This is a genomic window from Deltaproteobacteria bacterium GWC2_55_46 (assembly GCA_001595385.3).
Classification (GTDB): Bacteria; Desulfobacterota; GWC2-55-46; order GWC2-55-46; family GWC2-55-46; genus UBA5799.
On the sequence record LVEI03000001.1, the window covers coordinates 1,128,187 to 1,183,414 of the forward strand.

At 55.5% G+C, this 55,228-nt stretch carries 63 protein-coding genes and 1 other RNA gene (2 of these 64 running past the window's edge); 42 read left to right on the forward strand and 22 right to left on the reverse strand.

Annotation, left to right across the window (positions count from 1 at the left end; all coding sequences use genetic code 11):
* From A2V21_305300 to A2V21_305310, 3 genes are all read right to left on the reverse strand, one after another.
* Window positions 1-279, reverse strand: the beginning of a protein-coding gene (locus A2V21_305300; protein OIJ73732.1) for an MBL fold metallo-hydrolase. The gene continues 369 nt to the left of window position 1, outside the view; the window shows 279 of its 648 coding nt (coding positions 1-279); the start codon lies at window positions 277-279; its stop codon lies off the left edge, out of view.
* Window positions 264-2,774, reverse strand: coding sequence for a nucleotidyltransferase (locus tag A2V21_305305; protein OIJ73733.1), 2,511 nt, complete (start codon window positions 2,772-2,774; stop codon window positions 264-266). Before A2V21_305305 ends, A2V21_305300 begins: the two co-directional genes overlap by 16 nt.
* Window positions 2,775-3,042: 268 nt before the next feature.
* Window positions 3,043-5,172, reverse strand: a complete 2,130-nt coding sequence (locus A2V21_305310; protein ID OIJ73734.1) for a hypothetical protein — start codon at window positions 5,170-5,172, stop codon at window positions 3,043-3,045.
* Between the two features lie 321 nt (window positions 5,173-5,493).
* Between A2V21_305310 and A2V21_305315 the strand changes: the two genes are divergently transcribed.
* The 15 genes from A2V21_305315 to A2V21_305385 all read left to right on the forward strand — a co-directional run bounded on the left by A2V21_305315 (window position 5,494) and on the right by A2V21_305385 (window position 18,572).
* On the forward strand, window positions 5,494-5,715 hold the full coding sequence (locus A2V21_305315) for a hypothetical protein (protein OIJ73735.1): 222 nt from the start codon (window positions 5,494-5,496) through the stop codon (window positions 5,713-5,715).
* Window positions 5,705-6,109 (forward strand): hypothetical protein, encoded by a 405-nt coding sequence (locus tag A2V21_305320; protein OIJ73736.1) that lies wholly within the window; start codon window positions 5,705-5,707, stop codon window positions 6,107-6,109. The genes A2V21_305315 and A2V21_305320 overlap by 11 nt, the downstream gene beginning before the upstream one ends.
* Window positions 6,102-6,761 (forward strand): ATP synthase F0 subunit A, encoded by a 660-nt coding sequence (locus A2V21_305325; protein ID OIJ73737.1) that lies wholly within the window; start codon window positions 6,102-6,104, stop codon window positions 6,759-6,761. Before A2V21_305320 ends, A2V21_305325 begins: the two co-directional genes overlap by 8 nt.
* 312 nt (window positions 6,762-7,073) lie before the next feature.
* Entirely contained in the window at window positions 7,074-7,280 is a 207-nt protein-coding gene (locus tag A2V21_305330) for an ATP synthase F0 subunit C (protein OIJ75063.1), read from the forward strand.
* A gap of 141 nt (window positions 7,281-7,421) precedes the next feature.
* Entirely contained in the window at window positions 7,422-8,219 is a 798-nt protein-coding gene (locus A2V21_305335; protein OIJ73738.1) for a hypothetical protein, read from the forward strand.
* Window positions 8,220-8,416: 197 nt separating this feature from the next.
* The gene (locus A2V21_305340; GenBank protein ID OIJ75064.1) at window positions 8,417-9,511 is read left to right on the forward strand and encodes an alanine racemase; all 1,095 of its coding nucleotides are present in this window, start codon (window positions 8,417-8,419) and stop codon (window positions 9,509-9,511) included.
* Window positions 9,508-10,281: an ABC transporter permease gene (locus tag A2V21_305345; GenBank protein ID OIJ73739.1), complete on the forward strand. Its 774-nt coding sequence runs from the start codon at window positions 9,508-9,510 to the stop codon at window positions 10,279-10,281. Before A2V21_305340 ends, A2V21_305345 begins: the two co-directional genes overlap by 4 nt.
* A 24-nt stretch (window positions 10,282-10,305) precedes the next feature.
* Window positions 10,306-11,052, forward strand: coding sequence for an ABC transporter ATP-binding protein (locus tag A2V21_305350; GenBank protein OIJ73740.1), 747 nt, complete (start codon window positions 10,306-10,308; stop codon window positions 11,050-11,052).
* 78 nt (window positions 11,053-11,130) lie between these two features.
* Window positions 11,131-12,669, forward strand: coding sequence for a hypothetical protein (locus A2V21_305355; protein OIJ73741.1), 1,539 nt, complete (start codon window positions 11,131-11,133; stop codon window positions 12,667-12,669).
* A 155-nt stretch (window positions 12,670-12,824) separates the two neighbouring features.
* The gene (locus A2V21_305360) at window positions 12,825-14,075 is read left to right on the forward strand and encodes a hypothetical protein (protein OIJ73742.1); all 1,251 of its coding nucleotides are present in this window, start codon (window positions 12,825-12,827) and stop codon (window positions 14,073-14,075) included.
* An 83-nt stretch (window positions 14,076-14,158) separates the two neighbouring features.
* Window positions 14,159-15,742 (forward strand): bifunctional phosphoribosylaminoimidazolecarboxamide formyltransferase/IMP cyclohydrolase, encoded by a 1,584-nt coding sequence (locus A2V21_305365; protein OIJ73743.1) that lies wholly within the window; start codon window positions 14,159-14,161, stop codon window positions 15,740-15,742.
* An 18-nt stretch (window positions 15,743-15,760) separates the two neighbouring features.
* Window positions 15,761-17,029, forward strand: a complete 1,269-nt coding sequence (locus A2V21_305370; GenBank protein ID OIJ73744.1) for a phosphoribosylamine--glycine ligase — start codon at window positions 15,761-15,763, stop codon at window positions 17,027-17,029.
* A 19-nt stretch (window positions 17,030-17,048) separates the two neighbouring features.
* Entirely contained in the window at window positions 17,049-17,546 is a 498-nt protein-coding gene (locus A2V21_305375; GenBank protein ID OIJ73745.1) for a 5-(carboxyamino)imidazole ribonucleotide mutase, read from the forward strand.
* A gap of 3 nt (window positions 17,547-17,549) precedes the next feature.
* Complete coding sequence (locus A2V21_305380; protein ID OIJ73746.1) at window positions 17,550-18,173, forward strand: threonylcarbamoyl-AMP synthase; 624 nt, start codon at window positions 17,550-17,552, stop codon at window positions 18,171-18,173.
* Between the two features lie 57 nt (window positions 18,174-18,230).
* Window positions 18,231-18,572, forward strand: a complete 342-nt coding sequence (locus tag A2V21_305385) for a hypothetical protein (protein ID OIJ73747.1) — start codon at window positions 18,231-18,233, stop codon at window positions 18,570-18,572.
* A 153-nt stretch (window positions 18,573-18,725) separates the two neighbouring features.
* Here the strand turns inward: A2V21_305385 and A2V21_305390 are convergent, their stop codons facing one another.
* Window positions 18,726-20,057: a 16S rRNA (cytosine(967)-C(5))-methyltransferase gene (locus A2V21_305390; GenBank protein ID OIJ73748.1), complete on the reverse strand. Its 1,332-nt coding sequence runs from the start codon at window positions 20,055-20,057 to the stop codon at window positions 18,726-18,728.
* Window positions 20,058-20,244: 187 nt separating this feature from the next.
* Between A2V21_305390 and A2V21_305395 the strand changes: the two genes are divergently transcribed.
* The 4 genes from A2V21_305395 to ssrA all read left to right on the forward strand — a co-directional run bounded on the left by A2V21_305395 (window position 20,245) and on the right by ssrA (window position 23,748).
* Entirely contained in the window at window positions 20,245-22,350 is a 2,106-nt protein-coding gene (locus A2V21_305395; protein ID OIJ73749.1) for a hypothetical protein, read from the forward strand.
* A gap of 134 nt (window positions 22,351-22,484) precedes the next feature.
* Window positions 22,485-22,877, forward strand: a complete 393-nt coding sequence (locus tag A2V21_305400; GenBank protein ID OIJ73750.1) for a hypothetical protein — start codon at window positions 22,485-22,487, stop codon at window positions 22,875-22,877.
* Window positions 22,870-23,340, forward strand: coding sequence for an SsrA-binding protein (locus A2V21_305405; protein OIJ73751.1), 471 nt, complete (start codon window positions 22,870-22,872; stop codon window positions 23,338-23,340). The genes A2V21_305400 and A2V21_305405 overlap by 8 nt, the downstream gene beginning before the upstream one ends.
* 56 nt (window positions 23,341-23,396) lie before the next feature.
* Window positions 23,397-23,748: a transfer-messenger RNA gene (gene ssrA, locus A2V21_305410) on the forward strand.
* A gap of 67 nt (window positions 23,749-23,815) precedes the next feature.
* Here ssrA and A2V21_305415 read toward each other — a convergent pair.
* Both A2V21_305415 and A2V21_305420 read right to left on the reverse strand, forming a co-directional pair.
* Entirely contained in the window at window positions 23,816-24,226 is a 411-nt protein-coding gene (locus tag A2V21_305415; protein ID OIJ73752.1) for a hypothetical protein, read from the reverse strand.
* Window positions 24,227-24,781 (reverse strand): hypothetical protein, encoded by a 555-nt coding sequence (locus A2V21_305420; protein OIJ73753.1) that lies wholly within the window; start codon window positions 24,779-24,781, stop codon window positions 24,227-24,229.
* 39 nt (window positions 24,782-24,820) lie between these two features.
* Here A2V21_305420 and A2V21_305425 point away from each other — a divergent pair, with 39 nt between their 5' ends.
* A complete protein-coding gene (locus A2V21_305425) occupies window positions 24,821-25,840 on the forward strand; it encodes a hypothetical protein (GenBank protein OIJ73754.1) in 1,020 nt (339 codons plus the stop codon).
* Here A2V21_305425 and A2V21_305430 read toward each other — a convergent pair.
* The 4 genes from A2V21_305430 to A2V21_305445 are packed head-to-tail and all read right to left on the reverse strand — an operon-like array spanning window position 25,837 to window position 31,062.
* Window positions 25,837-27,942 carry a hypothetical protein gene (locus A2V21_305430; GenBank protein ID OIJ73755.1) on the reverse strand — a complete coding sequence of 702 codons (2,106 nt, stop codon included), beginning with the start codon at window positions 27,940-27,942 and terminating at the stop codon, window positions 25,837-25,839. The two genes, A2V21_305425 and A2V21_305430, sit on opposite strands and share 4 nt — an antisense overlap.
* On the reverse strand, window positions 27,942-29,066 hold the full coding sequence (locus A2V21_305435) for a hypothetical protein (GenBank protein ID OIJ73756.1): 1,125 nt from the start codon (window positions 29,064-29,066) through the stop codon (window positions 27,942-27,944). Before A2V21_305435 ends, A2V21_305430 begins: the two co-directional genes overlap by 1 nt.
* An 11-nt stretch (window positions 29,067-29,077) precedes the next feature.
* Window positions 29,078-30,664 carry a hypothetical protein gene (locus A2V21_305440; protein ID OIJ73757.1) on the reverse strand — a complete coding sequence of 529 codons (1,587 nt, stop codon included), beginning with the start codon at window positions 30,662-30,664 and terminating at the stop codon, window positions 29,078-29,080.
* On the reverse strand, window positions 30,643-31,062 hold the full coding sequence (locus A2V21_305445) for a hypothetical protein (protein OIJ73758.1): 420 nt from the start codon (window positions 31,060-31,062) through the stop codon (window positions 30,643-30,645). The genes A2V21_305440 and A2V21_305445 overlap by 22 nt, the downstream gene beginning before the upstream one ends.
* A gap of 263 nt (window positions 31,063-31,325) precedes the next feature.
* Here A2V21_305445 and A2V21_305450 point away from each other — a divergent pair, with 263 nt between their 5' ends.
* Entirely contained in the window at window positions 31,326-31,772 is a 447-nt protein-coding gene (locus tag A2V21_305450) for a hypothetical protein (protein OIJ73759.1), read from the forward strand.
* A gap of 27 nt (window positions 31,773-31,799) precedes the next feature.
* On the opposite strand, the gene A2V21_305455 is transcribed toward A2V21_305450, so the two are convergent.
* Together A2V21_305455 and A2V21_305460 are read right to left on the reverse strand one after the other, a co-directional pair.
* Window positions 31,800-32,036: a hypothetical protein gene (locus A2V21_305455; protein OIJ73760.1), complete on the reverse strand. Its 237-nt coding sequence runs from the start codon at window positions 32,034-32,036 to the stop codon at window positions 31,800-31,802.
* 45 nt (window positions 32,037-32,081) lie between these two features.
* The gene (locus A2V21_305460) at window positions 32,082-32,309 is read right to left on the reverse strand and encodes a hypothetical protein (protein OIJ73761.1); all 228 of its coding nucleotides are present in this window, start codon (window positions 32,307-32,309) and stop codon (window positions 32,082-32,084) included.
* A 193-nt stretch (window positions 32,310-32,502) separates the two neighbouring features.
* On the opposite strand from A2V21_305460, the gene A2V21_305465 reads away from it, so the two are divergent.
* The 4 genes from A2V21_305465 (at window position 32,503) to A2V21_305480 (ending at window position 34,959) form a co-directional block, all read left to right on the forward strand.
* A complete protein-coding gene (locus tag A2V21_305465) occupies window positions 32,503-32,973 on the forward strand; it encodes a hypothetical protein (protein ID OIJ73762.1) in 471 nt (156 codons plus the stop codon).
* Window positions 32,974-33,178: 205 nt separating this feature from the next.
* Window positions 33,179-33,658 carry a hypothetical protein gene (locus tag A2V21_305470; protein ID OIJ73763.1) on the forward strand — a complete coding sequence of 160 codons (480 nt, stop codon included), beginning with the start codon at window positions 33,179-33,181 and terminating at the stop codon, window positions 33,656-33,658.
* 105 nt (window positions 33,659-33,763) lie between these two features.
* The gene (locus A2V21_305475; protein ID OIJ73764.1) at window positions 33,764-34,216 is read left to right on the forward strand and encodes a hypothetical protein; all 453 of its coding nucleotides are present in this window, start codon (window positions 33,764-33,766) and stop codon (window positions 34,214-34,216) included.
* Window positions 34,217-34,419: 203 nt separating this feature from the next.
* Window positions 34,420-34,959 (forward strand): hypothetical protein, encoded by a 540-nt coding sequence (locus A2V21_305480; GenBank protein OIJ73765.1) that lies wholly within the window; start codon window positions 34,420-34,422, stop codon window positions 34,957-34,959.
* Between the two features lie 87 nt (window positions 34,960-35,046).
* Here A2V21_305480 and A2V21_305485 read toward each other — a convergent pair whose 3' ends face one another.
* Window positions 35,047-37,053 carry a DNA ligase (NAD(+)) LigA gene (locus tag A2V21_305485; protein OIJ75065.1) on the reverse strand — a complete coding sequence of 669 codons (2,007 nt, stop codon included), beginning with the start codon at window positions 37,051-37,053 and terminating at the stop codon, window positions 35,047-35,049.
* A gap of 344 nt (window positions 37,054-37,397) precedes the next feature.
* On the opposite strand from A2V21_305485, the gene A2V21_305490 reads away from it, so the two are divergent.
* From A2V21_305490 to A2V21_305500, 3 genes are all read left to right on the forward strand, one after another.
* Window positions 37,398-37,829 carry a 50S ribosomal protein L13 gene (locus A2V21_305490; protein OIJ73766.1) on the forward strand — a complete coding sequence of 144 codons (432 nt, stop codon included), beginning with the start codon at window positions 37,398-37,400 and terminating at the stop codon, window positions 37,827-37,829.
* Window positions 37,830-37,855: 26 nt separating this feature from the next.
* Window positions 37,856-38,245, forward strand: coding sequence for a 30S ribosomal protein S9 (locus A2V21_305495; GenBank protein OIJ73767.1), 390 nt, complete (start codon window positions 37,856-37,858; stop codon window positions 38,243-38,245).
* 88 nt (window positions 38,246-38,333) lie between these two features.
* Window positions 38,334-39,359: an N-acetyl-gamma-glutamyl-phosphate reductase gene (locus tag A2V21_305500; protein OIJ73768.1), complete on the forward strand. Its 1,026-nt coding sequence runs from the start codon at window positions 38,334-38,336 to the stop codon at window positions 39,357-39,359.
* A 61-nt stretch (window positions 39,360-39,420) separates the two neighbouring features.
* Here the strand turns inward: A2V21_305500 and A2V21_305505 are convergent, their stop codons facing one another.
* On the reverse strand, window positions 39,421-39,804 hold the full coding sequence (locus A2V21_305505) for a hypothetical protein (GenBank protein ID OIJ73769.1): 384 nt from the start codon (window positions 39,802-39,804) through the stop codon (window positions 39,421-39,423).
* A 277-nt stretch (window positions 39,805-40,081) separates the two neighbouring features.
* Between A2V21_305505 and A2V21_305510 the strand changes: the two genes are divergently transcribed.
* The 13 genes from A2V21_305510 (at window position 40,082) to A2V21_305570 (ending at window position 48,436) form a co-directional block, all read left to right on the forward strand.
* Window positions 40,082-40,471, forward strand: a complete 390-nt coding sequence (locus A2V21_305510; GenBank protein ID OIJ73770.1) for a hypothetical protein — start codon at window positions 40,082-40,084, stop codon at window positions 40,469-40,471.
* Window positions 40,458-40,751: a hypothetical protein gene (locus A2V21_305515; GenBank protein ID OIJ73771.1), complete on the forward strand. Its 294-nt coding sequence runs from the start codon at window positions 40,458-40,460 to the stop codon at window positions 40,749-40,751. The genes A2V21_305510 and A2V21_305515 overlap by 14 nt, the downstream gene beginning before the upstream one ends.
* Window positions 40,752-40,915: 164 nt before the next feature.
* Window positions 40,916-42,016: a fructose 1,6-bisphosphatase gene (locus A2V21_305520; protein OIJ73772.1), complete on the forward strand. Its 1,101-nt coding sequence runs from the start codon at window positions 40,916-40,918 to the stop codon at window positions 42,014-42,016.
* A 149-nt stretch (window positions 42,017-42,165) separates the two neighbouring features.
* Window positions 42,166-42,675, forward strand: coding sequence for a hypothetical protein (locus tag A2V21_305525; GenBank protein OIJ75066.1), 510 nt, complete (start codon window positions 42,166-42,168; stop codon window positions 42,673-42,675).
* Between the two features lie 39 nt (window positions 42,676-42,714).
* A complete protein-coding gene (locus A2V21_305530) occupies window positions 42,715-43,725 on the forward strand; it encodes an AmmeMemoRadiSam system radical SAM enzyme (protein OIJ73773.1) in 1,011 nt (336 codons plus the stop codon).
* A gap of 128 nt (window positions 43,726-43,853) precedes the next feature.
* Window positions 43,854-44,162, forward strand: a complete 309-nt coding sequence (locus tag A2V21_305535; GenBank protein ID OIJ73774.1) for a hypothetical protein — start codon at window positions 43,854-43,856, stop codon at window positions 44,160-44,162.
* A 38-nt stretch (window positions 44,163-44,200) separates the two neighbouring features.
* Window positions 44,201-45,199, forward strand: a complete 999-nt coding sequence (locus A2V21_305540; protein ID OIJ73775.1) for an RNA 3'-terminal-phosphate cyclase — start codon at window positions 44,201-44,203, stop codon at window positions 45,197-45,199.
* Between the two features lie 45 nt (window positions 45,200-45,244).
* Complete coding sequence (locus A2V21_305545) at window positions 45,245-45,844, forward strand: hypothetical protein (GenBank protein OIJ73776.1); 600 nt, start codon at window positions 45,245-45,247, stop codon at window positions 45,842-45,844.
* 94 nt (window positions 45,845-45,938) lie between these two features.
* A complete protein-coding gene (locus A2V21_305550) occupies window positions 45,939-46,412 on the forward strand; it encodes a hypothetical protein (GenBank protein OIJ73777.1) in 474 nt (157 codons plus the stop codon).
* Complete coding sequence (locus tag A2V21_305555; GenBank protein OIJ73778.1) at window positions 46,413-46,982, forward strand: hypothetical protein; 570 nt, start codon at window positions 46,413-46,415, stop codon at window positions 46,980-46,982.
* 48 nt (window positions 46,983-47,030) lie between these two features.
* Window positions 47,031-47,561: an O-acetyl-ADP-ribose deacetylase gene (locus A2V21_305560; GenBank protein OIJ73779.1), complete on the forward strand. Its 531-nt coding sequence runs from the start codon at window positions 47,031-47,033 to the stop codon at window positions 47,559-47,561.
* Between the two features lie 90 nt (window positions 47,562-47,651).
* A complete protein-coding gene (locus tag A2V21_305565; GenBank protein OIJ73780.1) occupies window positions 47,652-48,068 on the forward strand; it encodes a hypothetical protein in 417 nt (138 codons plus the stop codon).
* A 20-nt stretch (window positions 48,069-48,088) separates the two neighbouring features.
* Window positions 48,089-48,436, forward strand: coding sequence for a hypothetical protein (locus A2V21_305570; GenBank protein ID OIJ73781.1), 348 nt, complete (start codon window positions 48,089-48,091; stop codon window positions 48,434-48,436).
* A 103-nt stretch (window positions 48,437-48,539) separates the two neighbouring features.
* Here A2V21_305570 and A2V21_305575 read toward each other — a convergent pair whose 3' ends face one another.
* Window positions 48,540-49,313, reverse strand: coding sequence for an ABC transporter (locus A2V21_305575; protein OIJ75068.1), 774 nt, complete (start codon window positions 49,311-49,313; stop codon window positions 48,540-48,542).
* Between the two features lie 20 nt (window positions 49,314-49,333).
* The gene (locus A2V21_305580; protein ID OIJ75067.1) at window positions 49,334-50,065 is read right to left on the reverse strand and encodes an ABC transporter ATP-binding protein; all 732 of its coding nucleotides are present in this window, start codon (window positions 50,063-50,065) and stop codon (window positions 49,334-49,336) included.
* A gap of 171 nt (window positions 50,066-50,236) precedes the next feature.
* On the opposite strand from A2V21_305580, the gene A2V21_305585 reads away from it, so the two are divergent.
* Entirely contained in the window at window positions 50,237-51,361 is a 1,125-nt protein-coding gene (locus tag A2V21_305585; GenBank protein OIJ73782.1) for a hypothetical protein, read from the forward strand.
* Here A2V21_305585 and A2V21_305590 read toward each other — a convergent pair whose 3' ends face one another.
* From A2V21_305590 to A2V21_305615, 6 genes are all read right to left on the reverse strand, one after another.
* Window positions 51,362-51,784: a hypothetical protein gene (locus A2V21_305590; GenBank protein OIJ73783.1), complete on the reverse strand. Its 423-nt coding sequence runs from the start codon at window positions 51,782-51,784 to the stop codon at window positions 51,362-51,364.
* Window positions 51,785-51,930: 146 nt separating this feature from the next.
* Window positions 51,931-52,695, reverse strand: a complete 765-nt coding sequence (locus tag A2V21_305595; protein OIJ73784.1) for a hypothetical protein — start codon at window positions 52,693-52,695, stop codon at window positions 51,931-51,933.
* Between the two features lie 45 nt (window positions 52,696-52,740).
* Window positions 52,741-53,100, reverse strand: coding sequence for a permease (locus tag A2V21_305600; GenBank protein OIJ73785.1), 360 nt, complete (start codon window positions 53,098-53,100; stop codon window positions 52,741-52,743).
* 27 nt (window positions 53,101-53,127) lie between these two features.
* Window positions 53,128-53,718, reverse strand: a complete 591-nt coding sequence (locus A2V21_305605; GenBank protein OIJ73786.1) for a hypothetical protein — start codon at window positions 53,716-53,718, stop codon at window positions 53,128-53,130.
* Window positions 53,719-54,690 carry a hypothetical protein gene (locus A2V21_305610; protein ID OIJ73787.1) on the reverse strand — a complete coding sequence of 324 codons (972 nt, stop codon included), beginning with the start codon at window positions 54,688-54,690 and terminating at the stop codon, window positions 53,719-53,721. It lies immediately after the preceding gene.
* Window positions 54,691-54,703: 13 nt separating this feature from the next.
* Window positions 54,704-55,228, reverse strand: the 3' portion of a protein-coding gene (locus A2V21_305615; protein ID OIJ75069.1) for a hypothetical protein. Its footprint extends 21 nt past the window's final position; only the last 525 of its 546 coding nucleotides appear in the window; its start codon lies beyond the right edge, outside the window; its stop codon occupies window positions 54,704-54,706.

Here is a 55,228-nt window from a genome sequence, read left to right on the forward strand (position 1 = left end):
CTGCTCGTGGGCGTACTCGAGCATCGGCTCGTCAGCGCGGTGTATGGCAATTGGCGCGCCAAGGGCTTCCTTGAGCAGCCCGTTCCCGCCGATGTGGTCAAAGTGGCCGTGGGTATTTATTATGTATCTTACCGCGACGCCATGTTCCGCCAGGGCCGCCTTTATATCGCCAACGTCCCCGCCCGGGTCGACAACGGCCCCCTCGCCGCTTGCCTTGTCCCACACTATATAGCAGTTGACCTCAAGAGGGCCGACCGGCAATGTCAGGATCTCTGCCATCCCCTTATCTTCTCCGAATATTTATTTATGAGCGCCCTTGCCGACTCGTCCGTAGAGGCCTCGGCCACCAGGATGAAGTACGGCATGTCCTGGCTCGGATAGGCCACTATCCAGTCGTCGCCGAATTTTATCTTTATTCCGTCGAGAAGTACAGTCTCAAGGCCCCTTGAGTCCTCGGCGAGCCTCCTCATTATCATCCCCTTGTTCTCGAATGAGCAGGAGACCTTCTCCTTTATGATGATGGACGGAGGGACCTCCCTCATGAGCCTGTGGAGCCTTGTCCCGTGCCTCCCGATCATCTCGAGTATCTTGGCGACGGCGTACATGCCGTCGAAGTTCGGCTGGAAGTCCGGGAATATGTAGCCGCCCGACTGCTCGCCGACGAAGAGAGCGCCTTCCGTTGCCGCCTCCATCTGCCCCCTTGGCGACGTCTTTGTCCTCTTGACGGCGACCCCGTAAGTCTCGGCCATCCTGTCTATGGCGCGCGAGGCCGTTATCGGCACGGCTATGTGCCCCTTCCTTCCGGCCTCCTTGATGCTTTTGAGCGCCAGCAGCGTCACGATATTAAGCGCCGTGTCCCCGTCAAGGGCCTCTCCGGTCTCGTCGGTGATGAATACCTTCTCGCCGCCGGCGTCGAGATAGAAGCCCATGTCCGCGTCGAGCGACCTTACAATGGATGAAAGCTGGTCGATGGCCCGCTGGAACTCATCGGCGGTCTTCGTCGTCTTGCTGCCGTCGAGGTTGGCGTTAAGGGCTATGACCTCGCAATTGAGCTTTCCGAGTATGGACGGGAATATCCTCGACGAAGAGCCGTATGAGTAGTCGACCACGAACCTGAACTTCGCCTTCGATATCGTGGGGGCGTCTATCATCGACATGAAGCCGTTCTGGTAGGACTCGAAGGCGTGTATGGGGAAGCTCATCTCCCCCGTCTCGTCCATCGCCACCCTGGGGAAGTCCTCCCTGAAAAAGAGCTTCTCTATCGTCTTTTCATACCCGGGGTGCAGGTCAAGGCCCTTGCTGTCGAAGAATTTCAGATCCAGCAGCTGCGTATCAAATGGCGATCTCCTCGTATGCACGCCGCCGGCCTCGGTGCCGCTCCTGGCGAGGAAGCGGACGACCGGCATCGGGGTGACCCCGTAGTCGTGCACGTGCACGCCCGTCGAGAGTATACCGGTCATTATGGCCCTGTTTATCATCCTCGACGTCTTGTGCGCGTCCCTGCTGGTAGAGACCGCCGACCCCTTCTTTAAAGAGGCGCCGTAGGCCGCGCCGAGCTTTGCCGCCAGCTCCGGGGAGATCTCTATATTGGCAAGCCCCGTAACGCCGTATGTCGAGAATATGTTCCTGCTCCACTTCTCCCCCCAGATGAGGCTTGACGCCAGTGTAGCGTCGTCCTCGACCACCTTGTAGGGCCAGACCTTGACGTTGGCCTTGATGGTGGCGTTACGCCCTATCCTGCAATGGTCGCTAATGATGACCCCTTCGGCGACGTGCGCCTTATCGAGGACCTCGCTTGAGCTTGCCACGACATCCTCATGCAAAGACGCGCCGCGGGCCACCCTGGTGTTGTCCCAGAGTACCGAATCGCGTATTACAGCCCCTTCCTCTACAACGGAGTTCGCGCCGATTATCGAATTGGTTATCCTCGCCTCTGCCTCTATCCTGCAGTTCTCGCCTATGACGATGGCGCCTTCGAGCTTTGCCGTAAAATCGATGCGGGAGCCCTTGCCGACCCAGAGCCTCCGATCGTCTATCCTCTCACCGGGTATCTCGACGTGGACGTAGTCCTGGAGAATGTCCATGTTAGCGCCCCTGTACTCCTCAAGGCTCCCCACGTCCTTCCAGTAGCCCTCTGCTATGTAGCCATAGAGCGGCTCTTTCTTCTCGAGCATCAGCGGGAAGAGGTCCTTGCTGAAGTCGAACTCCTTGTCAGGAGGTATGTAGTCGAGGACCTTCTTCTCCAGTATGTAGATGCCTGTATTGATGGTGTCGCTGAAGACCTCGCCCCAGCCCGGCTTCTCAAGGAACCTGACGACCCTGCCTTCCTCGTCGGTGATGACTATCCCGAAGGGGAGAGGGTTCTCCACCCTGGTAAGCACAATAGTAGCGGTAGCCTTCCTCTGCTTATGGAACTCTACCGCCCTGTTGAGGTCTATGTCTGTAAGGACGTCTCCGCTTATTATAAGGGTCGTCTCGTCCCCTTCGATCTTCCTCATGGCGCTGCCGACAGCGCCAGCGGTGCCAAGGTCAACCGTGAGCGTCGTATAATCGAGCTTCACGCCAAAGGCGCTTCCGTCGCCCAGGTGCCCGGAGATCATATCCGGCTGAAAGTACAGGAGGGCGGTGAGGTCGGTGATTGAGTTCTTCTTGAGGAGCTCTATTATATGCTCCATCATGGGCCTGTTGGCCATCGGCACCATGGGTTTGGGCAGGCTGTTGGTAAGCGGCCTGAGCCTGGTGCCGAACCCGCCGGCCATTATAATACTTTTCACAGAGCTCTCCTTAAGATGGATAGGTTTAAAAAACTCCTCCGGGCAACCTGGGAGGTAATGGAAGGTTTAAATATGGGCGTAAGGATTTTATCATAAAAAACAGGGGCGTCAAGGAAACCGGGGCACCCCGGACGGATTGCTGAAAAAGCATATGCGATGCGGTTCCCGCCGTTTGCGGACGATGACAACGAAACAGATGGACTTATTCCATGCCTGCTAAATAAAAAAAGCCGCCGGGCCTTTTGACCCGGCGGCTTTTCGCGGCACGTCAGACCACTCTCTTCAGATGCCAGGCCGCCCTTACCGGGGCCTTACCGGGCGCGCCTTCTATCCTGAACATCTCCACGGTGGATTTCAGCCTTAAGGCAAGCTCCGCTATCTCCTCGCTCGCCCTCGCGATCTGCTGAGCGCTTGAAGATGTCTCGTCGATGACGTTCACCACCGACTCGATATCCCCGCTTATCTGCCCAGTGGCGGCGGACTGCTGTTCTGTGGCCGTCGTTATGTGGTGGACCATGGACGTCACGACATCGCCCTTGGCGAGTATCTCCCTTAGAGCTCCGTCAGCCTCCTGGGCGAGCATGACGCCTTCCTCGACCGCTCTTACCTCGGCCTCCATCGAGTCTATGGCCTTTTTCGTCTCGTCCTGCATGGCCTTTATCATCGAGCCGATCTCCTTTGTGGCCTTCATGGTCTTCTCGGCAAGCTTTCTCACCTCGTCGGCAACCACCGCGAAGCCGCGCCCCTGCTCCCCTGCCCTGGCGGCCTCTATCGCGGCGTTAAGGGCAAGGAGGTTTGTCTGGTCGGCTATATCATCTATGACGTTTATGATATTGCCTATCTCATCGGAGCGCCCGCCCAGCGTCGCTATTATCCTGCTCGATTCCCTGGCGGTGCCGGAGATGCCGTTCATGGCCTTGATCGTGCGCGTAACTATCTGGCCGCCTTTTACCGCCACGGTGTTGGCCTCCTTGGCGGCCTCCGAGACCCCGGAGACGTTCTTCGCGACATCTATTATGGAGGCGCTCAGCTCCTGGGCTGAAGTGGAGACCTGAGAGGCTTTGGCGCTCTGGCTCCGGGTGCCCCCGGCTATCTGGACCGCGGAGGCCGAAAGCTCGTCCGATGAAGAGGCCAGGAGCTCGGTCGAGGAGTGTATCTCCCTTATTATGCCGTGGAACTTCGCCATCATGTTGTTGAATGTGGCGGCTATCTGGCCGTTCTCGTCCTCGGAGCTTACCTCGACATTGCCGGTCAAGTCCCCGGTCTCTTCTACCCGCTGCATGCTCTCTTTAAGGTACTGCATGGGGGCTACCACCTTGGAGTTTATCACCCATATGGCGAAGGCCCCGAGGCAGACTACTACCAGGAGCACGGCGACAGAGACGAAAGTCTTCCTCTTGGACGCGGCGAGGTCCGCCGTCACCTGCCCGCTTACCATCTTGCCGACCGAGGCGGAGAGCTCGAGTATGGTGTCTATGCCCTCTGTAGCGCGCTCAAGCCATTCCTTGCCGCTTATCGGATAATCGCCGGTTGTGGCCGCCGCGTATACAGCCTCCCTCGTCTTCTGGAATTTCTTAAGGAATATCTCGTCGAGCTTCTCCACATGCCCGATGACCTCGGGGTCGACCACCTTCATGTCCCGGAGCCTCATTACAGGCTTCAGGCTTATGTCCACTATGGCCCTGAAGGTATTGAGCCTCTCGATGGTCGCCGAGTCCATCGGCCTTCCCGTGCCGACGAGGCCGCCGACGGTCGCCCTCTCCCTTCCCGCGTACTCGCTCATCAGCCATACAGCCTGCTTGAGCTCCAGGTTCATCCTCAAGGCCTCCTGGAGTGTTTCCCTGCTCTGGTGCGAGGCGAAGGCGGAGAGCCTCACCTCGGAGTTGGCGTCTATAAACGCGGTCATGGCCTTTATCCATTCCCCGGGGGTATATGTCTTTTCAGAGACAACAAGGTTCCTGTCTACTATCGTCCTGGCGGCCATGAGCTCCGCGTAAGCAGCGTTGGCCCTCTCCACCGCGGCCACCAACGCGGTATTGGTCTCGTCCCTCTCTATAATGGCCTTTGAGAGCTCGTTCGCCTTCATGAAGGCTTCGTCACCCTTTGCCCGGAGCTCCTCTATTTTTTGCGTCATGTAGCCGTCCGCAGCCGTACCCAGTGAAAGGGCGGTCGTTGTAAAGCCCCGCTCCTTCGCCTCATAGCCTGTGGAGTCGACAAGGTGGTCCGCAAGCTCGTTGGCCATATCCATACGGACGCTCTCCTGGCTCTCCCAATAGGTCTCCAGGGCCGTGTTCGCGGATAGTATCAGCAAAGAGATTACAAGCAGGCCTATGATGCCGGTAAGAAATCTTTTGATGCTTGCACGTTGCAATAAGCGCGCGATACCCATATTCCCCATCCCTCCCTCCTTCCCGGTTACTTTCAGATTTTAAATGATATATTGTATATCGGCGGGGCTGTCTAATACTTTAGGATTACGCTTGGCTAATACCTTTGGCTCAACCTGTTTTAAAAGAGCTAAAAAAATCCTGGTCCTTTTAATCATCGAAGCGCGTTCGAAGGTGGAGCGCTATTTTCGATTGCTTTGACCGTATACTTTATATGGGAGGCCATGCCGAGATTTCCTTTGACTTTCATTTCCCCCATGTGATAATAAAATCCGGTTACGTTGGCCTCCCCCGAAAAAACAGTCGCCAAATCAAAGACAAAGAGGGCGCCTATGCCTGAAGACAAGCAGGGCAAAGGGGTTTGGAAGGGTCTCGCGATGCTCGCCTCCATGGGCATCGCCATGGTAGTATCGACGTTCATTGGCCTTATGATAGGCATATACCTCGACGGCTACTTCGGCACCAAGCCCTGGCTCACGATAATATTCCTCTTCTTCGGGATAGCCGCGGGCTTCAGGAACATATTCGAGATGACCAAAAGATATGGGTTTTAGCGGACAGGCCGATATAGATTCACTCGCCACGGCGATACGGGCAAAGGTGGTCCTCGTGAACCTGGCCTCGTGCCTCATCATATCAGGGGCGCTCTTCGCTTTAGCGCAAAGGGGTGTTGCCCCGGGCTTTGCGGCTGGCTTCGCAATAGGCACCTTCAGCATGATGTGGCTTCTAAGGATGGCCAGAAAGGGCATGAGCATGAGCCCCGAGAGGGTAGAGAGGTTCGTGAAGTTCTCCTACCACATCCGCTTCGTCCTGGTGGCCGCGCTAATGGCCCTGCTCGCGTCAAGGGGGGTCGTGAGCCTCTGGCCGATGCTGGCCGGCCTCTCGGCGGCGTTATTCACCGCCATCTGCACCATGTTCTACCTGGCAAAGGAGGAATGTAATGCATAGTACGATAATCCCGACCTTCGGGCTGCCGGCTCACACAGCCTTCATGATATATATCTCGATCGGCCTTTTCGTATTCTCGGTCGTCCTTGCCAAGGGCTTAAGGCTCGTCCCCGGCAGGACGCAATCTATCGTCGAGCTTACCGTGAGCTACTTCGAACGCCTTGTCGACGAGACGATGGGGCACAAGGGCAAGAAGTACTTCCCGTTCATAATGACGTTGGCTGTATTTATCTTCGTCTCGAACCTGATGGGCCTTGTCCCAGGGCTCCTTCCGCCGACAGCCAACCTCAACACTACAGCGGCGCTCGCCGTCATCGTGTTCGTCCTGACCCACATAGTTGGCGTAAGGGAGCACGGGATAAAGTATCTCAAGCAGTTCGCCGGCCCTATCTGGTGGCTCATGCCAATCATGATACCGGTCGAGATAATTGGTCATATCGCGAGGCCGGTGTCGCTCTCGTTCCGTCTTTTCGGGAACATATTCGGCCATGAGCAGGTCGTGATGGTGCTCCTGATGCTCATGCCGCTCGCGTACCCGCTTCTTGCCTTCTCGACGGTATTGGGGGTCGGGGTCGTCTTCCTGCAGGCCTTCATCTTCGCGCTCCTCTCCATGATGTACATAGGCAGCGCGCTCGAAGAGGCGCATCATTAAATAGTTTTTTCAAGGGAGCCACACCTGATCAGGGCACCGTACGGGGCCGGGAGTGAGCCGGGGAAGATGGCGATACCCGGCCTGTCCGACAGGAGAGCCGGCTGGCCAGGTGGAATAGAGTCTCCCTAATCATAAGGAGGTGAAACAAGGATGAAGAAGTTCGTGACAGGTTTTTTTGCTCTAATAGCCCTTTTCATCAGCTCCAACCTGGCGTTTGCCCAGGAAGCTGCTGAAGCGGCTGCCTCAGGTGGCGACGGCTCTTTCCTGAAGGCGGCCATAATCATCGGCTCCTGCATCGGCGCGGGCATCGGCATGGGTCTCGGCGCCATCGGGCCCGGTGCCGGTATGGGCCACGCCGTGCGCGGCGCCCTTGAAGGCATGGCCAGGAACCCCGGCACTTCAGGCAAGCTCATGACCACCATGCTTATCGGTCTGGCCATGATGGAGTCGCTCGCTATATACGCCCTCGTTATAGCGCTGATACTCCTTTTCGCGAACCCGTTCCTTAGCCTCATTTAAGAACGGCTCGGAAGACCTGCTTAAAGAAAAGGGCGGCCTTTTTAGGCCGCCCTTTTTTATCTTGGACTTCTTGACAAAAATCCACTATCTATTTATAATGTTAGCACTCAAAGATTCAGAGTGCCAAGGAGGAAAAACCAAATGGGCCTTCCGGTCGTAACAGATTCGGTCCAGAGCTATCTGGCGGAGGTAACCCGTTACCCTGTGCTCTCCCCCGAGGAAGAGTTCAAGGTTGCCGAACGTTACTACAGGACCAAAGCTATCGAGGACGCGCACGCGCTCGTCATCTCCAACCTGAGATATGTCGTAAAGATAGCCCTTGAGTTCAGGAATTACGGCTGCAGGCTCGCCGACCTCATACAGGAAGGCAATATCGGCCTCATGACCGCCGTAAAGAAGTTCAACCCGTTTAAGGGCTTCAGGCTCATCACCTACGCGACATGGTGGATAAAGTCATTCATCCAGGAGTACATCCTGAAATCCAGGGGCCTGGTTCGCCGCGGCACAAAGGCTCTCAGGAAAAAGCTCTTCTACAGGACAGCGGTGCTGCCTCAGGATACCGACGCCTCTGTTACGGAAGAGCCGATAGACCTTTCAAACGATCTCTCGCTCGACGCCCCGATAGGCGATGATACGGCCACCCGCCTCGACATGCTCAAAGACGCGGGGCCGACCCCCGTGGAAGCCCTCGCCCAAAAGCAGGAAGGCGCTCTCGTCAAAAAAGAGGTCTCAAGCGCCCTTGCCCTCCTTAACGAGAAGGAGCGGATGGTAATAGAGAAGCGGGTAATGGCGGAAGAGCCGGAAAGCCTGCAGGGCCTCGGCGACAGGCTTGGCCTTACCAGGGAACGCGTACGCCAGATAGAGAGCCAGGCGTTAAAGAAGCTCGAAAGATCGCTCGTGCGCGTAAAAGAGAGCGGGCTCACACCAGAGCCCGCATAATATCAGAATCCGAGAAGGCCGGGGGAAACAATCTTCCCCCGGCCTTTCTATTTTGGCTTATAATGCCTATTTGCAAAGAACAGCTTAAAAAGCTTTGCAAGCTCACCGTAAAAATGATATTAAGTACCCGTTAAACTTACTTTTTTCATTCCAAAGGAGCAGCGTTGCAAAAAAGGCCGACCTCCGCTTTCATCGACATGGGGGCGCTTGAGTCCAATTACCTTAAGCTCCGCGGCCTTCTTCCCGGGCAAACGAAGATGATGGCCGTAGTTAAGGCGAACGCCTACGGCCACGGGGACGTCGAGGCAGCCAGGCTCTTTGAGGGGCTGGGATGCGAATTTCTGGGGGTGGCTGTCTTTGAGGAAGGCGCGAGGCTTCGCGAGGCTGGCATCTCCAGGCCGGTCGTGCTCCTCGGAGGGATCTTCCCCGGACAGGCCGAAGAGGCTTTGGACCTCGGGCTCACGCCCGTGGTATTCGACCTCACGACAGCTGGCATCATCGATTCGGCCGCGAAAAAAAAGCGGATCATAAAAAAAATCCATGTCAAGATAGATACCGGCATGGGCAGACTTGGCCTCCTTCCCTGGGAGGTCGCCCCGTTCTTCGAAGGGCTTAAGGCATTACGGAATCTAAAGGTCGAGGCTGTGCTCTCTCACTTCGCCGAATCAGAGAGCGAGGAGAAGGAGTTCTCAAGGCGACAGCTCGCGGCCTTTCAAAAGGCGGTGGACGAGATACGCGGGATGGGCTTTGCCCCCCGGTTTATCGAGATGGCGAACAGCGCCGCGCTTGTAGATATGGAGCAGGCGCGATTGAACCTGGTGCGGCCTGGTATAATGCTCTATGGCTCATACCCGGCGGAGCGGTTAAGAGAACAGATCGATCTCAGGCCGGTACTGAGCCTCACGACACGCATACTTCACCTCAAGAGCGTCCCGGCCGGGTCGAGCGTAAGCTACGGCAGGAGGTTCACGGCCAGGCGGCAGAGCCTCATCGCCACGCTGCCCATAGGCTATGCCGACGGACTGCCGAGGAGTCTCGGCGGGTCCGGTGAAGTCCTTGTAGGCGGCAGGAGGGCCCCGATAGCCGGCACCGTCTGCATGGACCTCTGCATGGCCGACGTGACCGATGTGCCGGGCGTAAAGACAGGCGACGAAGTGGTGATAATAGGCTCTCAGGGCAACGAGCGCATAACCGCCGAAGAGGTCGCCTCCAGGGCCGGCACGATAAGCTACGAGATATTCTGCCGGATATCCTCAAGGGTACCGAGAGTATACTACAAAGGCATGGCATGATCAGGGCTTACCTTGAAAAAATAGGGCGCATGGCCCAGAACTTCGTCGACTCCGCGGGGCTCATGGCGATAATGCTCATGCAGGCGGCCGTGCTCCTCTTTACGCCCCCCGTCAAGTTCAGGAACATCTTCAAGCAGATGGAGTTCGTGGGCGTGCAGAGCCTTTTCGTCGTCGTCCTCACAGGAGCCTTCACGGGGATGGTCCTTGCCCTCCAGAGCTACAACGCCCTCAAGAGGTTCGGGGCCGAAAGCCTGGTCGGGCCTACCGTGGCACTCAGCATGGCAAGGGAGCTCGGCCCGGTGCTCGCCGGCCTCATGGTCACAGGCCGCGCCGGAAGCGCCATGGCTACCGAGCTTGGCACCATGAGGGTCACCGAGCAGATAGACGCCCTCGTCACCATGGCCGTAAACCCGGTCAAGTACCTGGTAGTCCCAAGGGTCCTCGCGGGCGTTTTGATGTTCCCGCTCCTTACGGTCGTGACCGATTTCATCGGGGTCGTGGGCGGGTACATAGTGGGGGTCCAGCTCCTTGGCATCAACCCGGGCGTCTACATAGGGCGCACGATAGACTTCGTGCAGGTGAGCGACATATTCACGGGCTTGTACAAGTCGCTCGTCTTCGGCCTCATAACGACCCTTGTCGCGTGCTTCAACGGCTTTTATACGTCAGGGGGGGCCGAAGGGGTCGGAAGGGCCGCCACAGCCTCGGTCGTCACGGGCAGCGTCCTCATCCTCGTCTCGGACTACATCATGTCCTCTTTCATGGTATGACGGCTTGATGCCATCCTATAACCTATGATAAAGATTAACCGCCTTAAAAAATCATTCGGCCAGAAAAAGGTCCTCGACGGGGTGGACCTCGAGATAGAAAGCGGCAAGATAACCGTCATCATCGGGCGAAGCGGCGAAGGCAAGAGCGTCCTGATAAAGCACATCATCGGGCTCCTTCGGCCCGACGGGGGGGAGATATTCCTCGACGGCCAGGAGATAACCGCCATGAAGGAGCGGGAGTTCAACGAGGTCAGGAAACGCTTCGGCATGCTCTTTCAGGGCGCCGCGCTCTTCGACTCCATGACCGTTGGCGGGAACGTGGGCTTTCCTCTCAAGGAGCACACGGACTTAAACGATGAGGACATAATGAAGGTCGTAAGCGAGAAGCTCCGGAGGGTCGGCCTGGTGGGGGTCGAGGGGCTTACCCCCGCCGAGCTATCCGGGGGCATGAAAAAGAGGGTAGGGCTTGCCAGGGCCATAGTCATGGACCCGGAGATAGTCCTGTTCGACGAGCCAACGGCCGGCCTCGACCCCATCATGAGCGACTCGATAGCCGACCTCGTCCTCGACACCCAAAGGAGCCTTAAGACCACTTACGTGCTCATAACGCATGACATCCCGTTCACCTACAAGATAGCCGACAAGATAGCCATGCTCCACGAGGGCAGGATAATCGAAGAGGGCACGGTGGACGAGATGAAGAAGAACCAGAACCCGATACTCCGCCAGTTCCTCGAAGGCAGGGCGGAAGGGCCGATAAAGGTGTACTGAGTCGCCAAGACAAAAATCATGTACATAATCACCGGTTTCTGGTTTACTCAAGGTCACGAGAGGCGATAGAAAAAGACCATGGCGTTGCCTAAATTAAGTTCTGAAGCGAAGGTAGGGCTCTTTGTCCTCCTGGGCGTAATACTACTGGCCTACATGTCCCTCCGGCTCGGCGGCATCCAGCTTGGGAGGGCGGAAGGGTATACCCTTTTCGTCGAGTTCGACTCAGCCGCCGGCCTTGACCCGAACGCGCCCGTGCGGGTCGCCGGTGTAGAGGTCGGCAGGGTAAAAAAGATCGCCCTTAAGGACCATAAGGCCCACCTTGAGCTTCAGATACAGCCTGACGTGCAGATAGGCAGGGACTTCACCGCCGTCCTCACTACCAAGGGACTCCTCGGAGAGAAGTACCTCGAGCTTTTGCCGGGGCAGCCGGGAGCCCCGCCTCTAAAGGAGGGCGAGTACATAACACGCACCAGGTCCTACGCGGACATGGATAAGCTCATCACCATCCTCTCGGACGTATCGACCGACATAAAGGAGATAACCGAGTCCTTGAGCAACGTCCTCGGCGGCGACGAGGGCGAGCAGACGGTAAGCAACATAGTCCATAACATAGAAGAGCTCACCTTCCGCCTGAACAGGATAGTCGCCAAAAACGACGAGCAGTTCGAGAGCATAATGAGGAACCTTGAATCCTTCACCGCGCTCCTCAAGGACGAAGGGCCCGGCATCACCACCGACCTCAGGCTCGCGATAAGGAACCTGAACGAGTCGCTAGTTAAGACCTCCGACAACTTAAACGGGATGATAACCGAGAACAGGGGCAACCTGAAGGAAGGGGTAGAGAACCTGAAGGCCGCCTCCCTGAGCCTTCAGCAGGCCATGGACACGATAAACAGGGTGACCGGCGACGTCGGCCCGGACATCAGTAGCGCCATGAGCTCGGTGAAGAACATCACCAGGAAGATAGACGAGGGGCAGGGCACCATAGGCCAGCTCGTCAACGAACCGACCCTGCACGAGAACATAAACAAGACGGTCTCGGGCATAAACAACTATATCGAACGGGCCGAAAGCTTCCATACCTTCATCGGCTACAGGGGCGAGTACCTCTTCGACGCGCGGGACACGAAGAGCTATCTCACCTTGCGCATACAGCCGAAGGCCGACAAATACTATCTCCTTGAGATAGTCGACGACCCGAGGGGCAAGAGGACCGATGAGACCAGGGAATTAACCACCGGCGGGGTCACCACGACTACCGAGGAGATAAAGACGACCAACCAGATAAAGTTCTCTGCCCAGATAGCCAAGCGGTTCAATAACCTGGTCGTCAGGGGCGGCATAATCGAGAGCACAGGCGGGGCCGGGATCGACTACTACATGTTCCGCGACAGGCTCAAGTTGACGCTCGAGGCCTTTGACTTCGGCCAGAAAGGGAATGCGCGCCTCAAGGCCGGGGGCACCTACTACCTCAACAAGTTCTTCTTCCTCACGGCCGGATACGACGACTTCGCGAGCAAGGTCGGGCTCCAGTCCGCGTACCTTGGCCTTGGCTTGCAGTTCAGGGACGAGGACCTGAAGTACCTCATAACCAGCGCGCCTCCCATATCGTTCTGACGCCTTTCCCATTTTAGCTTCGTAGCCTCGCGCAGGGTGGGCTCAGGCCTCTTTCGACCTCCGGAAAACCTTGATTTAACCCTTAAAAAAGGATAAAAGATTACGGCAGGCCCCCATGGGGGCCTGCTTTCGGTTTTTCTAATAAAGGACAACTTATCCCATTGCCCGATATCGACGGAAATAATGGCTTCGGGGTCGCCATCGACCTCGGGACGACTACAATAGCAGGCGCGCTCGTGGACCTCGGGACAGGCGCTGTTGCCGGGGAGCTGTCGCTGCCGAACCCGCAGTCCGGCTGGGGGCGGGACGTCGTCTCCCGGATAGACGCCGGGACAAAGGACCCGGCAACGCTCGCTGAGCTTAAAAACGCGGCCCTGGCCGCGTGCAATAGCCTCATCACGAGGCTTGCCTCAGGCAGGACAGACGCGATAAAAAAGGTGACGGTCGCGGGAAACCCGGCGATGGAGCACCTCTTCCTGGGCATCTCCCCTGAGCCGCTCTCACGGGTCCCCTACAGGCCGGCTTTTAAAGAGCCGCAGCAGATGCCGGCAAGGGAGGCCGGCCTTGAGATAGACGCCGCGCTTTACGTCTTCCCGCTGATAGGCGGCTTCGTGGGCGGGGACGCGGTCGCGGCGGCACTGGCATTGGGGATGGGTAAGGCCGCAAGGCCGGTACTCGCCATAGACATAGGCACAAACAGCGAGATACTCCTTGCCGTCCAGGGCTCCCTCTTCGCCACCTCTGCCGCGGCGGGCCCTGCCTTTGAAGGTGGCGAGGTGGAACGCGGCATGACAGCCGGCCCCGGCGCTATCGAGGGCATGACTATAGAAGGCGACAGCCTGAAGCTAAAGGTCATCGGCAACGTAGCGCCAAGGGGCATCTGCGGCTCTGGCCTCATCGAGGCCGCCCACGTCCTGCTGGAGGCCGGGATCATGGACAGGTCGGGAAGGATAAAGGACAGGGACGAAGTGTCTACGAACCTCGCCAACAGGATAAAAGAGAGCGGGGACGGAAACTCGTTCGTACTCTTCAGGGGCGCCAAGGGCGAGGTGTCGCTTTCGCAGCAGGATATAAGGGCCTTGCAGACCGCGAAATCGGCTACCAGGGCCGGGATAAATATCCTGCTCGATAAAGCGGGGCTTAATCCAGAAGATATCGAGAAGGTCTACCTTGCCGGGGCCTTCGGGGCCAAGCTCTCTTCCGTCTCACTAAAGGGCATCGGGCTTCTTTACGAGGGCTGGCAGAACGTTGAATACGTCGGGGACGCCGCGCTCGACGGGGCGGTTATGGCCCTTGGAGAGGTCGGGAGGAATGAGGCCGGCGAGCTTGCAGGAAGGGCCAAGTACGTGCCGCTTTCAGGTAGCTCCCGCTTCGAACGCGAGTTCATAACCAACATCGGTTTTTAAATTATTATTCCCGGCAGAGCACAAGGCTGTCTTTAAAAATCAGATATTTTTATAGCTAAAATAGCAGGAGGCTTGCAGTTTAGATGAAAAGGATCAGAAGGGCTATCATAAGCGTCACCGACAAGACCGGAATAGTAGATTTCGCTAAAGGGCTTTCAGCGGCGGGTGTCGAGATAATCTCAACGGGCGGCACCGCCGAGCTTATAAAGAACGCAGGGGTCACGGTAATACCGATATCATCTTACACCGGCTCACCGGAGATGCTCGACGGAAGGCTCAAGACCCTTCACCCGAAGATACACGGCGGCATACTCGGCATACGCGAGAACCCCACCCACGTGAAGGAGATGGAGACCAACGGGATACTTCCCATAGACATGGTCGTCGTGAACCTCTATGCCTTCGAGGAGACCATAGCCAAAGGCTGCTCCCTTGAGGACGCAATCGAGAACATAGACATCGGCGGGCCCACGATGATACGGGCTGCCGCCAAGAACCACAACGACGTGGCGGTAGTAGTCGACCCGGCCGATTATGTAAATATCATATCCGAGATGAACGGGAAGAAGGGCTGCCTTTCACGGCAGACCAGGTTCATGCTCGCGAAGAAGGTCTTCCAGCTCACGGCACGCTACGACGCCGCCATCTCGAACTACCTCGGCGCGGTAGCCGATATCCCGGAGGCCGAGCCGAAAAAAGAGTTCCCGGATACCTACACCATACAGTTCGAGAAGGTGCAGGACCTGCGCTACGGCGAGAACCCGCACCAGAAGGCCGCCTTCTACAGGAGGCGCGTTGCAGGCAGGGCTGGACTTGCCGACGCGAAGCAGCTTCAGGGCAAGGAGCTCTCCTACAACAACATCCTCGACCTGAACGCCGCGCTTAACCTTGTCTCCGAGTTCCACGAGTCTGCTGCCGTTATCGTAAAGCACAACAACCCGTGCGGCGTAGCTGCCTCGAAAAACGGGCTGCTGGCGGCCTACGCCCTCGCCTATGAGTGCGACAAGACCTCTGCGTTCGGCGGGATCGTCAGTTTCAACAGGAAAGTAACGAAGGATGTGGCCGAGGATATGGGGAAGATATTCCTTGAGGCGATCATCGCCCCGGAGTTCGCCCCGGAGGCCCAACAAGTACTGGCCTCAAAGAAGAACCTCCGCCTCCTGGAGATCGGTGAGATAACGCCAGAGAACTTGAGCTTCGGCCCCTCTGACATGGACATAAAAAGGGTCTCCGGCGGGGTGCTCCTCCAGGGGCTCGATATCGAAAGCGCCGCAGACCTTAAGACAGTGACAAAGAGGGGGCCGGATGAAAAAGAGCTCGAAGACCTTCTCTTCGCGTGGAACGTCTGCAAGCACGTAAAGAGCAATGCCATCATATTCGCCCGTGACGGCAGGACGATCGGCATCGGCGCGGGACAGATGTCCAGGATAGACTCGACCAGGATAGCAACCCGGAAGGCGGCTGACGCGGGGCTTCAGGTCAAGGGGTCGGTCATGGCCTCCGACGCCTTCTTCCCCTTCAGGGATAACGTCGACATGGCCGCACAGCACGGGGTCACCGCCATAATCCAGCCCGGCGGCTCGATACGGGACGAAGAGGTCATAAAGGCGGCTGACGAGCATGGCATCGCCATGGTATTTACAGGCATCAGGCACTTCAGGCACTGAGCAGGAGTTTCTGAATAGATGAAGGTACTAATAATAGGCAGCGGCGGCAGGGAGCACGCCCTCGCGTGGAAGCTCTCGCAGAGCAAAAAGGTCTCAAGGCTCTTTATCGCCCCCGGCAACCCCGGCACAGCCCGGCACGGCGAGAACGTCGCGATATCCGCGGAGGATATCGAAGGGCTCAAGGCCTTCGCGCTAAAAGAGCAGATCAACCTCACGGTAGTAGGCCCGGAGCTTCCGCTCACCCTCGGCATAACGGATTCCTTCACAATGGCCGGGCTCAAGGTCTTCGGCCCGTCCAGGGCCGCCGCTGAGATAGAGGGGAGCAAGGCGTTCAGCAAGGAGCTGATGTTTCGCCACAACATCCCCACAGCCTTCTACAAGCGTTTCGACGAGCCTGGCCCGGCACGGTCGTATATAGAGACTCACGACGCGCCATTTGTCGTAAAGGCGGACGGGCTTGCCGCTGGCAAGGGCGTCATAATCTGCCAGAGACGGGAAGAGGCCCTTCATGCGGTAGACCTCATAATGGCGAAGAAGGCCTTTGGCGCCGCGGGCAAGACGATAATAATAGAAGAGTTCCTCACAGGCGAAGAGGCATCTTTCCTCGCGATAACCGACGGCAGGACCGTCCTGCCCCTTGCCCCGGCGCAGGACCACAAGGCGGTATTCGACGACGACAAAGGCCCCAATACCGGAGGCATGGGCGCGTACTCTCCGGCGCCTATCGTCACCCCAGCCCTTGAGCAACAGATAATGGAGACGGTCATGCTCCCGACCGTAAAAGCGATGGAGGCCGAGGGCAGGCCCTATAAAGGCATACTTTACGCCGGCCTCATGATGACATCGAAGGGGCCAAGGGTGCTGGAGTTCAATTGCAGGTTCGGCGACCCCGAGACCCAGCCCATACTCATGCGGATGGAGACAGACCTCTTAGACCTGCTTGCCGCCGCAGTGGATGGCAAACTGCACGAGCTTGAAATTGAATGGAAGAAGAAGGCCGCTGTCTGCGTTGTCATGGCCGCGCAGGGCTACCCCGGAGACTATCTCAAGGGGAGCGAGATAAAAGGCCTTGCGGATGCGGCTACCCTGAAAGAGACCATGGTCTTCCACGCCGGCACAGCCATGAAGGATGGCAAGGTAGTCACCTCCGGAGGCCGGGTGCTTGGAGTTACGGCCCTGGGAGATACGATAAAAGACGCGATAGACAACGCCTACCTGGCGGTCGGGAAGATAAGCTGGGAAGGCGCGCACTATAGAAATGACATCGGTAAAAAGGCGCTCAGATAACCGGTCCGGAGGGATTAAAATGGCTCAAAAACCGCTCGTCGGCATTGTAATGGGAAGCGAATCAGACCTCCCCGTGATGGGAGAGGCGGCAAAGGTATTGAAGGGCTTTAAGATCCCTTACGAGATGACCATATCATCCGCGCACAGGAGCCCGAAGAGGACCTCTGATTACGCAAAAGGCGCGGAAGATCGCGGGATAAAGGTCATAATAGCCGGCGCCGGGAGCGCGGCGCACCTGGCGGGCTTCATAGCGGCAGAGACGACCATCCCGGTAATCGGGGTCCCGATAGACTCAAGCCCTCTAAAGGGGCTCGACTCCCTCCTTTCTACCGTGCAGATGCCCGGGGGCGTGCCGGTAGCCTCTATGGCTATAGGCAAGGCAGGCGCGAAAAACGCGGGCATCTTCGCCGCCCAGATACTCGCCACAGGTGTCGCCTCGCTTCGGGGCGCGCTTAAAAAGCAGAGGAAGGATATGGCGAAAGAGGTCGAGGAGAAGGCGAAGAGACTGAAGGCCTGACGATTGGATAGCGAGAAACCCAGGATACTTTCCGCTTACGATGATTACTCCGCGGCCGCAAGCCCTCTGTTCCGGGCCGGAGCTGTTATCGCCTACCCCACCGAGACCTTTTACGGCCTCTGCGTCGACCCCTTCAATACAAAAGCGATAGAGGCCCTCTATGAGTTAAAGGGCAGGCCAGCCTTGAGCCCCATCCCTCTTATAATAGGGGATGCCGGGATGCTCGACCGCATTGTCACGGATATTCCCCTTACGGCCCGTAAATTAATCGAAAGATTCTGGCCAGGCCCGCTTACGTTAGTCTTCAAGGCAAGCCCGGCCCTTCCACCCATGCTCACATCCGCCACAGGGACGATAGGCGTGAGGCTCTCCGGCAGCCCCTACGCGCGGAGGCTCTCTTGTGCGCTCTCTTCGCCCATCACATCGACAAGCGCGAACCCGACCGGGATGCCGCCGGCGAAAAGCCCGAAAGAGGTACTTGGGTACTTTGACGGCAGGATCGGCCTCCTTATAGACGGAGGCCGGCTAACCGCCCTAAAAGGCTCGACAATCATAGACGTAACCAGAGACAGCCTTGAGATTATAAGAGAGGGCGAGATACCATCCTCGGAAATCTTGTCATTATGATAAAAAAAAGCTAAAGCCTTAAGCCGCCCCTGCCGATAGGTATAACAGGAGGTCTTTATGCTCCGTCCTGTCGCCATCGCCTCAACAGGCATCTACGCTTCCTTAAAGCTACTCGACACTACCGCCCATAATGTAGCGAACGCCAATACAGACGGCTTCAAGAGCCGGAAGGTCTCCTTCAACGAGGCCGGAGAAGGCGGGGTCTTTACTACCACCTCAAAAGACCTTGAGCCTGGAAGCCGCTACTACCTTGACGGCATGGCCTACGAGGCCTCGAACGTGGATATCGCCTCTGAGACCATCTCCCTTATGACCGCCAGGCATGTGCTCTCGCTAAACGCGGCTGTCCTTAAGACCTCAGTTGAGATGGAAGAATCCCTTCTCGATACTTTCGCTTAGCAGAAGGCTTGAAAACTCCAATTTTATTCAGGCTGATCAAAAAGTTGCATATGCGAGGACGTCGAGGAGCGAGGAATGAGGCGTACTTGGAGTGTACGCCGCAGTGACGAGCTTCTGAAGCCAACGACGCAGATGGACTTTTTCAGCAGCCTGCTAACCCTTCCTCATGCGGGCAGCGAAAAATCCGTCCATCCCGTGTCTGTGCGGGAACGTCCTCAGAAACCCGTCCTTGTCAACGAGCTCGCTGCAGCTTTGAGGCAGGTATTTTGAGACATCCTCAAGAGAAAAGTCGGGATGCTTTTTCAGGAACCTTGAAACTACACCTTCTGTCTCTTCAGGCTCAAATGTGCAGGTCGAGTATACAAGCCTCCCGCCTTTTTTGAGATACCCGGCCAGATTATCGAGTATCCTGGACTGGATAGCCTGTAGCCCCGCTATATCTTCTTCCTTGCGCCTGTACCTGGCGTCAGGCGCCCTCCTCAATACCCCAAGCCCTGAGCAGGGCGCGTCGCAGAGTATCGCGTCGAGCGATCCTTTTTCAAGAAAATCGAGGCTGCCCGCGGCGTCAAAAGTAAAGGTCTTTATTATCCCGGCTCCAAGCCTTGCCGCCGTCTCGGCAACCGTCCTTACCCTCGCCTCGTGCTTATCGAGGGCATATATGGCGCCCCTGTTGCCCATGAGCTGGGCCAGGTGCGTTGTCTTCCCCCCTGGAGCGCTGCAGGCATCCAGAAGAGACTCTCCAGGCATGGGGGACAGAAGAAGCGAGACGAGCTGAGAGGCCTCGTCCTGTATATAGTACCTCGGGTCCTTTGCCGCAAGCGCCCCCCCTCCCCTCACCTCTATCCCGTCCGGGGAGTAGCGAGTCTCCTCGACATCGTAGCCGCTCTCCTTGAGCTCTTCGATGAGCCTCTGTCTTGAGGTGGACAGAGTATTTACCCTTACGGTCCTCGGAGGCACCTCCTGGCCGGCCCTGCATAGCTCGATCGTCTCTGCCGTGCCGTACCTCGCGGCCCACCTCCGGACTATCCACTCCGGATGGGAGCACGCTATCGTTATATGCCGGATGATATCCTTATCCGGGTCAGGCAGGGCTATCCTTTCCTTCTCGGAAGCGATCTTTCGGAGGACCGCGTTCACAAAGCCCGCCTTCCTCTTATCAGGCTTCACCAGCTCGACCGACTCGTTTATCGCCGCTCGTGACGGGACCCTGGTAAGGAAGAGGAGCTGGTAGGCGCCGATCCTCAATGCGTTCAGCACCCTGTGCTCGATCTTTTTAGACCTTATGGCGGAAAAGAGGTCTATCGTGTAGTCGAGCCTTATCTTCCACCGTAAGACCCCGTAGACGAGCTCGGTTGTAAGCCCGGTATCTGGCCCGCTGAGCCCTTCAAGCCCTGCGTCGAGCGCTATGTCAGCGTAAGCGTCCCCGCCCTCGACCCGGTTCAAGACCTTTAAGGCCGCTGCCCTCGCGCCTGTTTGACTGCCCACATCCCCTCCGATAGTTTCGAAGCAGTTTACCACGCACACGGGTGATTTAAAACGGGTTTCAGAGAGGTTTACGGACCCGCGCGCGCAATATCAGGCAAAAAATATTAAAGTCCAGCCAAATTGGGGCCGATATGCCAGTTAACTCATATAACCCTGCTATTGCGTGTAAGCGAGGAGGCTTTTTCAGATGAAATCGTTTTTAAAACGCGTAAGCATCGCACACTTCATGATAGCCTCGATCGGCACGCTTGTGCTCATCCTCACGGTATTTTCCATTGCGCACACCTTCAACGCATACAAATATTACAAGGAAATGAGCCGGACGGAGATGGCCAACGAGTTCTCCGACTACCTGCTGGCAGCGGCCGGGCTGCTGGCAAAGGAGCGCGGGATGACCTCGATGGCCCTGTCCTCAGACAAGCCGGCAGACGCCTCGCTCGTCTCTGATATAGAGGGCGTTCGGGATATGGTGGAGCAGGTACTTGGCGAGTCCCTTGGCATGCCCAGGCTTCTTATATCAACCGACCCTGAAAACCCCGCTTTCACCTCCTCTGTCCAGGAACTTGAAAGGCTTCACTCCGAGCTAAACTCCATGAGGGGTACGGTCGATGCCGAACTGGGCAAGGGTGAAAAGGGCATAACCCCTGCCGAGTGGTTCAAGGCAGCTTCCTCTGTCATCGAGGCCGCCTCAGAGGCGCGCCTTGCCGCGTTCGACCCAGGGTCAAGCAAGGGGACAAGCCAGGAGGCGCTGAGGATGAATGTGGAGCTAAAGCAGGCGCTCTGGCTTATGGGCGAATACGCTGGAAGGGAGCGCGCGATACTGGCGATGGCCATCGCTTCCGGAAAGCCCGTCGACCAGGAGAACATGGAAAAACTCAATACGTACAGGGCCGTAATCGACATCAACGCGAAGGCGCTTCGCAGGATCAAGACCTCGCAAGCCCTTGACGAGCAAGTGCTGAATGCCTTATCCCGCGTGGAAGAGAGCTTCTTTGGCGCCTTCGAAGGGGTGCGCACGGGCGTCCTGGCTGAAAGGTCAACCGGCAACTACACTCTTTCAGGCAAGGAGTGGATAAAGAAGAGCTCAGAGGCCATAGACACCATACTCGAACTCTCCGCGGCGGTCGGGGTGCTTGTGGACGAAAGGACAAAGGCTGAACTCTCGTCCTCGAAAAGGACCATGGCCGTGTCAGCCGCCGTCCTCGTGCTGGTCATACTCCTCGGATGGGGGTCCCTCATCGTGATACGCGGCAAGATAGTGAAGCCAATGCTCTACCTGAGCAAGACCATGGCCGAGGTGGAGAGGACAAACGACCTTACGCTCAGGATAGATGTCAGCTCAGAGGACGAGAGCGGACGGATGGCGGCGGCCTTCAACAGCATGCTCGACAGGTTCAACGCTATAATAACCGGGCTTCAGGCATCCACTGAGAACCTCGCGTCAGCTTCAGAGGAGCTTTCCGCCACAGCGGTCCAGATAGCGGACGGGTCGCAGTCGCAGAGCCTCAGGGCGACCCAGGTCTCGACAGCGGCCCAGGAGATGAACGCCACCCTGATAGAGGTCGCCAGGAACGTCTCCGGCGCGGCAGACGCCGCAAAAGAGGCGAGCAAGGTGGCATTAAAGGGCGGGAAGGTCGTCTCGGAGACGATAGATTCCATGAACGGGATTGCCCGGACGGCGCGGGAGTCGAGCCAGATAATAGCCAAGCTTGGCAACCGCTCCGAGGATATAGGCAACATAATAAGCGTAATAAACGACATCGCGGACCAGACCAACCTGCTGGCCCTTAACGCCGCGATAGAGGCCGCCAGGGCCGGTGAGCAGGGGCGCGGCTTTGCCGTGGTAGCTGACGAGGTTAGAAAGCTCGCCGAGAAGACCATGAAGGCCACCAAGGAGATAGGCGGCATGATAACCGCCATGCAGGAGGAGACAGGCAAGGCCATCTCATCGATGGAGCACGAGGCCGTGGCGGTGGAGCAAGGAGTTCATCTGGCCAAGGTGGCCGGAGAGTCCCTGCATGAGATCGTCGGGAAGGTGGACGCTGTCACAAACATGATGCACCAGGTGACAGTTGCCGCCCAGCAGCAGTCCTCGGCAACGGACCAGATAAGCGGGGACGTATCCGAGATGGCCGAGGTCATAACCGAGACATCTGCCAGCGCCCAGCAGATAGCCAGTGCCAGCGAGGAGATAGCGGAGCTCGCCACGAACCTGAAATCCACAGTCGACACCTTCATCATCACCTCAGGAGGTCCCCAGAATAGCTCGACCAGATCCAGGGCTGCCGCTTAAAAAAAGCCTTCAGCGGCCCTGCCCCGAAAGGGGCAGGGCCTTTTCTTTTCCTGGTTCCTTGAAAAACCGCCCTTTATTTGTTACGATTAAATTGTATGGAAGAGCATGGGACTGTCATAGAAACGAAAGGGCAATTGGTAGTCATCAAGGCGCAGAGGACAAGCGCCTGCGACAGCTGCTCCTCAAAGAAGTCCTGCGGGAGCGGCGGGTCAGATGAGGAGATGCTTATCGAAGCGGACAACTCCATAGGGGCCATGGTGGGCGACAAGGTCATATTTTCCGTGAGCGCCAGGTCTGTCCTCAAGGCCGGTATGCTGCTTTACCTCTTCCCCATCTTGAGCTTCATTGCCGGGGTCGCGCTGGGACAGTCCGTCTTTTCAGGGATCTTCCCCATGTACAACGCTGACCTCGTCTCAGGTCTTACCGGCGCGGCATTCCTTGCCGTCGCCTTCGGTGTCCTCAAGGCCTTAAGCAAACTTTCGGAGCGGGGCGGGTCCTTGAGGCCGCGGGTACTGAAGATTGAGTGAGGCGGCCATCGACATAGTCACCCAGAACAGGAAGGCCTTCCACGACTACTTCATAGAAGAGACCATCGAAGCCGGGATAATGCTCACCGGCACGGAGGTAAAATCGCTTCGCGCCGGGAAGGCCAACCTAAAAGACAGCTACGCGAGGATAAAGGGCGAGGAGATATTCCTCGTGAACACGCACATAAGCCCCTATTCCCAGGCCGACGGCTTCAAGCAGCATGAGCCCGAAAGGACAAGAAAGCTCCTTCTCCATAAAAAAGAGATCATAAGGCTTATGGGCAAGACCCGCGAGAAGGGGTATACCCTTATACCCACCAAGATATATTTCAAGGCGGGTAAGGCAAAGGTGGAGCTGGGGCTTGCGAAGGGCAAGACCTTCTATGACAAGCGGGAAAGCATAAAAAAGCGCGACGTCCAGAGGGAGATGGCAAAGGCCTTAAGCAGGCGTAGAAAAGAATAGATTCGGTTTTAATCACTTTGTGTTATAATATTTATAGGATGTGGTTCTTTGACAATGGGGGCGACTGGCTTCGACGGGACGGTCTGATTCCGGGAGAAGCATGCCGAGGCCTACTCCTCGTAAAAAAGGTAGACAAACACAGTCGGCAACGACTACAATTACGCCCTGGCCGCTTAAGCCGGCCAGCGTCTTTTTTGCCCACTCCTGCGGGGCCTAAGAGACGACAATTAGCAGGATGGCCTCTGGGGCTCGGTCCGAAGGACCTGGAGGCGAGATCTAAACGGGCTGGCTTTCCGGATGTAAGCCTGCAGGGTGCCGGAAAGCGAGACCTTAACCCTACAGGATAAGCATGTAGAAGAACCGGGTAAGCGTTGCCGGACGCGGGTTCGATTCCCGCCGCCTCCACCAGATTAAGCAAAAGGGGCTTACCTATTACAGGTAGCCCCTTTTTTATAGATTCATAATGTAGCCAGATCTACTTGACGGTCTTCTCCTCACTCGCTGAATGTGCCACCCTCGCCGCCGCAGGGCGCGCATAATATGTCCTCGCTTTCCTTTCCTCCATTACCGCCTTGACCTCTCCGGACGGCATTATCGCCTTTGAGGTTATCGTGCTATGGACTATATTTACTGTCCCATAGTCCTGCATGATACTGGTATCCTGGACAGCCTTACATCCCTCTGTCCACACAATAGCACGAGACGTAAAACCGGATAAGACCCCTTTAAAAGCCTGAGTATCGAGGACCGCGCGCGGGATAAAGGTCGAATGAACAAACCGAGGAATGCCTGTAAAAATATTGAAGAGGGCCTCTGAAGGTTCCCACCCCCAGAATTTTATCGCAAGGGGGCTTGTGGACCACCCCCATAACGCAGGTTGCGTCATTTAGCTTGCCTTATTTCTGGTCACTGCCACGGTATCATGCGTCCACGTCAGCAACGGTGTCACGTTGTCATCGTCATAGAGCACCCAGGTCTCAACCGTTCCGTTTACTGCCGTCCTCGCCAGCTTGTTGTTCTTCCACTTGGACATCGCTACAGAATAGGTCAAGAGAGTTGCTATCCCCGCGTTGTCCGGCGCCGTGTATCCCGAAGTCGCCAGCCGGGTGGACGGGTTCACATCCAACACCACCTCCGCATCATCCTTTATGACCATCTCCCCTGAGCCTATTATCGTATCGCTCGCAGGGGATGGGCTTCCGCCGGACTGTTTGTAGACGGCTACGGTGTACCTGCCATCCATCCACGCCTGCCGCGATTCCGACATCTCGTATCTCCCCTTGACCGTGGCGTGCTCAGAGAGGAAGAGGTAGGGGACCGCTGGTGTGGCGGCAAAGGAACCGTCGCTACCATCCAAAATATAGCCGTCCACCTCTCGGATTACAATGACATATGCCGTCCAGCCTGTAATGCCGGTATGGATTATTGATTTAATTGCCATTTACAAACCTCAATATATGTTGTATAAAATACACAAATCATGTTCGGCTATTACCGGATATTCCTCTCACTGTGTGTTGTATTTCAGCACCTGTGTCAGATGCCTGGCAATAACTTTTCAGGCTGGTATGCCGTCTTCTCCTTTTATATACTGAGCGGCTACCTTATGACTTTCGTCCTGAATGAGAATTATGGTTTCCATTGGGACGGCCTGCGTCGGTACTTCACGAACAGGACCTTGAGGATTTATCCCACTTTATGGGCTGTGATACTTTTCTCCTTGCCTTTTGTAGCGTACCTTCCGATCTCTGATTTTCATAGAAACATCTATCTCCCAACGTCAGCCTACGATTGGCTCAGGAATCTCACCCTCATAGATTTAAGAATACCCAACCCGCGGCTGATCCCTCCGACATGGTCTTTATTCGTGGAGGTCGTTTTCTATATTGCCATCGGCCTTATCTTCGCCCGTAAAAAATGGATAACCTTCCTCTGGTTCTTCGCGAGCGTCGCATTTACCGCTTACCTCGTATATTCAGGCGCGGACAAAGAGTATCGGTACTTCTCAATACCGGCCTCATCCGTGGCTTTCAGTTCTGGCGCCATCTTGTATTATTTACGCAAAATACAGATCCCCGGCTGGTTCACCCCTGCTATCATTGCAGCCCATGCTTTAAATCTCCTGTACTGGCACCTTGTACCGGAAGGCAGATTTCTCGAAGGTTTTTATCTTAACGTCGTTTTGAGCGCTGCCCTCATCTTCTCACTGAGCAAGTTAAGGCCGACCGCCATCGATAAAGTCGCAGGTGATCTAGCCTACCCGGTTTTTCTGTGCCACTGGATAATAGCGGCTCTAATAAATTACTACTTCGAGATCAACAAAGGAGCCACGCTGTTCATCATCTCGATCCCCCCGGTCCTGCTCTTCTCGTTTATTCTGCATGCCCAGGTTGAAAAAAAGACAAACGCTATCCGGGACAGAGTGAAGAACCAGACATTTCAGCCTGCTCAATCCCAATCGTCTTCATACCCCAATCGCCTCCCTGACCTTCCCGCCTAGCTCGCTCCCGCCGCCAGCGCAGTTGTAGGTGTATAAGTCCCTGCGCCGTTGCCTGTGTACGAGCCTATGGAAGCAGCAGAGAGCCATGCGCCTGCCTCGCCATAAGCCCCCCAGCTTCCATTATTATCCATGACCCCGTTACATTGAGCAATGCTCAAACCAAGTGCGTGTATCCCGTGCCCAGCACTATTGCGGAAAATTCCTGGCCTCATGGATACTCCGCCATCTGAAGGTGTCAAGGAAGCTCCGTGTAAAGAATTATTTTGGGAGAGAAGCCCCTTTACTGTAGCCCCAACGCTCAAGACGCCATACGTCTCCAAGTTAGATACGGTCTGTACCTGGAACCCAACATTAGGCGTGTCGGCGTAGCACCTGCGGAAAACCGCCTGTGAACCAAATCTACAGGCGAAACTGACCCTGCCAGTCCCGGGGTCATAGACCCACACCTTATCAACGGTTATAGCTGTAGAGCCGGAACGGGCCAGTATCGCTACCCCTCCGCTGGCGGTTGAAATAAGCTTCAATTCTTTTACCAGAATATAGCTTTGCTTTATCAACTCGATGCAATTTGACTGCGTACCTCCGCCGCTGATTATTGTCTTCTGCTCATAGATGGCGTACCCAGAACCGTTTGTGGGCGCTGGCGTTACCCAGTCTCCGTTGCAGGTAAGTACGGTTGCGGTATTAGTATCTATGAGCCTTGCATTGTTCTCGCCGCTGCCTGTTCCAGACGTTATCTTTAATATCTTCCCTGTGTAGGCATTGACCGTCCACGCCTTGCCTGTGTCGGTCAAGGTCGGTCTCCATGTATCTGTTGCGGCAGACGTAGCCGTACCTGATGATAGAGACGCGCCTAACGTGCCCCCGAAGGTAATGGTGAAGCTCCCTGTTACGGCCTTGCCCTGGACGATGACCTTTTCCGTGAAAGTCCCGTCCGATATTTTAATATCGGTATTGCAGTTGACCGTACCGGGGATGGCGTTCACGCCGCCCTGTACGGTTGAGAAGGCGTTTGCTGCAACGTAAGCCTCCCCGCTTGCCATGATGTCCGCTGAGAGGCTCAACTGCGTTGCCGAATCCCTCGCCGTAACCTTCGCCCATGTGTCATCGGTCGAATTGTAGACGGTCTTGTTGACTACATCCGTCCCGAAGTTGGCCGCGGAATCCACCAGCTTGTTCGCTGTGGTCGAGGTTGCCGTACCGGAGTACATCGAGAGGCCGTCGGCGATTGAATCATCCCCGCCGAGGGCTGTCGTAGCGACATACATCGTGTAGCCCTTTGTGATGGTCGAGCTTATCGAGATATAGTTGCCGGGGTCGTTTCCGAAAGTAAGGGTGGTGCTCTCAAAGTAGTTGGTCGCCCCGGTGTACATATAGAGCCTGGAGATGCCGCTGGTTACGCAGGTATACCAGCTCAGGTCGGCCCCGAAGTAAGAGTTGAGCTTGTTCGTGAAGGTGAGGTTCCGTAGCGTTAGCCGTTGCCTGAAGATGCACTTGCCGCTTATCGTGGTGGTACTGGTGGTAGAGCCCTTCACCGTGAGGGTCTTGTTGTCCCCGGCGGTCTTTCCTATGAAGGTAGTATCATCGGCAAACGTGCCGGGACTCATCCTTATTGTTATATTCGCCCTGAATCCGCTGTCAGCGGTTGAGAACGCTTCCGGCAGGTTGTCTATGGCAGAGGCTATCTCATAGGCTTCGCCGGAAGTGAATCTGTCTGCCGAGAGGGAAAGCTGAGTGGATGAATCAACGGCTGTCACTTTAGCCCATGTGTCATCCGTAGCGTTGTAGACAGCCTTATCGACCAGGGCTGACGTGAAGGAGGCTCCTGAATCTATGAGCTTGCTTCCATCTGCGCCCGTGGTCGTGCCGCTTGTGAGCTGTAGACCCGTAGCCCCCTGAGTCGCCTGTGACTTGCCGCCGAAGGTGGACGTAGCGGCGTATACGGTATAATCTACCGTTCCAGCCGCCAGCTGAAACTCAAGGTTACCGTCTGCGTGGCCCAGGTACGCTTTCTTGGTATCAAGCGAAAGTCCCGGCTCCCCTGCTGAAAGAGAAGGAAGGTCAGAGAAATTACCCCTGCGGAAACGGATTTTGTCTGCCATTATATGAACGTCCCCCCGTCTATGTCCCTGTCGAAGTCTGAGAGGCTATCGAGAAATGACGCCCCGTCTATCACGTAATCACTCACCGCCTCAACCCCGTCCTCAGTGGTCTTTACCCTTAGATGCCTGCCGCCAAGCCCGGTGTAATCGGAAAAGGCATCGGTCAGGTCGGTAAAGGCGGCTGCACCACCACCACTGGGATTCTCGGTTACGAACCAGTATGACGCATTCGGCGGAGCGGCATTGAGACTGGCTATTCGCGCCATGTAATACGTTCCGGCATAAAGCACAATGTCGTCAATATGATAAGTTATCGTTGAGTCCCATTCTCCTTTATATCCACCTATGAACAGCTCAATGTATTGCGGAAGCGGCGGGGTAACGGCCTTCCAGTTATAGCCGTCCCACCTTTTTGTTGTGTTGGCGACAATATCGTTAATGAGGGTGTACAAGGAATGATACATCAGCCCGTATCCGTACCTGCTTAAATGCACGCCATCCTTTTGTGCTACATGGACTTTCTTCCAGTCTCCAGAACCAGACAGCCCCCAAAGGATGTTATATGTATCGACATAGGGGATGTGCAGCTCTGCGGCCAGGTCACGCACCTTCTGCACATAGGGCTGGACCTGCGTGTTGGTATACGCATCAGGGATTAAGTTTTCAGCCGTGTCATCTACAGGCGGCGGGGTGAGCAATATTATATCCGCACCTGCTGGCTGGATAGCGCTGATAATCGTCCTTAAATTCGCCTCATAATCTACGATGTCAACATGACGGTCAACAAGCTGACAGCTATCGTTTGTCCCAAGCATTATGGTAACAATAGTCGGGTTGTGGTCTGTGATTTTAGAGGCTATCCACGCTACCCAGTCATCAGTTGATGTCCCGCCTACGGCTTCATTCCAGATACTCCAGCCCTGCGTTGGATAGTCGAGAGGCAGATTCCTTTTAAGAATCTCAGCATAACTGCTTCTGTCAACAGCAGTTATGCTGTCCCCCACAAATACGACACGGTTTGCCCGGCTTGTATTGGTATCAAGCCAAAGGTCGTCTACCACCGGGGATGAAGGCGCGGTAGAGCTTATTATGGGGGTTGTCTTGTTGACGGCTCTGGCTAACATCTCTCTCCTCTTTATATGTTCGCAAACGGCAGCAATCTCGCCACAAACTTAGCCGTACCCGCGCCTGTCTTGCTTCCGGCGCACCTGAACGTAAGCTTCCTGTTTCTCGCTATATACGCAGAGGCAAGCGTCGGAGTTACCACCGTGTAATTGGACTGGCTCACGTCCGAAGTATGGCTTACGTACCTTGTCAGGCTGTCCGAGTCCCCGAACTGCAATGCCACACCGGCGTCCCCGGAAGTCCCCTCAACGTAAAGGATACTCACATCCCTTATCCAGTAGTCACGGAGAGCCACGAACTTTACCTCTGTCTCCACGGAGGCGGAAAGGTCGAACTCCTTCGACTCAAGGATGGTCTCCCCCTCGAAGCTCGTCGTCCCCGCCGTGCTGTTGTCTACTACCCTGCCAGTGGAGTTGGAGAAGGTGTTCTTGCCGATGATCGAGTAGGTCGCGTCCGTATCAACGACGATCTGCTTGCTGTTAGCAAGTCCCTGGAAGTGGTTACGGGCTATGTAATTGTCGTCTCCGTTATTTAATATGCCCCAGCCTGTGCCCGTGCCAGCAAACTCATTACCAATGATATTCGCTTTGTCACCCTGGCAATTCATCATGTAAACTGTGCCTGTGTTGTTAAAGTGACACCCGTCAACTATCGGCCCCTGAGTCACATCAGAATGTACATAGAGGTCGTTTGTCGTGTTGGCCTCGAAGTGGCAGCCCCTGAAGTTGACCCTGTGCATATTCGCGCCCTCGATATAGGCCCCGTATGCGTTGGTCTTGAAGTGGCAGGCGAGGAAGACCATCTGCGCCAGCACGTTCACGTTTGTCTTGATGTGTATGCCCTTGCCCGTGCCGTTCCAGAAGTCGCACTTCTCAAATAGCATCTGCCCTGAGAACACGTCATTGGGGGAGTCCTTTATCGAGAAGTAGAGCGCGTTGTCCGGCCCGTCTATCTTGACCCTCGATGCTAATCCGTTGTAGGAATTGAGGGCGTATATTCCATAGGTAGACGACCCCCTTACGTTTAAATCCGTCAGCCTGAACTGTGTGAGAAAATCCGCGTTGAGAAAGGAATTTGCCCCCGTGAGCTTCACCCCGAAACCCTCAAGGCAGATATTGCGCCTTGCATTAAAGCCAGACCACTCGCCGTCAACCTTTAAGCAATCGCCCGTGCCATCATAAATGAGCCAGGTACCTCCTGCCATGTCGCCATTAACATATTCAGGCCGTCCCTGCCCTCTTACCGTAATACCTTCCGGCAGGGTAAGGCCGGCGGCCCCTTCTCCGAGGTGCCAGTATCCAAGCGGCAACTGAAGCACCCCGCCCGTGCCTGACGCAAGGCTTTCTATATAGTCGACCGCCTCTTGTATCTGGCTGGAGTAATCGGCCGTGCCGTCAGTCACGAAGCCTTCAGGGAGCCACTCGCGAAGGTCGAAATCAAGAGTGTCGTTTCTCAGGTACTTGTGCGTCCCGTCGGCGTTGTGCTCGACGAGGGCCAGCCTGTTCAGCGTATCCGACTTCGTCGGGTGCCCGGAACCTACCATTTCTTCGGTATAAGCTATTCTCAGATCAGCCATCAGTTCTTCTCCCTCTGCCATTTTTCAAGACCTCTTGTGCCAGCCGCTACGCCAAGGACGATGAGCATGGCCTCCCATATGCCTGCCGGGATATCTATCGGCATGAGGCCAACGCCCTTAAAGTAGGGCAAGAGAATATAATTGTTAACAATAACGGCGGCAAAGGTGAAGCCAAGCGTCGGCCGCCATGAATATTGCATCCAATGCTCGCTCCTGGCCTCTTCCCTCATGGTGGCGTTCACGGATTCCATGACTTTTGCCTCCGCCCCTATCTCCTTCAACACAAGCTCCTGAGCCCTGAGCTTGAACTCCTCTTTCTCCTTTTCACTCACCGAGGCAGGCAGGTACCTTTCGACAAGTTTTTCTACCACCCTGCCTACAGTGCTCCGTATAAGCTCATTGAATGGGTTCCAGGGCATGGCTTCTCCGATTTATTCTTTGAGGCGGCTTACGGCAGAAAGTGGTGTTTTTTTTACAGCCCTTCAAACTTAAGCCAAGGTAACCGCTCAGGTTTTTATGTTTTTTTATTATGGCCCTTGAACCCCTGACACAACTCCCGCGCGCAAACCGTGACAGAGCATCCTTCCGGCGCGCTCGCTTCACACCCGTTTTTTTTCGACTATAATTTCTTGCATGGCTTTGGGAAAGGAAGGCAAGCCTAATTCACCTGGCGGGATAATGGATGAAATGGGCCCGGAAAACTGAAAAGATCTGCTTCGCCGTTACACTCGTCCTCTCGCTCGCTATCCCGGCTATTGCGCACGCCGAGTTCTCGGTCGGATACGCTAGAGATTTTGTGCACGCGCCTGGGACAGATGCTGTAGTGCTGAGGTATGACCACAGGAGAACAAGGCTGGGCCTTCAGGCCATGTACTGGGACGGCCCGGACGATTCGAACGCCTCAATTGGGATCGATTATGACCTGCTGGCAAGCGAGACCTGGGACCTTAACCTCGGTGGGGTCTTCATAGACAGGGTAAACGGTGTAAACGGCACGCACTTCAATTTTTCGGCTGGGTTGGGGATAAACATAGGAAAGCGCTTCCGGATACAATACACCCATATGTCCAACGCGCAGAGTGACAACAACAACGGCTGGAACTTCGCGGGCTTCCTCCTGAGGTTCTAAGTTACCCGATTTAAAGACAGCCCGGAATCAGCGCGACCTGCCCCTATCGTACCGTTTTCTGAGCGCCTTTTTAATGTGCAGAAACTTTTTACCGATCCTTCTCGGCCCCATCGGCCCTGAGCCGTGCTCTATCTCCATGGCCGAGGAAGGGGCCGGTACTTTTTCCTCAAGGACGCCGGAGAACTGTCCCGGAGACTCCACCTTTGCCTGCGTCGCCGTCCCGTCAAATCCACCCTCTATCCGGTTCTTTCTAAGCCTCGACATATCTCCCCCGAAAATTTAAGGAGGGCCACGTTATGGATCTGCCGTCTAACGGCCAGCGTCGTTTTGAACGCCTCCATTGAAGGTAGCCCCTCCTTTCTTCAATTGTTCTATCAAATACTGAGAAAAGCCGGGCACGCATCTCACGTCATCCCATGACCTGAACCGCCCGTGCTCCTCTCTGTAATCGAGCAGCACCTGCGCCCTTTCCTTGCTGATGCCGTTTATGCCGGCGATCTCCTCGAAACTTGCCGTATTAAGGTCGAGACCCGCCATAGGTCCAATCCTTTTGATGCGAAGGATTTACGGTTTTTTTCCCTTTAATATAACTATAGGCTTGGCTCCGAGCGTGTCAAGAAGGATGAAGGTCCACAGCTCGCCCGACGCCCATCCCTCCTAAAAAACCCTTGTTTTTAAAGGAGTTCGGTAGTATCATTTGTCGATGGACCCTGCAAGTCCCCAAAGATCCATGGATTTCACAAGCCCCACATTCGGACGCTTGAGCATAGACGAGATGTTCGGCAGGATAGTCGAATACGTCAATGAAGATCCGGACCAGACCTACAACATCATAATCGGCACGGATTCATTCCTGAACAGCGAAACACTATTCGTAAGCGCGGTCATCGTCCACCGGATCGGCCACGGCGGCAGGTATTTTTACAAGAAGGCTCCCCGGCGGAAGATGGACAGCTTGAGGCAACGGATCTTCTACGAGGCCACCATGAGCATCGAGCTGGCCTCTGAGATGCGAAGACGGCTCAACGAGAACGGCCTTAAAAAACTGCCTGTAGAGATCCACCTCGACGTCGGAGAGAAAGGCGAAACCCGTGAAATAATCAAGGAACTGGTCGGGATGGTAACAGGCTCCGGTTACGCCGCGAAGACAAAACCCGACTCTTTTGGCGCAAGCAAAGTTGCTGACCGCCATTCAAAATAGCCCCTAATCCCCCTTCTTGATACTCTCATAATTTTCAGTATACTTTTGTTACAGCGAATCCCGGAACGGAAACCAATGCGCTTAAGGGCTCCTCTGATTCCTCTCTTTATTCTCTTCTCCGCCTTGCTTGCCCTTATACAAAAAGCAGGGCTGTCGCCAATTATGTCGAAATAGTCCTTAAAAGGCTTTGAAGGCAGGAACCGTTATGTCGAGTGTAAAAGAAGAGATATCAAAGGCTCAGAGGTACATAGTCCACGGGGTCTATGTCATCAGCACCATCCACAACGGCCGTACCAACGCCCTCACCGCCGCATGGGTGGCCAGGGCCTCGTTCGTGCCGCCCCTTGTGACGATCGCCGTAGGCAAGGCCCGGTTCTCACATGACATGATAAGAGACTCCGGCGTCTTCGCGGTGCACATACTCGGCCCCGAAGATATAGAGACCGGCAAGCGCTTCGGCCTTAAGACCGGGAGAAAAACAGACAAGTTCGAGGGCCTTGACTATGAGACAAAGGTGACCGGCGCACCGGTGTTGAAAGAATGTCTGGCCTGGCTCGACTGCAGGGTAGTCTCATACCACGACGCCGGCGACCACACCTTGTTCATCGGCGAGGTCCTGGACGCAGGCGTAAGAAGAGAAGGTGACAAACCGCTTCTTTACGAAAGGGGCAGCTTCTTCAAATAACTTCCAAAAGACGCCTGCCCATTCAAGGACTCATCCCTTTCCTCCGATCCTGCATACCTCAAAATCTTTGCTACAATTATATTAGTAAACACAGGAGGTCTACCAATGAGCACGTTAAAGCGTATGCTTTTGCTATTGTTTTTCATGATGCTGCCCGCAGGCGCTAACGCCTATTATTTCGGCGGGCTCGACGACTACGCAGCGGGAGTGCCATCGCAGGAGCAGAAGCCCTCTTTCCTCGAGCAGTACGGGGGACAGGTCTTCTACGAGACCCTCTACAGCGGCAGGTTCGGCACGCTGGACGTTGAAAACCATACCCTGATACTCGACTCCGAGGTGCCTGGCTTCCTGGGGCCTGAAGGTGTCTCAGTGCCGCTGGCCGTTAGCGATGAGGCTGCGGTCAACCTGTGCGAAAGCGGCGGGGAGTGCAGGAGCATCGGGACCGAAGGCTGGGAGAGCCTGGCATCGATACCTCAGGAGGAGCTTGCCGGAGCGAGAGTGGTCGTAATGGGCGATCCGGAGGACCCCGCAAGGATAATCTCGATTATAAAAAAGTGACACCCGGCAGGGCTGAATTAGAAGGGTGTTGAAAAACAGCCTGCTAAGCAATCCAAGGACGGATTGCCAGATTGCGAGACTTGAAAAGTCGAGCAATTTGTAAGATTTGGACTGATTCACTCAGGCCAAATCATAGTTGAAAAAGTCCTGGACGGACTTTTTCAACATCCTGTTAGAAGGTGAACACATGGAAGGAGGTCTGTATGGCCACTGAAAGAAAGCCGAAAGGCAAGATGGATACAGAGGCTGTAATGGAGGTCTACAAAAAGCTGGCAACTCCAGGCGCTCCGCACAAGCTGTTGGCGAGCATGTCTGGAAGCTGGACCACCAGGACCAGGGCATGGATGGAGCTCGGCAAGCCACCCGATGAATCGGCTGGCGTATGCGAGCAGAAGATGATCCTCGGCGGACGCTTCCTGCTCCAGGAGTGCACCGGCGAGATGATGGGTGGCAAGTTCAACGGCATAGGCTACACCGGGTACGATAACCATACCAGGAAGTTTGTCTCTACCTGGATGGATTCCATGGGCACAGCCATCTATTTTTTCGAAGGGCCGGCGAGCGCCGACGGCAGGGGTTTTACGCAGAGGTGCCGTTATGACGACCCCGTTAAAGGCCCGATGGAATGGCGTTCAGCATGCACTCTCGTAGATGAGACTACCATAGTCTTTGAGATGTACGGCACTGTCCTAGGCGGTACAGAAGAGAAGATGATGGAGATGACATACACGCGGAAGGTATGACGGAGGGCTGTCGAGGCCGCCATATCTGGAGATGTTTGCAAAGGTGGCGGGCAGAGGCAGGCTGTCCAGTGCTTTTTCAGTAGCCTGCTACCAGCCTACCATCTTCCTGAACTCTTCTTCGTCTATTATCTTAAGCCCCAGCTCCTTCGCCTTGTCGTACTTTGAGCCCGGCTCCTCTCCAGCGACCACGATATCGACCTTTTTTGAAACAGACGACGCGGCCTCGCCGCCAAGGGCCTCGACCAGGTCCTTTGCCTCGTCCCTTGTAAAGGACTTTAGCCCCCCGGTAAAAAGAACGACCTTGCCGGAAAGAACTCCGGTTTCAGCCCTCGTTTCCCTCGGGAATACGACACCGGACTTCCTGAGCTTCTCTATGACCTGGATATTGTGCTCTTCCCGGAAAAAATCCACTATAGACATCGAGGTCTCCGGGCCGACTTCAGGCACGCGCAAAAGCTCCTCTTCGGCGGCGGCCATCAGGTCTTCGATTGCGCCGAACTTCTTGGCGAGCACCCTCGCCATATGCTCTCCTACACCTTTTATGCCGAGGGCGTAGATGAGCCTCTCAAGGGTAGGACGCTTGCTCTTTTCGATGGCCCCTTGGAGGTTCGAGATGGATTTGTCCTTCCATTTGGCGAGCTCTTTAAGTTTATCCGGGGTGAGGTTAACATAGATATCAGCCACGTCTTTAAGGTGGCCAGAGTCCACGAACTGCTCCACATGCTTGTCTCCCATGCCATCTATGTCCATCGCCCGCTTTGAGGCAAAATGCCTTATGCTCTCCTTGAGCTGCTTGGGGCATAGTAACCCCCCCGTGCAATAGTGTATGGCCCCGACCCTTTCAACCGTGGAATCGCACTCAGGGCATCTCTCAGGCATACGGAACTGGACCGTATGCGCCGGCCTTTTCTCCTTTATGACCGTCAGCACCTCCGGTATTACGTCCCCCGCCCGCTGCACTATGACCGTATCTCCTGCCCTGACGTCCTTCCTCTCTATCTCGTCGAGGTTATGAAGTGTCGCCCTTTCTATGGTCACCCCCCCGACCGAGACCGGTTCAAGCAACGCCACAGGCGTAAGCGCGCCGGTCCTGCCGACCCCGATTTCGATATCCCTGACCCTCGTCGATTCCTGCTTTGGGGCAAATTTATATGCCAGGGCCCAGCGCGGGCTCCTTGTGATAACGCCGAGCTTTATCTGCAGGCCGAGGTTGTTTACCTTGAGAACGACCCCGTCCAGCTCATAATCGAGCCCTTCCCTCTTTTCCTCCATCTCGTCATGGTATTCGATAGCCCGCTCGATGCCCGTGAGTATCTTTATATGCGGGTTTACCTTAAGCCCCAGCTTCTTGATAAGAAGAAGCGCTTCATGATGCGTCTTAAAGTCGACGCCTTCGGCTGCCCCATGGCCGTAGCAGTAGATATCAAGGGGCCTTCCTGCAGTTATCTTCGGGTCGAGCTGGCGAACGGAGCCAGCCGCCGCGTTCCTCGGGTTGGCGAAAAGGGGTTCGCCCTTTGCCTCGCGCTCCCTGTTTATTTTCCTGAATGCGTCGAGGGGGATAAAGACCTCCCCCCTTATCTCTATATACCTTGGAGCATGGCCTGTGAGCTTGAGCGGCACGGAGCGTATCGTCCTCAGGTTCTGGGTTATGTCCTCGCCCACGACACCGTCTCCCCTGGTAGACCCTTTCAAAAAGACCCCGTTCTCATAGACCAGCTCGACGGCCAGCCCGTCCAACTTGGGCTCTCCGACGTACTCTATCGGCTCATCCGCCCCCAGCCCGAGCTGCCTTTTAATCCTGGCGTCGAAATCCACGGCCTCTTCGGCGGCAAAGGCGTTCGCGAGCGACAGCATGGGTAGCGTGTGCCTTATGGTGCCAAAGGCGGCCACAGGCTTCTCCCCTACCCTTCTGGTCGGAGAATCAAGGGTAACGAGATGAGGAAAATCTCTTTCAAGCCCCTGGAGCCTTTTCATGAGCCGGTCGTACTCGGCATCCGTTACCACGGGGCTGTCCAGTACGTAGTAGCGATAATTGTGGAAGTTTATCTCTTCCCTCAATCTCTCTATTTCAGCTATAGCCTCATTTTCTTCCATGAAGGTATATGTAGCATACAGAGTGCCCATGGTCAATCCAGCCCTTAACCGGCTGCTGAAAAGGCCCATCTGCGGCGTCGTCTTCAAACGGCAAAAGCGGCGTACCATCCAAGTACGCCTCATTCCTCCTGTTTCGCCTTCTTGCATCTTGACCTCATTTGAAGCCTGAATGTTTGTTTTTGAGTTTTCAGCAACCGATTATGCTTTCGGGTTGCTTTTCGCGCCCCCGGGGTGTTATAGTTCCTTTATCCTCAGGCTATCTCCCCCCCCTGAAAATTTATTCCTTGACAAATAAGGCGAAATACTTTAAATTTTAAAATTCAAAATAATGTCGGGGTTTACAGATGAAGACTTTTATTCCCAAAGTAGACGCTAATGCGAAGAAGTGGTATCTTGTTGACGCGAAGGGGCAGACCCTCGGAAGGCTTGCCGCCAGCATTGCCACCGTATTGAGGGGCAAGCACAAGCCCACTTTCACTCCTCATATCGACACCGGTGACTTCGTCGTTGTCATCAACGCCGAGAAGGTCGGCGTGACCGGCCAGAAGATGACCGACAAGATATATTATCACCACAGCATGTATCCGGGCGGGCTCAAGTCGGTGCCCTTAAGCAAGATCATGTCCGAAAAGCCGGAGGAGGCCATTAAAAAGGCCGTATGGGGCATGCTTCCGAAAGGCCCACTCGGCAGGGACATGCTGAAGAAGCTCAAGGTATATGCCGGGGAGAACCACCCCCACCAGGCCCAGGGGCCCGCTGCCCTGGCCTTTAAATAACAGTTTTTATTCTTGGGAGAAGGTAAATGGCAGACATATTCAGCGCTGTAGGAAGACGCAAGACCTCTGTAGCGAGGGTCCGGCTCCTTACCGGGGCAGGCGATATAACCGTAAACAGGAAGGCCGTGGCCGAGTTCTTCAGCCGTGACACGCTGAGGAGCATCGTAAAGCAGCCCCTTGAGCTTACCAGCACCTCCGGCAAATTCAGCGTCATCGCCAATGTCGCTGGCGGCGGCGAGAGCGGCCAGGCCGGCGCCGTAAGGCACGGCATCGCCAGGGCGCTTTGCCTCGCGGACAGCTCCTTCAGGGGCGTACTCAAGAAGGCGGGGCTCATCACCAGGGACCCGAGGATGAAGGAAAGAAAGAAGTACGGACAGAAGGGCGCCAGGAAGAGGTTCCAGTTCTCCAAGAGGTAATCTCTGGGATCGTTTTCTCAAGGGGAAGGCCGCTGGCCTTCCCCTTTTTTATTATCAGCTCAAATTCCGTTTTTTAAGGATGACGTAAATGAAAGTCGCGATCTTTGGGGCAAGCGGTTATACCGGGCTCGAGCTTTTAAGGATCCTCGCTACACATAAGGACGCTCGGGTCATCGAGGCCACCTCCAGGCAGTACAAGGGTAAGCCGATCCCGGAGGTCTTCCCGGCGCTCCGTGGCTTCTACGACCACCTCGCCTTCAGCGACCCTGAGGACGTAAGGACGGTAGAGGCCGATATCGCCTTCAGCGCCCTGCCCCACGGGGCATCCCAGGAGATAGTGCCTGAGCTCCTTAAGCGATGCCGGGTCATCGACCTGAGCGCGGACTTTCGCCTGCGCGACCCAAAGGTCTACTCAGCCTGGTATGGCGAGCACCTCTCGGCTGGGCTTCTTTCGACTGCCGTCTACGGCCTCCCCGAGCTCTACAGGGAGAAGATAAAGGGCGCGCAACTTGTAGCCAACCCCGGCTGCTATCCCACGAGCGCGATACTCGCGCTCGCGCCTCTGGCCAGGAAGGGGCTTATCGTCGAAGGGTCGGTCATAATCGATTCAAAGAGCGGGGTGTCGGGCGCTGGCAGGGGCGCGAATACAGATACCTCTTACGTTGAAGTCGCGGGCGCCTTCAAGGCTTACAAGGTGGGCTGCCACAGGCATACCCCGGAGATAGAACAGGAGCTTTCGGCCGCAGCCGGCATGAGTCTTGGCGTGCGTTTCACCCCGCATCTCCTGCCAGTGTCTCGCGGCATACTCACGACGGCTTATGCCGATATTAAAGAGGCGCTCCCGTCAAGCGGCCTTCATGCCCTCTACAGTGATTTCTACTCTGGCGAGAGGTTTGTAAGGCTGCTGCCCGATGGCAAGTTCCCGGACATAAGCCATGTGCGCGGGTCGAACTTCTGCGACCTGGGCCTTTTTGTGGAGGGTAAACGGGTGATAGCCGTCTCGGCCATAGATAACCTCGTGAAGGGCGCTTCAGGCCAGGCCGTACAGAACATGAACATCATGCTCGGCCTGCAAGAAGATACCGCTCTCCTCACCCCGCCCCTTTCGGTCTGAGAGGCCAGGAAATAAAAAAGGCCCTGCATGAATATGCAGGGCCTTGACTGTTGGATTATTTTTAGAACCTGAGCCTTACCAGTTCTATCTTTTCTATTTCCTCTACCTCGTTTAACTTCTCATCGTATATCTTCTCGGTTGAGATAGTAGGCAGCCCGAAACTGACACCATCCTTATCCACCTCGGCAGCAGCCGTCACCATCGTGCTCATGGTCATCCCATAGGCCGCTCCCGCGAGTATACCGACAGCCGCGCCGGTAGGGATATATTCTATGTGGTCATCCGGATTGTCTGTAAGAAAAAGGACCGCCGTGCCAAGAAGGGCTCCGATAAGGCCGCCGTACAGAGAGTCCCTGAGCGTCCTTTGCATCATATCCTCTGCCATCGCAGAGGTCGCTGAGGCGAAGAAGGCGGTTAGCAGGATTATACAGGTTATCTTCTTCATTTTCCGCAGAGCCCTTTCATATGAACTCTCAGCAGCAGAAAAACTATCAAAAATGTTACTCCATAATACAGTATTCAGCCGATTTTTGTCAAGGGACTTAAGTCACAACTCGCGCCGTATCTGGTGTATAATATGCGCTCAACCGATGGTTACGCTGCCGGCCTTCGACAGGCAGTCTTAAAAAAGCTAATAATTACAAGATGTTACACTGCCAGGGACAAGCGCCGCAAACTTGACAGAAGTTCATTAGAAGATATACTGAAAACAGGGAGGGGAGATGACGATTACGGCTGATATTTACGATCTGGCGATTTTTCTGATAGGTTTAGGAGTTTTTATTTTCGCAGTAGCCTTCATCCCCGCATTGTTACAGCTTAAAAAGACCTTCAAGGCCGTTGAGGAGCTCTCGGTCGAAACCCGAAAGACCGTCGAGATAATAAACTTTATCGGGAAGAAGGCTCAGGAGGAGACCGCCAATATCGAAGAGCTTTTGGCCCGGGTAAGGGAATTGGGCTTTAAGGTCACCGACATGGGCAACCTCGTGGTCGACAACATACGCGCTCCAATAATCGGCATATTGAGCCTGCTTTTCGGAGCAGAAGAGGGATTCAAAAGGTTCTTCCACCGGAAAGACAAAAAAGGAGGTGGCACAGATGAACAGCTCTAAAAACGTTGCCATTGCTTTCCTTATAGGCGGTGCGATAGGCGCTGGGGTCGCCCTTCTTTTCGCCCCGGCTTCAGGGATCGAGACCAGGAAAAGGATAAAGGACGGCTTCGATGACGCAGGCGATTGGGCCAGGGACAGGTACCAGGACACAAGATATAAAGTGAATGATTCGACCGACAGGGTAAAACAGTTCGTGGGCGACAAGAAAGACGACCTGCAAGCGGCTTTCGAGGCCGGCAGGGAGGCCTTTCTTAAAGGTAAAGAAAGGCTCGCGAGGTAAAATATCTTAAAGACCGGCCTGTGCCGTCTGTGAGGGCCAAGTGGCTACACAGACCGCACCGGCCTGAATCTTATAATATCAATTATTCGCGTAACCCCGCCTCCGGTATGATACCCCGCCTGCCTTGACTTTTTCTCTTATACCTTTTTGAGGAGTTATGTTGAATGGCCGATGAGAAAGTAACATTGAGTGTTTTTACCGCCGACGTGGGCGGCTTTGTCGGCCATGTCAGCAGCCATCCGGAAGTGCTTGATACCGCTAAAGAAAGGCTGTACACGGCCGGCACCAAAGGAAAGATATCCGATTTCCATATCTTAAGATGCGGCGACGACATAAACCTTGTCATCACTCATTTAAGAGGGACCGACGACAGGGAGATACATGCCCTTGCCTGGGATACGTTCCTTGCCTGCAGGGAGACTGCGGAAGAGCTCAAGCTCTATGGCGCGAAAAGGGGGATGCTCGAGGACTTTACCGGGAACATAAAGTGCATGGGCCCTGGCGCGGCAGAGATCGAGTTCGCCGAACGCACAAGCGAGCCCGTACTCGTCTTTCTCTCCAACAAGACCTCTGTCGGCTCATGGAACCTCGCCCTCTACAAGATCTTCGCAGACCCGTTCAACACATCAGGGCTTGTCTCCGACGCGGCCATGCTCAATGGGTTCACCTTCAGGTTGCTCGATATCAGGGAAGAGCGGACGGTTGAGATCTCAACACCCGAAGAGCTGCACATACTCCTTGCGCTCGCCGGCTCCACGTCGAGGTACATTATCACCTCGGTCTCGAGGCGCTCGGACGGGGAGATAGCAGCCGCCATCTCATCCGAAAAATACGACGTCTTGGCCGGCAAGATAGGCGCCAGATGCGAACCGGCCATGCTGGTGCGCTGCCAGAGCGGGTTCCCGGCTGTGGGAGAGGTCATGGAGGCGTTCACGCTGCCTTACCTTGTATCCGGCTGGATGAGGTACTCCCATATCGGCCCCTTGATGCCGGTCCCTTTTTACGAGGCGAACCCGACGAGGTTCGACGGCCCTCCCAGGGTCATATCAGCCGGGTTTCAGATATCGGGCTCCAGGCTCATAGGCCCGCACGACATGTTCGACGACCCGAGCTTTGACGAGGCCAGAAGGCTTGCCAACAAGTCTACAGAGTACCTGCGCAGGCATGGCCCTTTCCAGCCTCACAGGCTCCCGGAGGGGGAAGCGGAGTACTCCTTGCTGCCGATAATCCTCGATAAGATAAAAGACAGGTTCAGGAAGGTCTAAGCGGTCCTTTTCAGACCCGCGCCCCTCTATCCCTTCGCATCTTTCGCCTTCATCACGATTTTAAAAGAGACGGACAGGCAAAATAATTGATATAATAAAAATATGAAGGGAGGCGCTTTCCTATGCCAAAAAAAACAGGCAAAGCGACGTTGCAGAAGGGCGCCCACATATTTAAAAGAAAGGCTCTCGACCCTGGCGGGGACCCGTACCTTAACAAGGAGGCCCCCGAAGATATGGCGCTCTGCGGAAGATGCGGTGCCGTATACCATGGAAAAAGATGGTATCAGAGGCATGAGCTTCCCCCGACGCTTGTCGAGAGGCCCAATACAGAGACCGTCTTCTGCCCCGGCTGCCAGAAGACGAGGGATAAATACCCTGAGGGCTATCTCACGATAGAGGGGAAGTTCGTAGAGGCGCACGCAGATGAGATAGTCGGCCTCATAAACAGCAAGGAAGAGAGGCAGTCCTCGATCAACCCGCTTGAGCAGGTAATGGAAATAAAACGCTTTGACGGACGGATCGAGGTAAAGACGACCACTGGAAAACTCGCCCAGCGCATAGGCCGGATACTCCAGAAGACCTATGACGGCGAGATAACTTATAAATGGAGCGTGGATACAAAGCTCGCCAGGGTAGTCTGGAAGAGAGACGAGCTTTAAGACGCGAAGCCCCAGGAAAGGTATTCAGCCGTAAAAAAGATGAGGGAAGCAAGACTTTATTCAAAAGCCGAAGGAGAGATAGTAAACTGCGTTCTGTGCGCCTTCCGCTGCCGCATAAAGGACGGCCATCGAGGCGTATGCGGCGTGCGTGAGAACATCGGCGGAGTGCTTTACACGCACACCTGGGGGTGCCTTGTCGCGGAGCAGATAGACCCGATCGAAAAGAAACCACTTTACCACTTCCAGCCCTCCTCGCGTTCATTTTCCATAGCGACCGCGGGATGCAACTTCAGGTGCCTCCATTGCCAGAACTCAGAGATATCCCAGATGCCGAGGGACGAAAAACAGATCCTCGGCGAGGAAACCACACCTGAAGAGATCGTTGCCGAGGCGTACGAGACAGGCTGCTCGAGCATCTCTTATACTTACACCGAACCGACCATCTTCTTCGAGTTCGCACAGGATATCTGCGTACTCGCCAGTGGAAAGGGGCTGAAGAACGTCTTTGTCACAAACGGCTACATGACAAAGGAATGCCTGGATGAGATGAACGGCATACTCGACGCTGCCAACGTCGACGTGAAATCCTTCAGCGACTCGTTCTATAAAAAGGTCTGCGGCGCCAGGCTCGCGCCTGTGCTCGAATCGATCGAGCGCATGAGGAAGATCGGGGTCTGGGTGGAGATAACCACCCTTCTCATCCCGGGGATGAACGACAGCGACGAAGAGCTTAAAGAGATAGCCAGATGGATATTCAAGACCGACAAGAGCATGCCCTGGCACATAAGCGCCTTCCATCCAGCGTATAAGATGACGGACATCCCGCCTACCCCCTTATCTACCCTTGAGAGGGCCCGCGCCATAGGGCTCGACGAAGGCCTCAGGTATGTCTACACCGGCAATATCCCGAACCACAAGGGAGAGTCGACCTGGTGCTACAGATGCGGAGCCCTCCTTATTGAACGCCGCGGGTTCGTTGTCAGTAAAAACGATATCGCTGACTCGAAATGCCCAAAGTGCGGCTCCATAATAGATGGGGTCGATCTTTAAATCCCCCTGACCCTCCTTTATCGATCCATCCTGTGTTGGTTCCCCCGCAATCTGCTATAATTTTTATATGCGTCATTCTTTTATCCGGCAACAGCCCTACCCCCCTCAAGGGGGAAAAGGAGGATAAAATGCTTGCTGAGTTCAGCATAGTGCCTGTAGGCTCAGGAGAGAGCATGGGAGACGCCATAGCGAGCGTCCTCAAGATAGTCGACCAGAGCGGCCTTCCTTACAAGGCCTCGGCGATGGGCACCATCGTAGAGGGCGGCTGGGACGAGATAGTCTCGCTCGTTAAAAAGTGCCATGAGGAAGTGCTCAAGAAGGCCCCCAGGGTCACAAGCACGATCCAGTTCGACATCAGGCCCGGGAAGCCTCAGGACCGCCTGACCGAGAAGCTCAAAAGTGTCGAGAAGCGCCTCGGCAAGGAGGTCAAAAAATAATAGAGATCGACGGCAGCTACGGGGAGGGCGGGGGCCAGATGCTCCGGACCGCCTTGAGCCTGGCCTCCGTAACAGGTCTGTCTATGCGCCTTTTTAACATCAGGGCTGGCAGGGCTCACCCCGGGCTACAACCCCAGCACATACAGAGCGCCAGGGCGGCCGCATACATAACAGGCGGTGAATTAAAGGGCGACCTTCCCGGCTCGATGTCCATAACATACATCCCAGGCAGGCCCAGGGCCGGGAGATATTTTTTTGACGTAGGGACAGCTGGCTCCGCCGGACTGGTATTCCAGACCGTCGCGCCTGCGCTCTTCTTCGCGCCCGCCCCATCAGGCGTCACCATAAAAGGCGGCACCCATGTCCCATGGAGCCCGCCGACAGACTACCTTGAAGAGGTCTTCCTTCCGGCGATATCGCCGATGGGCCTGCATGCGCGCCTCAATACCGCGGCACGCGGCTATTATCCAGCCGGCGGCGGCTCGATAACGGCTTCGATAAGCCCTGCCAAAGCCCCGGCCTCACTCTTACAGATAATAGAGCGCGGCAGGCTTGAAAAAATCAAGATAATATCCGCTGTCTCAAACCTTCCGATCTCGATCGCCGAGCGCCAGATAAAAGGCGCCATCTCAAGGCTCCTTGAGTTTTCATCGCTGATAGAGGCTGCCTCTATCGAGGCGCCTTCACCGGGAAGGGGCACCTCGGTATTCATACTCGCCTGCTACGAAAACCTGAGGGCCGGGTTCACCGCCCTCGGCGCCAGGGGCAAAAGGGCCGAGACGGTAGGGGCTGAGGCTGCTGAAGATTTTATCTCCTACGCCACAGGACTGGGCGCCCTCGACAACCACCTCTCTGACCAGGTCCTCATTTACATGGCCCTTGCAGGCGGACGCTCCTTTTATAGCGCGTCTCAAATAACCGGCCACCTGCTTACCAATATCCACGTTATCGAAAAATTCCTGCCCGTTAAGTTCCATGTGGAAGGCAATGCAGGGCAAGTGGGGCTTGTGCGCGTAGATGGCGCGGGATTTTCCTGATTTTCCTGAAAACACAGAAGAAATCTGCTATGCTTTAGCATTCCAATGAACTTTCCATCGGGATTCATAGAAAGCTTTTCTCTCGCCCTGATACCGCTCTTCGTAGCCATGGAGCCGATCGGCCTCATACCCATCTACCTTTCCATCACCAGGGAGATGGACGCCAGGCAGAAAAAGAGCGTCCTTTTCTATTCACTCGTGACCGCCGCCGCCATCACGATAGCCTTCCTCTTCGTGGGCAGGGCCGTCTTTCTATCGCTCGGCATCACTATTCCCGATTTCCAGATAGCCGGAGGCCTGATCCTCCTTTCAATTGCCATCGTCGATATAATCCATACAGCCAGGGGGACCCCCGGCATAGCGCCCACGCCGGGGTTCGGGGTCGTGCCCATCGGCACGCCGCTGATCGCCGGGCCCGCCGCCCTTACAACACTTCTCATACTGAGCGACCTTTACGGCTTTACCGTGACCCTCTCGGCGCTCCTGGTAAACCTCCTTATTATCTGGATCGTCTTTCTTTTCTCCGAGAGGATAGTCGGCTATATCGGCGAAAACGGGGCGCTGGGCATATCGAAGGTCATCTCACTCCTCCTTGCCGCCATAGCGGTGATGATGATAAGAAGGGGGCTGGAAGCCCTTCTATAGCGACCGCCTTCCATTGATTTCGGTCATGGAAAGGGGCATGAAAATAAGTTATATTGTACGCGAACTTATTTTCACTCAGGAGGTTCCGTTTTAGATGATCCTTAAAATCTCGCTTCTGCTGCATATACTTTCCGCCATATTCTGGATAGGGGGCATGCTCTTTCTCGTCCTCGTCGTCGCCCCATATTTGAAGAGCGTGCCAGACCCCAAGGCCAAATCCCAGATATACCAGGTCGTGGGCAAGCAATACAGGTTCTGGGGATGGGTCTCCATAGTGACCCTGCTTGTGACCGGGCCCATTATCCTTAACGACCTCTACGGCCTTCCGTTTACAGCCCTTTTTGACCCCTCCCTGCACTCTACAGGCTTTGGACAGGCGATAGTAGCGAAGCTCTCCCTTGTCGCGATAATCGTCATCTCCAGCCTTGTGCACGACTTCTGGATAGGGCCAAAGGCGAGGACATCGCCAAGGCATTCGAACATAGCCCGGTTTTTCGGCAGGATAAACCTCCTTATAGCCCTGCTCATAGTCCTTTTCGCGGTATTCATAAGGACAGGGGGGATCTGAATGCACAAGTTCAACCCTGAGCACCTGGAGCGGCTTCTAAGCGATGAGAGATATCGCGAGATAGACCCGGAGCGCGTACTCCGCGAGGCGGGGCTTAAGCCAGGGGACATATTCGCCGACATCGGCTCGGGCCCGGGCTTTTTCACCATACCTGCCGCCAGGATAATCGGCCCGTCCGCCATGGCCTTCGCCATAGACACCCAGGCCGAGATGCTCATCGACTTGAGAGACAGGAGAAACCCTCCCGATAACGTGGTGCTCATGAAATCCGAGGAGTACGAGCTCCCGCTCGCAGACTCGGAGGCCGACTTCGCGCTCATGGCATATGTCCTCCATGAAACAGGGGACAAAACGAGGCTTCTCCTGGAGATAAAGAGGGTCATGAAGCCCGGCGGGAGGCTCCTTGTGATAGACTGGGAGAAGAAATCCGAGGAGAAGGGCCCCCCTGTCGAGGAACGCATTACAGGGCGCGAGGCACGCTCTTTTATGGAAGAGGCCGGCTTTGATGTGATACAGATGGGGCCCATGAACCCCTCGCATTACAAGCTCCTGGCCAGACGCCCCGCCTGACAAAGCGCCCCGCTTTTGTCATAATCGCCATAAACCCGGGAGGCTGGAATGGAAGCGAAGATAGACGGCAGGATCTCCCTTGTAAAAGGCGACATAACCCTTGAAGAGACGGACGTCATCGTAAATGCCGCCAACAGCAGGCTTGCGGGCGGCGGCGGGGTAGACGGCGCTATACACAGGGCCGGCGGCCCCAGGATAATGGACGAGTGCAGAAAGATCGGCAGTTGTCCTACCGGGAGCGCTGTCATCACAAGCGGCGGAGAGCTCAAGGCCAGATACGTCATCCATACCGTCGGGCCCATCTACAAGGACGGAGCGCATAACGAGCCCATGCTCCTTGAGAGCGCGTACCGCACAAGCTTAAAGCTCGCCCTCGACAAGGGGCTTCAATCCGTCTCCTTCCCCTCCATAAGCACAGGGGCCTATGGCTTCCCGATAGAAGAGGCATCCCGCATAGCGCTCTCCACTGTGATCGACTTCCTTAAAAAGAACGGCAATCCTTCCCTCGTGCGTTTTATCCTCTTCTCTGACAAGGATTACGCGGTCTACAGCCGCACACTCTCAAGCCTGCTGCCTTAGACAACCCAGCCTTCCTTGACACAACCTTGACCGCAGACCATAATCTTAGTGTATGGATTTTTTCTCCATTTTCATGCAAAGGAGTACTCAATGGACGAATTTGCGGGCGAAGTCCCTGTTTCCAGCGAAGACTTTAACAGGGAAAACGATATAGCCATATTCATGGGGCCTGTTATGAGCATGTACCCGGAGATAAGCGCTAAAGAGATCAACTCCCTCGTCGAGAAAGGCACGGCGTTTACGCTTATCGACGCAAGGGGGCCTCAAGAGTTCGCCTCAGGGCATATCTCAGGGGCGATAAACATCCCGGCAGCCTCGATAGAGCGTGAGTGCGCCGGGCTCGACAGGAACGGGCTCATAATAGTCTACGGCTCTGACGGCTGGAGGACGGAGAGCGCGGTGGCCGCTGACAAGCTACATACCCTGTATTTCAAGAATGTGCTCCGCCTGTCCGGCGGTCTGGCATCATGGAGGAGCAGCGGATGTTCAGAGACACAGGCGGCATAGCATAAAGGAGGTGCGGGACCATGGTAAGGGAGATAGAGACAGACGAACTTAAGGAAATGATGGACAGCGGCGAGAGCTTTGTCCTCGTAAACGTCCTCGATGCGGAAGATTTCGAGGATGAGCACATATGCGGTTCCATCAACATACCGGCTTCACTGATAGCAAAGGAAGCCCTTGACATGCTCAACAAGGACGACACGATCGTACTCCACTGCTCCGGGCCGGCATGTTCCGCAAGCGCGGTGGCGGCGGAGAAGCTCGACGCCCTCGGCTTCAGCGACATCTGGCGGTACAAGGGCGGGATAGAAAAATGGAAACAGGCCGGATTTTGCATGGAAGGGCTTGCCTACAAGGGGAAGGTGGCCTGAGGGCCTGAGGGCCTGAGGGCCTGAGGGCCTGAGGGCCTGAGGGCCTGAGGGCCTGAGGGATTGAAAAAGCCTCCTTACCGGCAAGGGGAAAAGAGATTCCTATTCACTCCCCGACCTTCGCAAGAAGGCCCTTCCTTTTGGCCACCCTGAAGTTCCAGTAGAAGAAAGCTACCGACAGGATCACATAGACCGCGTTGAGCCCGGCGGCCCAGATAAGCTCCCTTGCCGGGAATATGCCTGTACTTAAGACCATCCTCATGCCTTCGAAAACGTGGGCCGCCGGGGTAAGGTTCGCGGCCACCCTGAGGAACCATGGCAGCACCGCCACAGGGTAGAAGACCGCCGAAATCGGCTGAAAGAGGAGCGCTACGCCCCACGCGAGCACTTCCGCCTCCTGCCCGAACCTCAATATCAGCGCGGTCGTCACTATGCCCACGGCCCAGCCCATCACTATGAGGTTTAATACCAGCGGCACGAACGAAAAGCCCAGGACGAAGATGTTGAAGCTGTAAAGGAGCCAGGCGAGAGAGACCATCACCGTAGAGGTGAGGATGAGCTTTATCACGCTCAGGAACAAAAGAGACAATATGTACTCGGTAGCGCTCAGGGGGCTTACGAAGATATTCAGGAGGTTCCTCGACCATACGTCCTCGAGGAAAGAAACCGATATCCCCTGCTGGCTCCTGAAGAGCATGTCCCACAGGATGAGGGCCCCTATGAAAAACGTCACGAAGCCGGGGAGAGCGCCCTCCTGCCTTGAAAGATAGACTGTAACGAAGCCCCAGACAAGCAGGTCCAGCACCGGCCAATAGAAGATCTCCATGAGCCTCGGCAAGCTCCTTTTATAGAGATACAGGTGGCGCATGGTGTAGCCCATTATCCTCTGGGTCCTGGGGCTCACTGTCCGGGCCTCGCTATCTTGATGAAGACCTCCTCGAGGCTTCTCCCTCCGAACCTTTTGATGATGCTCTCGGGCCGGCCAGCGGCTATTATCCTCCCCTTGTCCATGAATATGACCCTGTCGCACATCTCTTCCATCTCTTTCATGTTATGCGAGGTGTACAGGATGGAAAGCCCATGCTCCACTTTTATTTTTTTAAGGAGCGTCCTGGTCTTGTCGGCTATGTCAGGGTCCAGGCTGGCGGTAGGCTCGTCCAGGAAGAGTATACGGGGGTTATTAAGAAGGGCCTTGCACAGGCATACCCTCGTTATCTGCCCTGATGAGAGCCTTCGTGTAGGGGTATCCTTGATCTCCAGTATCTCGAAGGTGGAAAGAAGCTCCCTTATCCGGGCCTTGCGGCCTGAGATGCCGTAGAGCCTTGAGAAGACCGTCAGGTTCTCCTCTACGGTAAGCGCGTAAGGCAGCGATATATACGATGAAGAGAAGTTGACCTGCCCCAGTATCTTCTCCCTCTCGGTCCTTATGTCCAGCCCGAATATCCTGATATCGCCTCCGGTCGGTGTCGTAAGCCCGAGGAGCATCTGAAGGGTCGTGGTCTTGCCGGCTCCGTTGGGCCCTATGAGGCCGAGTATCTCGCCCTCATACATCTCAAAGGAGATGTCGTCAACGGCCTTTTTGTAGCCGTTAAAGACCTTCGTAAGCCCCTTCACCTCTACTATCGTGCCCATCGAAGCACCCATGCCCCTCCCCTCCCCATCCCACTCCCACTCCATGATATCCCGCAAATTTTCATTCTATCCTCTATTCACGCCCAAGACAAGTGATGGGGCAAGTTGATGCAAGCCCATCGTTCTGATAGACTATAGGTAGATAGCTTTGACAGAAGCCCAGGAGGGCAGATGGCTAACAGAGGCATTAAGCTTGTAAAGGTGCTCGGCATCCAGATATCCCTCGACTACACGTGGTTCATAGTATTCGTTCTCTTCGCGTGGTCGCTCTCCTACGGGTACTTCCCTTTCAGGGAACCCGGGCTAAGCAGGGGCACCTACCTCTTCATGGGGATCCTGTCCTCCGTCCTGCTCTTTGTCTGCGTGCTCATCCATGAGCTATCCCATTCCTACACCGCGAACCGCCTTGGGATGGACATAAAAGAAATAACCCTTTTCATCTTCGGCGGTGTAGCCCAGCTCACAAAAGAACCAGAGGACGCGAAGACCGAGCTTAAGATAGCGATAGCGGGACCGTTCGCGAGCCTCGTCCTCGCGGTCCTCTTCTGGGTAGGCGCAAGGCTGGTCGACGGGGACAGGTTCCCCGTGCTTGATTCCATACTCGGCTACCTCGCGCTCATAAATATCGTGCTCCTGGCCTTCAACATGATACCCGGCTTCCCGCTCGACGGCGGGCGGGTCTTCAGGGCCTTCTGGTGGCTCAAAACAGGGGACCTTGGAAAGTCCACAAGGGTAGCCAGCAACATCGGCAAGGGCTTTGCCGTATTCCTCATAGTGATGGGCTTCATCAACATATTCACGGGCAACTTCATAGGCGGGCTATGGTTCGTGCTCATCGGGATATTCGTCAAGCAGGCTGCCGAAGGCGGCTACCAGCAGGTCGTCATAAAAAGGGCGCTTGAGGGGCTTAAGGTAAAAGACATCATGTCAAAGCCGGTAATAACCGTAAAGGAAGCGGTTACGGTTTCAGAGGCGGTAGAGAATTATTTCTTCAAGTTCCATCACGCGAGCTACCCCGTAACATCAAACGGCCATATCGCCGGCCTTCTCACTCTGAATAACGTCAGGTCGATCGAAAAGGAGAGATGGGAAAATACCAGGGTAGGGGATGTGATGCAGCGCCTCAGCCCAGGTGATTTCCTGAACCCCGAAGAGAGCGCCATGCAGGCCCTCTCAAAGATGATAGGCGACGATATAGGCAGGTTCCCGGTCTTGAAGGACGGGGAGCTTGTGGGCATAATATCGAGACGGGACATAATGAAGGTGCTGGAGTTCAAGGCAGGGCTACAGAGATGACTATTTAAGTAGCGCCACCCCGCCTACCACAAGGGCTATGCCAGCGAGCTTCTGTATTGTGAAGGCCTCGCCAAGGAAGACTACCGATATGAGGAGCGCGACAAGGGGGTAGGTCGCCGCCACAGGCACCACCACAGAGGCGTCTCCGGCCTTCAAGGCCGAATAGAAGGCGAGCTGTCCCAGAAGCCCGGCCAGCAAGCCCCCGGCCGCTACGAAGAGCGCGCTCTTTACGTCGACCGTGGCGACATCCCCCAGCCTGCCCATGAAGAAGACCCCAAGAAGGGCGATCACCATTATAGGCACCGTCCGTATGAGGACACCGAGAACGGGGTCTATCGGCCCCTTGAGCCCTATCTTCTCAAAGGCAGGGGCTATGCCCCATATGACAGCCGTGAGTATCGCGAACGCGAACGATTTATCCATCTGCCTTCCTCCCTTACTCTTTTCAAACCACGCCGGATAATAACAATCTATTATCGGAAAGTTTAAGTTTAACCTTTACACGGCTCGAGATGCGACAACAAAAAAACCCCCGCCGCGCAAGCGGCAGGGGCTCATCCCAAACGATTTCAATCGTCGACCTTGAGGGTCCTCGCGTTCTTGGGCTGTACCGGCCTGTTATTCTTGTGCATTATCTTCTGTATATCGGCTATCTGCTTCTCGGACATCTGTATGGGAGCGTTAAGCACTATCCATTTCACGCTCTCCGAGCAAGGAGGCGTTGTAAGCGAGCCGGAGTAGGTAAAATAGCCCTTCTCCTTCGGCAGGAGGTCGGCTGCGTTTATGCTGACGTCAACGGACTTCTTCTCATTGGCCTTCGCCGGCAGGTTTGACCATATGGCCTTATAGGCCCCATGCTCCTTGCCTGTCTCTACCAGCACACCAACTACCGCGAGCTGCCCCAAGGCGTTCTTGTGCACCAGGTGCATCTCGTTGCCGAACGACTTGCCGTCTACCGTATGTTCGCTTGGGGTGTGGAAATGGAACTGTACGAGGTTATACTCGGAGCCGTCTACAACGATAGAGCTGCCCTCCTCATAGTTTACCTGCACGGTGTGGCCGTTATTCACGGTATTGAGCCTGGATGCCTTATAGTTGAACTTGATATCCGAAAGCTCAGCAGGTGTGGCGTTTGCGAGGTCGATGGGCGACTGGGTCTTTCCCTCGGAGCAGGCCTTGAAATCCCCTGACATGTGCCCCCAGTGCTCAGGGCCGTGTTCCCCCTCATAGCCCCAGTGAGGGGCGTGCTTCTCAGCGGCCTGTACGCCGAAGGCGGCAAAGCTCAGGCCAAACGCCACCGCTGCCGAGGCTAAAATCCTCTTACCTTGTCTCATAGCGTTCATACTCCTTTTTCGTTTTTTCTGGATGTGTAAACGCAACTATTTGGAGAAGAGCATCCTTAGCGACACGATGAGCAGCACCGCCCCGAATACCTTCTCCAGCGCAAACGATGGCAAAGAGGCCGCGAACTTACCGCCGAAGTACCCGCCCAGGAAAAACCCGGCGCAAAGAAGGGCAGCGGCCTTGATATCTACGTACCCCTGGCTCCAGTACGCCCATGCCGCGAGTATCCCGATGGGGGGTACCATCATGGCAAGGGTAGTGCCCTGTGCCTGGTGCTGTGAGAAGCCGAAAAAAAAGACAAGTGCCGGTATAACGAGTATCCCGCCGCCTATGCCTACAAGGCCGCTTAAGACCCCGGCGGCCCCTCCGAGGGCTATGAAAAGGAGCTGCTCCATTTAAGAAAAGCTTATACCACAGAACACTCAGATTTTAAAGGCGAGCCTGAGAAGCGTTTGAAGCGCGAGAAAGCCCAGGTCCTTGGCGACCTCTTTTGTGTTTACAGGCAGCTCGGAATCCAGCCTGGAGGCAAGCTCAAGGGTCGTTGGAAGAGCCACAGAGCCGAGCTTCAGCTCTTTTTGAAGGTGCTTGAGCGTTTCTACTTCCGCGCCTTTTGTCCCAATACGCCTTGCCTTGAACGACTCCCTGTGGCTCGAGTACTTTCCAAGCTCGCCCCTGTTGAGCCAGAGCCCCCCGCACCCGGGGCACCTCTCTATGAGGGCGTCCTTCGGGAGGTTCATATCGGTGAATAGAACAAGCCCCTTGGCGCATCTGGGGCAAAGTCCTCCCCCTTTATTCCGGGGGGTCTCTGAAAGAAGGTTTTCAAGGTCGACCCCTTCGAGCTTCCTTATCGCCTCGTCGGTTACTAACAGGAGCTCCCACCTGTCGAACCAGACCCCGCCGCAGCCGTTGCACTGGTCAAGGAGAAGCACCCTGCCGTAATTGGCCTCGGCGTATACCTCGTGGAGCTTGCCGCCGCACTCGGGGCATATAAGCCTTGCTTCTTCGTCTGCCATCTACTGACCCAACGCTCCGTTGTTCAGATACCCCATCGCCTCAAGCCTTCTTATCCTCTCCTCGATTGGCGGATGGGTAGAGAAGACATCTGCCACGAACCCCTCCTTATCATCAAGCCTCCTTCTCAGGGGGTCTGATATGAAAAGATGGGCCGTTGCCCTCCGTGCCTTCTTCAACGGCGACGTATGGGCAGCTATCTTTTTGAGGGCGCTGGCGAGCGCAAGGGGGTTTCTGGTAAATTCCGCTGCGCTCGCGTCGGCCTGGTACTCGCGGTTCCTTGAAACCGACATGGCGATTATCCTTGAGAAGAGCGGCGAGAGGAGGACAAAAAAACCTATCAGGAAGAGTATGAGCGGATGTATGCCGCCCCTGTCCTTCATGCTCCTTCTGGGGCGTATGCCGCCGTACCTCCAGGTCCTCACAGCCCAGTCCGAGAGTATCGACACGGTCCCGACGAGCACCGTAACGACAGTCATGGTGAGTATGTCGAAGGACTTTATATGGCCCATCTCATGGGCTACGACCGCCTGAAGCTCCTCCCTGTTCATAGCCTCAAGAAGGCCCTGGGTAGCCACCACCGCAGAGCTCTCCGGGTTCCTGCCTGTGGCGAAGGCGTTAGGGGCCGGGTCGTCGAGCACATATACCTTTGGCATGGGAAGGCCCGAGGCAAGGGCCATCTCCGTTACGACGTTACGGAATCTCTTGTGATTCGGGTCTTCGAACTTAAGCGACTCAGCCCCAAGAGAGCGGAGCACCATGGAGCTGCCGTAGAAGTATGCGGCGAAGCCGTTAAATGAAGCAAACGCGGCTGCGATGATGGTGGCTACCGGGAGCCTCCCGGTAAAGTCAAGGGAGCCGTAGGTGTACACGTCAACGGAGAGTCCTACGCCGATGACGAGAATAAAAAAACCCAGCATGAGGGAGATGGTTATTCTCCTGTTCCTCTTCTGCTGGGAGTATATGTCTGTCATCGGATTTAAGGACTTATTTCATGCCCAGGTCGACCTTTGGCGGTGTCGCCGCGGCCTCCTCGGCCTGGAAATATTCGGCCTTCTTGAAGCCGAAAAGGGAAGCGATAATAAGGGTCGGGAAGACCGACTGCCTTGTGTTGAAGGCCGCGACTATATCGTTATAGAACTGGCGGGCGAAGCTTATGCGGTTCTCGGTCGAGGCGAGCTCTTCCTGAAGCTCAAGGACGTTCTTGCTGCTCTTAAGGTCCGGGTAGTTCTCGAATACCGCGAGGAGCCCTCCAAGGGCCCTTGTAAGGGAGCTTTCGGCGGCGGACTTATCATGCACCGTCTGAGCGCCCATCGCCTTTGCCCTGGCCTCCATGACGCGCGTCAATGTATCGCGCTCGAACTCCATCGCACCCTTTACCGCGTTCACCAGGTTCGGGATGAGGTCGTATCTCCTCTTGAGCTGAACGTCTATCTGCCTCCAGGAGTTCTCGGCCTGGTTCTTGAGCGTTACAAGGCCGTTATAGGCGAGTATCGCCCATATCACGACAAG

Coding starts and splice junctions, on each gene's coding strand:
- A2V21_305545 (OIJ73776.1), top strand. CDS start 45,245: ATGAACTTTCCATCGGGATTCATAGAAAGCTTTTCTCTCGCCCTGATA.
- A2V21_305340 (OIJ75064.1), top strand. CDS start 8,417: ATGGGGGCGCTTGAGTCCAATTACCTTAAGCTCCGCGGCCTTCTTCCC.
- A2V21_305350 (OIJ73740.1), top strand. CDS start 10,306: ATGATAAAGATTAACCGCCTTAAAAAATCATTCGGCCAGAAAAAGGTC.
- A2V21_305435 (OIJ73756.1), bottom strand. CDS start 29,066: ATGTTAGCCAGAGCCGTCAACAAGACAACCCCCATAATAAGCTCTACC.
- A2V21_305540 (OIJ73775.1), top strand. CDS start 44,201: ATGCTCCGGACCGCCTTGAGCCTGGCCTCCGTAACAGGTCTGTCTATG.
- A2V21_305580 (OIJ75067.1), bottom strand. CDS start 50,065: ATGGGCACGATAGTAGAGGTGAAGGGGCTTACGAAGGTCTTTAACGGC.
- A2V21_305565 (OIJ73780.1), top strand. CDS start 47,652: ATGGACGAATTTGCGGGCGAAGTCCCTGTTTCCAGCGAAGACTTTAAC.
- A2V21_305320 (OIJ73736.1), top strand. CDS start 5,705: ATGGGTTTTAGCGGACAGGCCGATATAGATTCACTCGCCACGGCGATA.
- A2V21_305560 (OIJ73779.1), top strand. CDS start 47,031: ATGGAAGCGAAGATAGACGGCAGGATCTCCCTTGTAAAAGGCGACATA.
- A2V21_305535 (OIJ73774.1), top strand. CDS start 43,854: ATGCTTGCTGAGTTCAGCATAGTGCCTGTAGGCTCAGGAGAGAGCATG.
- A2V21_305345 (OIJ73739.1), top strand. CDS start 9,508: ATGATCAGGGCTTACCTTGAAAAAATAGGGCGCATGGCCCAGAACTTC.
- A2V21_305370 (OIJ73744.1), top strand. CDS start 15,761: ATGAAGGTACTAATAATAGGCAGCGGCGGCAGGGAGCACGCCCTCGCG.
- A2V21_305415 (OIJ73752.1), bottom strand. CDS start 24,226: ATGACGCAACCTGCGTTATGGGGGTGGTCCACAAGCCCCCTTGCGATA.
- A2V21_305335 (OIJ73738.1), top strand. CDS start 7,422: ATGGGCCTTCCGGTCGTAACAGATTCGGTCCAGAGCTATCTGGCGGAG.
- A2V21_305325 (OIJ73737.1), top strand. CDS start 6,102: ATGCATAGTACGATAATCCCGACCTTCGGGCTGCCGGCTCACACAGCC.
- A2V21_305500 (OIJ73768.1), top strand. CDS start 38,334: ATGAAAGTCGCGATCTTTGGGGCAAGCGGTTATACCGGGCTCGAGCTT.
- A2V21_305575 (OIJ75068.1), bottom strand. CDS start 49,313: ATGGGCTACACCATGCGCCACCTGTATCTCTATAAAAGGAGCTTGCCG.
- A2V21_305455 (OIJ73760.1), bottom strand. CDS start 32,036: ATGTCGAGGCTTAGAAAGAACCGGATAGAGGGTGGATTTGACGGGACG.
- A2V21_305420 (OIJ73753.1), bottom strand. CDS start 24,781: ATGGCAATTAAATCAATAATCCATACCGGCATTACAGGCTGGACGGCA.
- A2V21_305315 (OIJ73735.1), top strand. CDS start 5,494: ATGCCTGAAGACAAGCAGGGCAAAGGGGTTTGGAAGGGTCTCGCGATG.
- A2V21_305485 (OIJ75065.1), bottom strand. CDS start 37,053: ATGGAAGAAAATGAGGCTATAGCTGAAATAGAGAGATTGAGGGAAGAG.
- A2V21_305365 (OIJ73743.1), top strand. CDS start 14,159: ATGAAAAGGATCAGAAGGGCTATCATAAGCGTCACCGACAAGACCGGA.
- A2V21_305570 (OIJ73781.1), top strand. CDS start 48,089: ATGGTAAGGGAGATAGAGACAGACGAACTTAAGGAAATGATGGACAGC.
- A2V21_305430 (OIJ73755.1), bottom strand. CDS start 27,942: ATGGCAGACAAAATCCGTTTCCGCAGGGGTAATTTCTCTGACCTTCCT.
- A2V21_305495 (OIJ73767.1), top strand. CDS start 37,856: ATGGCAGACATATTCAGCGCTGTAGGAAGACGCAAGACCTCTGTAGCG.
- A2V21_305395 (OIJ73749.1), top strand. CDS start 20,245: ATGAAATCGTTTTTAAAACGCGTAAGCATCGCACACTTCATGATAGCC.
- A2V21_305555 (OIJ73778.1), top strand. CDS start 46,413: ATGCACAAGTTCAACCCTGAGCACCTGGAGCGGCTTCTAAGCGATGAG.
- A2V21_305480 (OIJ73765.1), top strand. CDS start 34,420: ATGGCCACTGAAAGAAAGCCGAAAGGCAAGATGGATACAGAGGCTGTA.
- A2V21_305330 (OIJ75063.1), top strand. CDS start 7,074: ATGGGTCTCGGCGCCATCGGGCCCGGTGCCGGTATGGGCCACGCCGTG.
- A2V21_305470 (OIJ73763.1), top strand. CDS start 33,179: ATGTCGAGTGTAAAAGAAGAGATATCAAAGGCTCAGAGGTACATAGTC.
- A2V21_305520 (OIJ73772.1), top strand. CDS start 40,916: ATGGCCGATGAGAAAGTAACATTGAGTGTTTTTACCGCCGACGTGGGC.
- A2V21_305590 (OIJ73783.1), bottom strand. CDS start 51,784: ATGGATAAATCGTTCGCGTTCGCGATACTCACGGCTGTCATATGGGGC.
- A2V21_305600 (OIJ73785.1), bottom strand. CDS start 53,100: ATGGAGCAGCTCCTTTTCATAGCCCTCGGAGGGGCCGCCGGGGTCTTA.
- A2V21_305385 (OIJ73747.1), top strand. CDS start 18,231: ATGCTCCGTCCTGTCGCCATCGCCTCAACAGGCATCTACGCTTCCTTA.
- A2V21_305355 (OIJ73741.1), top strand. CDS start 11,131: ATGGCGTTGCCTAAATTAAGTTCTGAAGCGAAGGTAGGGCTCTTTGTC.
- A2V21_305310 (OIJ73734.1), bottom strand. CDS start 5,172: ATGGGGAATATGGGTATCGCGCGCTTATTGCAACGTGCAAGCATCAAA.
- A2V21_305440 (OIJ73757.1), bottom strand. CDS start 30,664: ATGGCAGAGGGAGAAGAACTGATGGCTGATCTGAGAATAGCTTATACC.
- A2V21_305605 (OIJ73786.1), bottom strand. CDS start 53,718: ATGGCAGACGAAGAAGCAAGGCTTATATGCCCCGAGTGCGGCGGCAAG.
- A2V21_305515 (OIJ73771.1), top strand. CDS start 40,458: ATGAACAGCTCTAAAAACGTTGCCATTGCTTTCCTTATAGGCGGTGCG.
- A2V21_305490 (OIJ73766.1), top strand. CDS start 37,398: ATGAAGACTTTTATTCCCAAAGTAGACGCTAATGCGAAGAAGTGGTAT.
- A2V21_305610 (OIJ73787.1), bottom strand. CDS start 54,690: ATGACAGACATATACTCCCAGCAGAAGAGGAACAGGAGAATAACCATC.
- A2V21_305375 (OIJ73745.1), top strand. CDS start 17,049: ATGGCTCAAAAACCGCTCGTCGGCATTGTAATGGGAAGCGAATCAGAC.
- A2V21_305585 (OIJ73782.1), top strand. CDS start 50,237: ATGGCTAACAGAGGCATTAAGCTTGTAAAGGTGCTCGGCATCCAGATA.
- A2V21_305510 (OIJ73770.1), top strand. CDS start 40,082: ATGACGATTACGGCTGATATTTACGATCTGGCGATTTTTCTGATAGGT.
- A2V21_305595 (OIJ73784.1), bottom strand. CDS start 52,695: ATGAGACAAGGTAAGAGGATTTTAGCCTCGGCAGCGGTGGCGTTTGGC.
- A2V21_305445 (OIJ73758.1), bottom strand. CDS start 31,062: ATGCCCTGGAACCCATTCAATGAGCTTATACGGAGCACTGTAGGCAGG.
- A2V21_305465 (OIJ73762.1), top strand. CDS start 32,503: ATGGATTTCACAAGCCCCACATTCGGACGCTTGAGCATAGACGAGATG.
- A2V21_305505 (OIJ73769.1), bottom strand. CDS start 39,804: ATGAAGAAGATAACCTGTATAATCCTGCTAACCGCCTTCTTCGCCTCA.
- A2V21_305425 (OIJ73754.1), top strand. CDS start 24,821: ATGTTCGGCTATTACCGGATATTCCTCTCACTGTGTGTTGTATTTCAG.
- A2V21_305460 (OIJ73761.1), bottom strand. CDS start 32,309: ATGGCGGGTCTCGACCTTAATACGGCAAGTTTCGAGGAGATCGCCGGC.
- A2V21_305475 (OIJ73764.1), top strand. CDS start 33,764: ATGAGCACGTTAAAGCGTATGCTTTTGCTATTGTTTTTCATGATGCTG.
- A2V21_305530 (OIJ73773.1), top strand. CDS start 42,715: ATGAGGGAAGCAAGACTTTATTCAAAAGCCGAAGGAGAGATAGTAAAC.
- A2V21_305450 (OIJ73759.1), top strand. CDS start 31,326: ATGAAATGGGCCCGGAAAACTGAAAAGATCTGCTTCGCCGTTACACTC.
- A2V21_305550 (OIJ73777.1), top strand. CDS start 45,939: ATGATCCTTAAAATCTCGCTTCTGCTGCATATACTTTCCGCCATATTC.